A 57,671-nucleotide genomic window follows, 5' to 3' on the forward strand; every position below is an offset into this window, starting at 1 on the left:
AACAAGGGCATGGTCGAATGTTGACGTATTTAGATGCAAAGCCACTGTTAAATTTAGGTTTGCGTTTGGGAGAAGGAACGGGCTGTGCCTTGGCTTATCCGTTGGTGAAAAGTGCGGTTCAGTTTGTGAATGAAATGGCAAGTTTTGAAAGCGCAGGTGTGCAAAATAAATCATAGTTATGCTTAAACAGGAGCTTCATATCTTTTTTACTGCAGTAATGTTTTATACCCGAATACCTTGTCCTAGCTGGGTAGATCATTCAGAAGATTATCTAAATCAAGCCACTCGTTATTTTCCACTTATTGGTTGGATCGTAGGAGGAACAACGGCTTTGTTAATTTACGGACTCTACTTTTTACTGCCTATCTCTGTCGTGGTTCTGTTATCGTTAGCTTATAGTGTATTATTAACAGGGGCATTTCATGAAGATGGTTTTGCAGATGTTTGTGATGGTTTTGGAGGAGGTTGGACAAAGGATAGAATCTTGGAGATAATGAAAGATAGCCGAGTGGGTGCCTATGGAGCTATAGGAATGATTATTCTGCTTTTGTTAAAGGTGTTTGTCTTAATAGAGTTGTTTCAAATAGATGTGATGTATGCTCTAAAAGCGATCGTGTTAGGACATGTTTTGAGTCGATTTAGTGCTGTGACAATGATTTTTACACACGAATATTCTAGAGCAGATGCAAAAAGTAAGGTGAAACCGATTGCTAAAAAATTGAGTAAATCTAGCTTGTGGATCAGTTCATTTTGGGTTATTCCTGCTTTATTATGGTTTCAAAGTAGCTGGATATTGCTTGTGTTAATTCCTGTTTATATGATGAAAATGTATTTAGCGCACTATTTTACAAAATGGATTGGAGGATACACAGGAGATTGTTTGGGGGCTACCCAGCAGATTAATGAAATAGTAACGCTTTTATTTTGTCTTGGTTTATGGAAATTTATTTGATTCGACATACGACACCTTCTATTGCCAAGGGGATTTGTTATGGTCAAACAGATGTTTGGGTAGAGCCCACTTTGTTTGATAAAGAACGAAAATTGGTTCAAAAAAAATTGCCATCTGACATTCAATATGGTTACTCTAGTCCGCTTCGTAGATGTACAGAATTGGCTACAGAACTCTTTGATAATATACAGGTAGACGCTCGTTTGATGGAATTAAATTTTGGAAATTGGGAGCAAGAAGCTTGGAACAATATTGCGCCGTCAGAGTTAAAACCTTGGATGGAAGATTTTGTACAAGTTGCCCCTCCAAATGGAGAGAGTTACAGGGAGCTGCATCAACGCACCAATGCCTTCTGGGAAGACTTATTGGAGCGTAACGATTCACCTGTTGCTGTCGTAACACACGCTGGTGTTATTCGAAGTTTTCTTAGCTGGATGCTAGAGTTGCCTTTGTCCAATTCATTTCGCATAGATATTGCATATGGAGGAGTGGTTCATGCCCTTGTAGCAAAAGACAAACACTATAATAAGTTAATAAGAATAGGATGAGTGTTTAAATTTTTTGATTTTCATAAGCTGCCCAACTATCCAAAACCGAAATATTGTAATCAATTTTTGTAAATGCTTTGGTAAGCTGCCAATTGTTATCCGAATCTACTAGAATTTTTTTGACTTCTTTTAGAGGATCTTGTAAGTGAATATAGAGCTTCTGTTGGCTCTTAATGTCATCAGGAGTACTCAAGCCAACCAAAGACCATTTATTAATTGGGAAAAATTCTCGTTTTCTAAATTGATTATCCCAAACAGCATAATCATAAAGCATGAGTTTTTTCATTCCTGAGGTTTGGATATAACGATCTGTTTCCATCTTTTTTATCCAAAGATGAACGTTAGGAATGATAGCAGGTCTAGGGTCATTCCAACTAGTTCTTCTAATGACGTCCCATTCTTCGGACAAACCAATCCACCATATTGATTTTGACATATGCAGCGTTGTTTTGATACGAGCTAAAACTTTTTGTATTGGTTGCTTATTGCTTTTTTTTAAAACTACTCATTACTCTTACAATCTATTAAATATAGTAATTTCAAGTTCAAAATAAGGCATTATTCATTGGTTTTTTATCATCACATATAAAGTAACAGCTAGAATGATACTGCCACCTAAGTAGACATAGAGACTAGGACTTTCTCCTAAGAAAAGCCAAGCCAATAAGATGGCATAAAGCGGCTCCAAGCTAGCTATTAAACTAGCCGTTCTTGCTTTTAAGGCTTGCATACTGTGAATGAATAGTGTATGCGCAATAGCTGTAAATATAATTCCTAATAAAAGCAAATAAAGCCAATCTTGGGTAGTTCCTTCAAAAATATCAAGGGCAAAAAAAGGCATTAAAAAAATGGCAGCAATCCCATTTTGATAAAAAGAAACACAGTTGCTTGTATATCCCTTTAACATACGTTTGCTTAGTAAGGTTAAAACAGCAAACGAAGCCCCAGAGGCAATCCCCCACAGTGCCCCTTGTGTATAACGATTGTTATAGTCAAAATCAGGCAGTACCAATGCAACACCTATAAAAACGATGAAAGCTAAGAGAAGGTTAGTTGCTTTTAGGGGTTCGTGATTTAAGAATGGTTCTAATAATGTTGTAAAAATCGGAAACGTAGAAAATGTCAGTACACCAATGGCGACACTTGAATTTTGGATCGCTTCAAAAAAAGCGACCCAATGAAATGCTAAAATGATTCCTAGTAAACAAAAAACAATAAAGTCTTGGGTTGATTGAGGACGGAATTGTTGTACACGAACAGAGGACTGAGAAGGATAAAAGTTGGATAGCTGACTAAAAAAATAGACAAATAGAGCGCCTAAGCATGCTCGACCTAAGACAATGCTACCTGCAGGCAAGTCAATTAGCTTTCCAAACAACCCTGCTCCTCCAAATAAGAGAACGGCTATATGAATACTTAGATAGGCATGTGTTTTAGGGGGATAGGAATTGGCATCAGGTGCGGTAGGCATGAGAAACAAGTTAAGAATAATAGAACAGTGTGTTTACACGAAGTTAAGTAAAATAGAGGCCTCAAATGCTATTTTTCAATTAAAAGTGAATCAGCATGATAAGATAATACAACTCAACGGAAAGTTTAAGTGTAGAATTTTTTACTATTCCTTTTCGTTTGCGTATTTTTGTAGTCAATAACTCATTTAATAAATGAACTATTCAAGTTTCTAACATTACTTCGTGGGAAAATCGCATCAGTTTGATTATCATTATTAATAGAGTATATTTTTGTTGCTTGATTCTTTAAAGGGTTGATAATTAAGATGGTGTAAAGATGTTTTTGGGGTTTTTTACAAAAAAGCTAAAAAATCCACGAAGTACTATTCTAAATAAGTGGGGAGAAAAAAGTAAGACTAAAATAAGGTTGTTTGACTACGCTGTTATTGCTTAGTCATTACTCCGTTGAAACTATGTAGTAGCAGCGAACTGAGCTTCGCAAGTTCACAGTAACAAAACAAAGCGATCTCGTGAAGTCGAAACTAAAAAAGCAACGGAGCATTATTAGTGTAATATATTATAAAATAGTTGATGGCTTACGAAAAAAATACTTTGTGATATAAAGAGTTTTTTGCAAAAAAACATTCACGAAGTTATGATTAAGTAGGCACCAAAAAATAAGATAACGAACAAAAAAATGGCTGATTCACCAATCATATATAAAACGAGGGAAGAGATAGAATTGATGCGAGAAAGTGCTCAGTTGGTATCCAAAACGCTTGGATTAATAGCAGAGCATATCGAGCCAGGAGTAACAACCTTGTACCTTGATAAATTGGCAGAGGAGTTTATTCGTGATAATGGAGGAGTTCCTGGGTTTTTGGGACTATATGATTTCCCAAATACACTTTGTATGTCACCCAATGCACAGGTAGTCCACGGTATCCCGACAGATACTCCGTTGGAGAACGGAGATATTATTTCTGTAGATTGTGGCGTATTGATGAATGGTTTTTATGGAGACCATGCTTATACGTTTGGGGTAGGAGAGATTGATCCTAAGGTAGAAAAATTGTTGGAAGTTACGAAAGAAAGCCTTTATCGAGGAATCGAACAATGTTGTGTAGGAAATCGTATTGGTGATATTGGATATGCTATTCAAAGCTATGCCGAAAAGCACCGTTATGGAGTCGTAAAAGAATTGGTAGGGCATGGTTTAGGACGCACCATGCACGAAGAACCCCAAGTACCCAACTACGGTCGTAGAGGAAAGGGAAAGATGTTGAAAAATGGAATGGTCTTAGCTATTGAACCAATGATTAACATGGGAACAGCTAAGATTAAGCAGTTGTCGGATGGATGGACAATTTTGACTCGAGATGGTAAACCTTCTGCTCATTTTGAGCATGATGTGGCTATTGTAGATGGCAAACCTGATATTTTATCAACATTTGACTATATTGATGCTGCATTGGCAAAGAAAAAAGCACAGGTATAATTGCACTGTAAATTTTAGTTTTCTTAAAGAAAACTTATGTAATACCTAAAAATAATACAAAAGCTATTTAAACACCTGTTGTTTGAGTGGCTTTTTCTATATTTATGAAGTTGCTTTTTAATCGTAACAATGTTTAGAAATGGATGCTTGCTGATAACATGGTTTGGTTGGAAAGGCATAACATATCGACAGCTACAACACTTGAAATAACCTATTTTTTTTGGAAACTTGATAACTGTTTTGCCACTTGAAGAAAATTGATAAATTAATTGTACGAAGCTTTTTGCCACCTCTGATCATCTGGACATTGGTTGCTATGTTTATCTTTAACATGCAATTTCTTTGGAAATATATTGATGATATTATTGGCAAGGGACTGGATCTTTCAATTATTTTTGAATTGTTATTTTACCAATCATTAGCAATGATTCCTCGTGCAATGGTTTTTGGGGTTTTGATTGCATCGGTAATGACTTTAGGAAATTTAGCCGAGCATTACGAACTGGTAACCATGAAATCGGCAGGAATGTCTTTGTTTAGAGTAATGTCTCCTTTGATCTTTTTTGCCTTTACCTTAGCAGGCGTCTCCTTTCTATTTTCGGATCAATTGATCCCTGTAACGGCTCTTAAATTTAAGTCTACTCTCTATGATATTCGCAAACAAAAGCCTGCTCTTTCATTCAAAGAGGGACAGTTTAACGATGATTTTCAGAAGGTTTCTATTTTTGTAGACAAAAAAGCACCTAGTGGAAAGGTGTTGAAAGGACTGAAAATCTATGATCATACCACTACTGTTGGTTATAAGGGACAAACCAATGCAGAATCAGGAGGATTGTTTTATGCTAGAGATACCTTACAAACAACGGTAAAAGCAACAATTCAAGATTCCATAATAAACAAAGACACAACAATTCAAAGAAGCTTTTTGGTCGTCAAACTTAAGAATGGAACTCGCTACGAAGAAATGGATCCCGATAGTAAGAAACCCAATGCTTACCCTCACATAGAGATGAACTTTGACACGTATACGACTTTATTTGACATGAGCGAATTTGAGTTTAATGAAACCAATGAGGATTTGTTTAAGGGGCATTACAGTTTGTTGACAACTAGGCAATTATTGCGGGCAATAGACTCTTTGTTCAAGAAGCGAGAGGAACGTTATGAAATGCTAAAAAGAAATGCAGATGCGATGTTCCACTTTCGAAGAGAGGGCTTAGCTGAGCCAGGAGTAGATACTATAGAGATGATTCCGACGAGATATGCCAAGCATTATTACCCTCCAAATGCAGCACATGCACCTAAAGTTGAATTGGATACTACCGTTCATAATTTTTATGATTATATTCCACAAAGCAAGCGAGATTATATCTATCAACGTGCTTCTGGTTTTTGTCAGAATGTCAAAGGACAGGCTAATGGCGTTGCTAAGTATTGCAAAACAAGTGAAAAGATACATGCAGAACACGAAAATGAAATTCATCAAAAATTTTCGTTTGCTTTAGCTTGTTTACTTTTCTTATTTATTGGCGCCCCAATGGGAGCAATTATACGAAAAGGAGGCTTTGGATGGCCAATATTGGTAGCCTTTATCTTCTTTATGTCGTTTTTTGTGTTATTTTTAGTTGGCGAGCGATTGGCAACAAGTTTATCTGTTCCTTGTTGGGTTGGATCTTGGTTGCCTAATTTAGTATTGTTGCCTTTTGGCTTGATGTTAACCCACAAAGCATTATACGATTCAAGGTTTATTAGTATGGAAAAGGTGCTAAACCTTTTGCAATGGATTAAGGGGATTTTTAGCCGAAAATAAGTTATATCCAATAAAAAAAGCAGCAAAGCCTACTATACTCTAAGAACAATTTTACCCGCTAGATTGTATCTATGTTGACAACTTTTGTACGACACGAAGTATACATCAATAGAAGTTTTTTATCAAGCTAATACGGTTTTAAGCATGCTCTAAAGCGAATTACAAATCAAAGCAATAGATTTACCAACGAATATACCCCACGATAAAATGACAAAAGAAGCAACTACCATATCTGATTTAACAATAGCAGATCGCAATTTACAAGCTCAAATTGACCATTTTGTAGCAGAAAACAGATGGTATATTGCGAGTTTTTTATTGCTTTGGGGAATTGCTTGTTATTTTTTGATGGGGGTATTGAGCAAAGGAGATGTGATTTTATTCTTTGCAGAAAATCGAAGCGAACTAAAAAATACATTTTTCCTCTTTTGCACTTATATAGGAGAGGGCTATGTGTACTTGTTGGCTACAATCGTCCTATTGTTTTCAGGTTATTCAAGAAGTTTGGCTATTTGTCTGAATGCTATATTGGTTTTGACAATTAGTCATGCCTTAAAGGTTTTCTTTGCCCATGAACGCCCAGTTCGTTATTTTGATAATTTATTAGAGCAACCCGATTTGCCGAATTATGTTCCCGATGTTGTTTTGTTAGATGGATGGACAACTAGCTTTCCTTCTGGGCATACAACATCTGCTTTTGCATTTTACAGTCTTTTAGCATTTTTCATCCCCAATAAATGGATTAAAATGTTGTGTTTGTTGCTGGCAACCTTAGTAGGGCTTTCTAGAATGTACTTGGTTCAGCATTTTTTGAAAGATGTAACTACGGGAATGTTGACAGGTTTTTTGATTGCTTTGATAGTGTATTGGGGACATGAAATGCTATCACCTAGTGTTACTAGCAAGAAATTACGATTAAGAAGAAAGAAGGCTAACCATTAGTATCTGGAAATAAAAATACAGCCCAAAGGTTACTTTACTTCGTGGAAAATAAACACAAGTATTAACTTCCAACACTTATTATTGCCATCATCAAAAAAGCGTTACGAAGTTATTCTCCATAACGCTTTTAGAAGCTTATTGATAATTGTTTGGTAATTGATCAAAAGGGTCACCTTTTGACAGTCACTTAATCTAAGCTTTTATTAATATCTAAAATATCCTTTTCTTTCTGAGCAAATGTTTTCTTAACAGTGGGAATCTTAGTACGATCTTTACTCAATCGATTAATTTCGTCAGCCATTAAATTACCTTCCATAAGTTGTTGTTGCAAATTTTGTAAATTGCCAGGAGAATAAGGAACAATAATAGAGCTGTTTTTCTCTCCAACTTCCTTGATGGTATCGTAATGTTGTGTTAATAGAACGAACTGCATAATTTCGATTGGAGATACATCGTTAAGTGTGTTGCTAAAATCTTCTACAGAATCTGCAAAACCTTTGATGATTGCTAAACGTTGTTCGGCAACCCCTTCTCCTTGCAAACGTTTGGATTCTTTATCGGCTTCCGCATCTTTAATTTTTGCAATTTTTCGTCCTTCTGCATCTTCATAAATCGCCTCTTTGTTGCGTTTAGCAGCATTGATTCGGTTCATAGATTCTTTTACCATTGCATCGGGATCAATGTCAGTAATCAAGGTTTGGACAATACGATAACCGTATTTTTCCATATGTTCAGACAACTCTGTCTTTACTGCTGTAGCAATATCGTCCTTACGAGCAAATACATCATCCAATTCTAATTTAGGAACTTCAGCGCGAACGGTATCAAAAATATACGAAGATATTTGACTATATGGATCGTCCAATTCATAGAAAGCTTCTTTTACCTTACTCTTCATGATTTGCACATGTACCGAAACTTGTAGTTTTACAAATACATCATCTTTTGTTTTTGTCTCAATATGGATGTCCAACTGTTGAACTTTGAGGTTAACGGTTCCTGCAACAGTTTCTAAGATGGGAACACAAAAGTTAATACCTGGGTGTAAAATTCTGTTAAAACTACCCAAGCGTTGAACAATTTTTGCTGATTTTTCTTGAACTACTTTTACTGTGGAAAAGAGAAAAAACAGAAAAACAACCGCAGTGACAATAATAAATGGATCCATAGACGCTGATATTTTGAGAAGGTTATTAATTAAGATTAAAAATAGATATTGTCCAGCCTTTTTAAGTATTTTGTGTGCCAAACGATGATTAATATAGAGAATCAATCATTATCTAATATAATAAATAATGTGGAACGATGAATAAGAGTTCCCAATAATCATAAAAAAGATGCGAATTACATTTGTTTTGATAATACTGAGTTGGTATGTATGGGCTTGTTCTGCACCCGAGAGTAAACGCCAAACCATTTCAGGAGTAGAGATTTATAAAACACGTTGTGTGACTTGCCATGGAACCGATGGTAGAATGGGAATGAATGGCGCCAAAGAATTACCTGACTCGCCTTTGAATGCGGCGCAACGAATAGAGGTGGTCACACATGGTAGAAACATTATGCCTGGATTCAAAGAAATGTTATCAGAAGAAGAAATAAAGGCAGTTGTAGAGTTTACAATGACTTTAAAGTAAATAGTAGTAGGATGTATGAAAAAGATGATCGAATCTAAACGGTGGGTAATCCGATTATTGGGAAAAAAGGATGCAGCGAAACTTCAGCAGTATTATAGTAAGAACAAAGCTTTTTTTTAACCTTGGATGCCAACGTATGCGCCCAATCGATTTCAATTAGAATATATAGAAGCCAGTATTGTCGTTTCGCTCGATCATTATCAAAAAGGAGTTTTGCTTCCTTTTATAGTATTACATCCTATAACTGATGAGCTAATAGGCACCATTACCTATTCTCAAATTCAAAGAGGAGTTGCTCAATATTGTTGTGTAGGATATAATATATCTGAAACTTGGAATGGTATGGGTGTCGCAACAGAGGCTTTGGAAGCAACCAATCGTTATGTTTTTGAAGTGTTGAACTTGCATCGGATAGAGGCTAATATATTGCCTGTCAATAAGGGATCTATTCGAGTAGTAGAAAAGTTGGGCTTTGAAAAAGAAGGGATTTGTAAGGCTTTGTTAAAAATTGATGGACATTGGCAAGACCATATAAGATATGCTTTAATTAATCCTCTAGTTGAATAATAACCTACTAGAGTCGAGCCGATAGTATCAAACTCCAACAACTATGTATTATCCAATTAAGATTCCAAAGTGGTTTCAAAAACTTTTTCCAGCTTATCTGTGGAGAGGGGCAACAGGGCAAAATAAAAAACAACTTTATTTGACATTTGATGATGGTCCGATTCCACAAATAACGCCTTGGGTATTGGATCAACTTAGAGCATATAAGGCCAAAGCAACTTTCTTTTGTGTTGGTGCCAATGTGCAAAAAAACAAAGCAATTTATCAACGGATTTTAAATGAAGGACATCAAGTCGGAAACCATACTTTTAATCATGTCAATGGTTGGAAAACAAAACACCAAGATTACATCACAAATGTTACGGCATGTAGGGAACAGGTCGAAAGCAAGCTTTTTAGACCTCCTTATGGGCGCCTAAAATGGCAGCAAGCCAAGGAACTACGCAAGGATTATAAGATTGTAATGTGGGAAGTTTTGGCAGGCGATTTTGATGCTTCTATAACAGGAGAACAGTGTTGGCAAAATGTATGTCAGTCAGCTAAAAATGGTTCTATCATAGTTTTGCACGATAGCCAAAAATCATGGCAGCATTTGTCCTATGTATTGCCGAAGTTATTAGAACATTATCATCGACAAGGATTTACTTTTGAAGCGATAACTATAGAAGACGAAAGCTAGAGCAATACCCTAGTTTAGAGGTACCGTTTGTATTGTTGTATTGGGACTTGAAAGCGGTGGTGGCGGAGCAACTTTAGGCTTTCGTACTTTGTCCAGTAACAAAACCATAGCAATGTAATAAAATGGTAAACAAGGAATTTTATACCGAGCTAAGGCACCAAAATTAAAGGAAGTGAAGCCAACTGCAAAGGCAAAAATAATCGCAAAAATTAAACAGAACAGAATAACAGGATCACTGAATATGGCTTTTAACGTTTTAAAAACACCTACTTTAAAAAATACGTAGATGGTGAAACCTAACGTAAATAAGGCTTCGGCAGCTGATGGCAAAACGATGATTTTTGTGGCTTCCCAAGGATAGGGACGAAAAAGAGCTACGTTAACTGCTTTGGGAAATGTGGCAATTAAACCACCTAAAGAAGGGTCTAAAACTCCTAAATCATACCCTGTGCCATTGTCTCGTTCTGTACTCAGCTTTAACCACCACTGAACCTTTGCCGCTTCTTCCAAGAAACCTTCTAAAGTATATTCTGAAAAAACGCTGCCCAGTTGTTGTATAACAATTACGCCCCCTAAGGCTCCTACGCCAAAAAAAATAGGGGTCGCTAATTTTCTTAAAGTATCATTTTTGATGCGCTCTTTGATCATAAAAAAGACCCAAACAACAGTTGCTGGAAAAATAGCGACCAAAACATATACCTTAATATTTTTCATCAAGAAAGCTCCCATGATAATAAAAAAGATAGAACGCAGTATTTTTTTCTTTTTGCTAATCAAACTATAATAAATACCATTAACAAAAAAGCCTAAGGCTCCAATAACAATAGAATCTTTCATGATACCTGTGCTCCAAAACCACATAGAGGGCAAAAATAAAACGGCAAGTGCTATTGGAAAATGTAAGTGAGGAACGAGGTCATAAAAAACTCGATACATTGCCCAACAGCCTAAAAAACTAAAGACAGTTAAAGCAAAGGAGGTGCCTATATAAGTGCCAAACCCTAATGGGCTAACAATTCCTGCTAATTTAATTACCATTGCCTCTTTCGGGTTGACAAAGAAGCCACGTAAAGTAACCGAATTGTAAGCTTCTAAGGACCACTGTTTATAGTCAACGGCAATAAGCTCGTAAGCGGTTCCTGGATTGTTGAGCATGGCATTGTAAATATCTCTTGCACCAAAGAAATAAAAAAAAGTATCTCCATAACCATAATAATATTGATACATCAATGCGGTTAGGATGGCTCCCAACAAGCGAAGACCTAATGCAGGTAGAAAATATTTTTTTATAATATCGTTGGAGTACTTTCTGTTTCGGTAGAAATAGAAAATGAGCACCCAGATCACCAAGAAAAAAGGCAATAAGATAAAATCTTTCGTATAAAGTATTTGCCATGCAAGTAAAAACATACTAGATAAAGCTGTATTTTGTGCTTGAAAGATTAAGAGGATGTTGCGTCACCAATTTAAAGTTATCCCTTGGGTGTATGATGAAAATATAAAGGTACGCAAATATTGTATCTAGTGCAAAAATAAAACTCAAGCATTTTAATGTACCTTTGAGAAGGGGGAAATAAATAAAAGGAAGGCAGCACAAACTAGTAGCAGTGTTGCTAACTAAAAGCAAAGTGCTCGCGAAGTGCCACGGAGCTAAATTGATGGGGCTTTCCAACAAACAATAGTTCGTTGAAAAACTAATATAAATGTGCTTTTTTATCTTTTTGGTAAAAAAGTAAAAAAGCAACGAACTACTAAACAAAGTAATGTAATAATAGAAAGTGTGAATAAGCAACTAAAAATAGGAATTGTTTTAAATACAGCATGGAATATATACAACTTCCGATTGGGGTTGGTCAAAGCTTTATTAGCGGCAGGGCACGAGGTTTATGCTATTGCTCCAGTTGACGATTTTGTACCAGCAATAGAAGCAACAGGGTGCCAATTTGTTCCCGTTCAATACTTAAGTAGAAAAGGAGTAAATCCGATTCAAGACATGCGTTTTGGATATGAATTGTATCAAATTTATAGATCCAAAGAACTAGATGTTGTGTTGCAGTATACCATTAAACCTAATATTTATGGATGCTTAGCAGCAGGAAGAGCTAAGGTAAAGAGCATTTCAACGGTGACGGGATTGGGATATAGCTTTTTGAAAGAAGGTTGGGTAAATAAAATTGTAAAATTACTGTACAAGACAGCCTTCAAATCTGGGACACGCATTGCCTTTCAGAATCGAGATGATAAAAAACTATTTGAAAATTTGACCTTGTGTCCTGCTTCCAAAACTACTCTAATCAAAGGTTCTGGGATTAATACCAGTCATTTTAAACCCATACCCAAACAAAAGACCTATGACAAATTAATTTACCTATTTGTGGGGCGTTTGTTGTATGATAAAGGAATCAATGAATTGTTTGAAGCGGCACAGAAATTTAAAAAACAGTGCCCTGATACAGAAATTTGGGTAGTTGGAGCGATTGATGATGGCAATCCCTCTGCTGTTAACAAAGAAGAAGTAGCAGAGCAAGAAGCCAATGGAACGATTCGTTATTGGGGTGTTTCGAAGGACGTACGCTCGATTATGCAAGAAGCAGATGTTGTGGTTTTGCCTTCTTACAGAGAAGGGTTGCCTAGAGTTATGCTGGAGAGTTTAGCAATGGCTAAGCCAATTATCACAACAGACACCGCAGGTTGTAGAGAAACAATTCAAGATACTAAAAATGGATTTCTAGTTCCTGTGAAGGATGCAGAAGCGTTAGCCAGTGCGATGTTAAAAATGTACAACTTGACAGATGAAGAAAGAAAAAATATGGGGAAAGTTGGACGAGAAATGGCTTTGCAAGAGTTTGATGAGCAGGCTATTATAAAACGCTATTTTGAAGAAATACAAAACATGACGTCATAAGACACCATCCCTATAATTTTAATTGCAAGTTGGGTATTAATTCTTTTATTTTTTCGAGTAATTTTTTGTTTTCTAAAAGGTTATAATTCCCTTTTAAGATCAGGACTTTTAATTGGTTGAGTTTGGGGAGCAATTTAGTAGAAATAGATCGCAATTGATAGTTGTAAGATAAATCTAAGATTTCCAATTCATCTAATTCAAAGAGCGAAGTTGGCAAGGTTGTTAGACCAATTTGAGAAAGAGACAATTGCTTGTCTTTGACGCGTTCTCTAAGTAGTTCAATGCTTTCTTTTTGAGGGAGTTCTGACAAAAGAAAGGTAAACCCTTTTTTATAGGTTTTGTATCCGTGCCAAGCTATTTTTAAGCAATCCAATTCTGTGCGCCTTTGCAAGCTTCTTAATTTGCGTTTTATACCTACCTCAGATGCATATTTTGAAAAAATGACTTGATTTTTTTTGAGCTCATCGACAAGATTAATAGAGCCATATTGCCGAATTAGACGTTCTGACTCTCGATGTATGGCGTTGTTATCGGTTTGTCGATGCGCCAAGAACAACTCTGTAAGCAATTCCATCGGAAAACCTCCCTGTTTGAACAGCGTTAAGGCTAATAAAATATTTTCATCTTGACCAGATAACAATAGTTGCCCAATATGCTCCGTGTTGACATCTGCATCATCTACTAAGTATTGCTCCGAATTACTATTGATAAAATTCAAAACATATTGTTCTGATAAAATTGGTATTTGTTGCTCCAAAGCATCTAGATAAGCACCATGAGATAGTTGCCCTAGCAGTAGATGGGTAGTTTGGGATGTTATTTTAGAACTGTATTTAATTCCTTGTGCTTTCAGTTTTTTGCGCAACTCTTGTTTGTTAATGCCAATTTTGCCAGCAACAGCTAGTTGTGCACCTTTTAGAAGGGGAGAAGTCGTATTTTTTGTCCATCTATTGTGATAATACTCTAAAGCTTTGAGCCTAATAATCTCCAACAACTTAATATCAGTTGTTTTCAAAATCATTTCTTGCGTAACAAAACGATCTAATTTGGTCATATTACCAGCTAACAAATTGAACAAAACAGCTCTAAAAGTCCAATCAAATTGATGTTTTCGGCAAATGTTTAATAAATTATAGTAATACTTCTTTTCTAATGTGCTATGACCATACAAATAAGGGATGTTAGCACAAAAAATAGGATGCTTTTTAATTAGTTGATTATAAAGTTTTTTAGGAAGTGCCAACTCAGATAAAGTATGCAGCTCTGCAATCTCTACAGGAAGTGCTTTTAGTTTGGCACGCAATAAATTGACGTATTTTAATGATTTAATAGAGTTGAGGACAGCCCATTCGTGTATGTCGTTTTCAAAATGAGAGCCATTAAAATCCAATTCTTCGAGGCGAGGAAGATCAGCAAGGGATCGAGGGATGGAGGACAAAGAATGCTCCTGCAAGCCCAAGGTTTTTAAGCATTTTAACTTTCCGATGGAGGGCAAAATAGCATTTGCTTCTACTCCTCTAAATACCAATGTTTGTAGTTTAGGAAGTGTCAGGATAGAAGCGGGAATAGTGACTCTAAAGTAACTCTCTAAAAAATAAAGTTCTTCGAGGTTAATACATTTACTAATTAACTCGCCAAAACGCTTAGATTTGTAGTAACTATTTGTCCGAATACAAACAATTTCTTCGTAGTCATCTACAGTTTCCAAGTCATCGATGCTATATAAGGTAATTCGTTGCTTCATGCATTAAAAATAACTTTTTTCTACAGAAAAAAAGATAATTGATTCAAAGTTCTCATCCTAAAATGCTTGCTTTGAGGCATTTTTTCTAAAAACAAAATGCCAACACTTTTGGGAGTGTTGGCATACATTATTGTATTCTTATTAAAATCTATTTTTTAGTAGATTTTTTCTTTTTCTTAACTGTAATAATCATTTCATCTTCTTCGCCCAAAGTTGCAATCAAGGTTGCCCCTTCCTCTAAAGTAGCTTGATTGTTCAAGATAAATTCTGCCAAAGGATCTTCCAAGTATTTTTGAATAGCTCTGTTCAACGGTCTAGCTCCAAATTGAGGATCGTAGCCTTTTTCTGACAAGAATTTTTTCGCTTTTTCGTCCAATTCTAAGCTATAGCCTAGTTCTTGGATACGTTTGTACAAATCTTTTAAGGTAATATCGATAATGCGGAAAATATCTGCTTGATCTAAGCTGTTAAAGACAATTACATCATCAATCCTGTTTAGGAACTCTGGCGAGAACGTACGTTTTAATGCTCCTTGAATAACACTTTTCGCATTATTATCAGAATCTTCTTTTCGAGCCTGAGTTGCAAACCCAACCCCTTGACCAAAGTCTTTTAGGCGGCGAGCACCAACATTAGAGGTCATGATAATCAGTGTATTTTTGAAATCTACTTTTCTACCTAGACCATCTGTCAATTGACCATCATCTAACACTTGCAACAAGATATTAAAGATATCGGGATGTGCTTTTTCAATTTCGTCCAATAAAATAACTGAGTAAGGCTTGCGGCGTACTTTTTCTGTCAATTGTCCCCCTTCTTCGTAGCCTACATAACCTGGAGGCGCACCGATAAGACGACTAACAGCAAATTTCTCCATGTATTCACTCATGTCAATTCTAATCAAAGAATCCTCAGATGTAAATAGTTGACGAGCCAATACTTTTGCCAATTCTGTTTTTCCAACTCCAGTAGGTCCCAAGAAAATGAAGGTACCAATTGGTTTGTTGGGATCTTTTAGTCCAACACGATTGCGTTGAATTGCTTTGGTTACTTTTAGAATTGCTTCGTCTTGTCCGATAACCTCACCTTGCAGATCCGTTGTCATACTCAATAATTTATGGCTTTCGTTCTCTGCAACACTACTTACAGGAATGCCAGTCATCATAGAAACTACTTCAGCGATGTCGGCTTCTTCAACAGGATAACGTTTTGTTTTAGCCTCTTCATCCCATTGTTTTTTTGCCTGTTCCAATTGACGGATCAATTTAGACTCTTTGTCACGATAATTAGCAGCTTTTTCATATTCTTGATCTCGAACTGCTTGATTTTTGTGTTCCTTGGTTTGTTCGATTTCATCTTCTAATTGAACAATGTGTTTAGGAACATGGATGTTTTTAAGATGGACGCGAGCCCCTACTTCATCCATAACATCAATAGCTTTGTCTGGCAAGAAACGGTCAGAAATATAGCGATCACTCAACTTCACACAAGCCTCAATCGCATCATCAGAGTATAATACATGATGAAACTCTTCGTATTTCTCTTTGATATTGTGCAAAATATGAACGGCTTCTTCAGGCGTAGGAGGGTCAATAACCACTTTTTGGAAACGACGATCCAAAGCACCATCTTTTTCAATATATTGACGATATTCGTCAAGTGTAGAAGCACCAATACATTGCAATTCACCACGAGCTAAGGCTGGTTTAAATATATTAGAAGCATCCAACGATCCTGTTGCACCACCGGCCCCTACAATCGTGTGAATTTCATCAATAAATAGAATGACATCCCGTGATTTTTCTAGTTCTGTCATAATCGCTTTCATTCGTTCTTCAAACTGACCACGATATTTGGTTCCAGCCACTAGTGCAGCCAAGTCCAACATCACAATACGTTTGTTAAAAAGCGTACGAGAAACTTTGCGTTGGTGGATACGTAGCGCCAATCCTTCGACTACTGCTGTTTTACCAACACCAGGCTCCCCAATCAAAATAGGGTTGTTCTTTTTTCGTCTAGACAAAATTTGAGAAACACGTTCGATTTCTACTTCTCTACCAATAATAGGATCTAATTTATCTTCTTCAGCAAGTTTTGAAATGTCTCGTCCAAAATTATCCAAAACAGGCGTATGCGATTTTCCTTTTCCTCTACCACGAGATTGAGGACCAGAATCTCCGCCGCTACCAGCACTTTCTTCTTCATCGTCAAATTCGCCACCAGGCAAATCAGAAGTGATATCAGGATTAATTTCAGTGCCTACAAATTCTAATTCTGTTTTGAAAACATCATAAGAGACATTAAATTGTAGTAATACACGAGCTGCTAAGTTGTCTTTGTGTTTTAGAACAGATAGCAAAATGTGTTCTGTTCCAATAAGCTCACTTTTTAGTAGCTTAGCTTCCAAAAAAGTTACCTTTAAAACCTTTTCAGCTTGCTTTGTTAATGGTAAATTCCCAATATTATAAGAAGTAGGTAATGTATTGGTGTTTTGATTAATTGAATTCTCAACAGCAACACTTAATTGATGTGAATCCACATTAAGTGATTCTAAAACACGGACAGCTAGGCTAGTAGGCTCTTTTAATACTCCTAATAAAAGATGCTCTGTACCTATGTAATCATGACCAAACTTAAGAGCTTCTTCTCTACTATGTGAGATGATCTCTTTTACTTTGGGAGAAAATCTGTTGTTAGGCATATCTTTAGTTTATAAATTGCTAGACCAAGGGTCTAGTAAATAGTTTTAGATTTATGGGTATTATGATTTCTAATTTGACGTGTTCCTAACAAGAACAATAATTTTAGTCAAAAAGTTTTGTCCTCGTTTTCTTACAAAGAAAGGTAGAGAATATTTTCAGAAAAGGAAAATTTTTGATTTTTTTTTGTCTTTTATCTACGATATCTAATAATAGTTTCTATCTATCTCGCAACAATTTTGTCAGGTATTTGTCTATTATAATATAATAACGTCTACTTTGTAATTACTGACGAAAATAGTGCCAAGCTAATTTTGTATTTTTTATAGAAAATTGATTACATTAGCCAATAACTTACTTACTTTTGCAGTACTATTGTATAGTGTATAGAAACAAAAGAAGCCTTACTAGGTTGATTAAAAGGTAGTTATTTGTTGTGTGCCTATGTTAATACACTAAAAATTTTATTAAAAAGTTTTGTTACTTCAATATTATTTGGAGAAATAAAAAATTTAGTACATTTATTTTTGATAAAGAAATACCAAATTTTATGAAATATTCTGTTGATAAGAAAGATGATTACGCGGTTTTGACCCTTGCAGAAGAAAATTTAAATTCTCTGAAAGCACCAGATTTAAAAGCAGAACTTATTGTACTGCACAATGCAGGTATTAAAAATTTAATCATGGATTTGTCAAACACTAAGTTTGTCGATTCTTCAGGATTGAGTGCCATATTGACAGGAAATCGTCTGTGGGCAGAATCTGGAAATGCTTTTGTTTTAACAGGGTTAGTACACCCTAGCGTTAAAATGCTAATCACAATTTCTAGACTAGATAGTGTATTGACAATTAAAGAGACCTTGAGTGATGCTGTTAAATATGTTATGATGGAAGCATTTAAGAGCGAACTAGGAAGTGAAAAAACGACTGAAGAGGAAGAAGATTAATCATCGAGCAGTCTCTTCAACAACCATAAAAAATATTAAAGCACTCATAAGCATTTCCTTGTTTGAAATGTTTATGGGTGCTTTTTGCGTTATAGGATAGAAATATGAACTTTGAATTGCAAATCTTGGGAACCAATGCTGCTACTCCTGCTCATGGAAGGCATTTGTCTGCTCAAGTACTAACAATAGGGAAAGAATCTTTTTTGATTGATTGTGGTGAAGGGACACAATTTAGAATGTTGAAATTCCAAGTCAAGAAAAGCAAAATCAACCATATCTTCATTAGCCATTTGCATGGCGATCATACCTTTGGTTTGGTTGGATTACTAATGACCTATGACTTAATCGGGAGAAAGAAGCCTTTGCACATATACAGCCCAGAAGATTTGCAAGCAATCGTTGAAATTCAACTAGGAACAACCTTACGATTCCCATTGCATTTTCATACCACAGACTCTACGAAGTCAACCATATTGTTTGAGAATAGTGCGGTTACAGTTCATTCGATTCCCTTGGTGCATCGAGCGCCCTGTCATGGCTTTTTGTTTGTAGAAAAAGAACGTCCAGCTAATATCATAAAGGAAAAAATAGATGCTTATCAAATTCCACATACAGCTATTCCTGCCATCAAAAAAGGCGCAGATTATACATTGGCGGATGGTCGAATTATTCCCCATCAAGAATTAACCAAAGCTCGTACAGCCCCTCGGAAATTTGCTTATTGTTCCGATACAATCTATTCAGAAGCTATAATTCCCTTAATAAAAGGGGTCGATATATTGTACCATGAAGCAACATTTATGCACGATATGTTACTCAAGGCTGAAAAAACAATGCACACGACAGCAAAACAGGCTGCTACTATAGCGGCACAAGCAAAGGTAAAGCAATTGATTCTAGGTCATTTTTCATCTCGATACAGCAATTTAGAGCCTTTGTTAGCAGAGGCAAGGGCTGTGTTTAAGGACAGCTTTTTGGCTGAAGAAGGAAAGAAAATCAGCATAGAGAGCAGTTAGTATTCTTATGGTAATAACTACTAATTTTACAGGTGCTCGAACTTATTTTCCATAACGCTTTTCTAAATCATCCATGATTTGATGAATTTCATCAGGATTATTGAGAATTTCTGTAGCAGCATTAAATAAAACGGTATAATCTATTTCTAACAATACTTTTTGAATGGCTAGTTCTGCCTGTGCTAATTTTATCATGGCGCCCATTCCATGTTTGGCATAATAATAAGTTGCGACAGAAGCGGCAACCCCTAATTGGTCCGTTGTGGTAAGCTCTTTTTCAAACTGAGGAAAACATTCTTCGGTTAATTTCTTAAACTTAGCATCATAACTTTCCCACTGACTATCGGAGATCGTTCCTTGTTTTTGCTCATTGGTTAACTCTTCTATAAAATTGTAAAAATTGTCTACAAAAGCTTCTTTATCTCCTCCACAGCTAATGTAGTTGGTACAACTAGAAGTAAATAATAATAAACTAAGTAAAAAGGACGATAATATAAGGGTAGTAGAACGCATCGAAGTTAGTTTTGTGTAGAAGTCGTTAAAAACTTCTTAGTGTGAATGAATTATAATGACAATGTATAAAAAAGGTTGTGAACAGTAAGTGTTGACCTAGGTGCCAAACTTAGACCTTATCGACTAAAAAGGAACAACTCTGTAGTACCTGTCTACATTTTGCACAATATTTCCCTAAAAAAGAATGGAACAACATGACTTCAAAAGGGAGGTTAAAAAGCTTCTGTAAAAATAAGCTTCTTCTCATAAATAAGAGGAAAACAGAGGAATTTTATTTTAGAGCTGACGAATACAATATTATGACTAAAACTATTGGCAGCAATCAATTTTGTTGATGGCAGACAATTAATGGAAGAACAAACGAAAAAATAAAAAATATTTTCTTTCTAAAAGGTTACCTCTTTCGAGGTCATTCCATATACCCAATATATAGGTAGAAAATAGGAAAAAATACAATAAAAAGCAGATGCTTTTAGAAGCTATTTGGAGTGAAAAATAGAACCCATTAAAAGTAGTTGGATGCTTTGTTTTCAGGTTTTTAACTTAGATGACAGAATCAAACTTTTGACAAAAAAAAGCATTGACAAAAACTAAATTCCAAAACTCCAGTTCAAATTAGAAGAATGTGCTAATTTGTTTTATTTTTGTTCCTTAAGTATGCACAGAAAATTATAGAAATATATGAAAAAGAAATTTACCTTATCGCATTGTTGTAGGTTTTTGGTCGTTGTTTTTATGGTATTGAGTTTTAATTATCTCAATGCTCAAACGACGAACTTTCAACGAATTACAACAGAATGTTATTCTGGTCCAACGCTAAGTTATACCAACACATCAGGAACATTGCTTCCTTCTGTAAACTTTACAGTAGGACCAGGCGCAGGGCAAATACCTGTTGGTCATGTGGTTGCCGATGTTATCGTAGAGATTGTCTGGTCAAAAACAGACGATGGCTCTTGTACTTCTCCTACTGGAAGCCCTGTAAACTTAGGCGATGTAGGATTTCAAATTGCAGGACCTATTGGAGGAGCTCGTTATTTAGCAGCTTCCAATGCAACTTCTGGTTTTGCTGGAACAACCAATACCTTTGTAGGAACATCCAACGTAATTACGACTAGAACCGTATTTCGAGATGGGGCATCTTCTGTAATTCCAGTGACGCCAACAGGTTCTGACACCATCGCACCAAACAACGATCCTTTAAGTTTTTATCGTGGTCAAACGCCTGGAGGAAACTGGTCAGTGGGAGCTATCGATGACCTCCCAGGAAATAGTTCTCCTGCTTTGTGTATACATTCTTACTGTATTACTTTGATAACTTGTGATCCAGCTTCTTTATCGGCAACCTGTCAAGCTTTTCCTACTGTTAATTTGGGAGCGACAGGTGTGCATACGTTTGAATTTCCCGATTTAGATAGTTTGAGTGATGTCTCTTGTTTAGTAGATGATATTACATTTACGCCAGCTACGGTCAATTGTTCTAACCTAGCAGCACGAGTGCCAGTGACCATGACAATCAGAGATAATCTGGGAAATGTTGATAATTGTGTGAGTTTGGTAAATGTTACAGATAACACACCACCAGTAATCCCATATTGTTCTCAACCATTCGGAACCATCTTTACGGATCTGTATTTAGATGCCAATGGTAGAGATACTTTTTATGCAACTTCGGTTCCAATGACAGATAACTGTGGTCCCGTAACGCAAGAAGTAAGAAATATAACTCCAGGTAGCCCGTGGCGACCTTTTGTCGATTTTAATTGTGTAACAGGACCGCAACAATTTTTTGTTAGAGGAGTAGATCCTAGTGGCAATATGGATTCGTGTCGTGTTATTGTTAACATTATAGATACCATTCCACCAACAGCTGTTTGTGGTCAAGATACTGCGTTTGTAGGAAATGGACCATTTACAATGCCTGCTATTCGGTTAGACAATGGTAGTTTTGATGTTTGTCCACCAATTACTGGACGTTGGATTAATGTGCATACTGGTCCCGACCCTGTGTATACTTGCGCCGATTTGGGAATAGATACGGTTTCTTTAATCGTTTCAGATGCTTCTGGTAATTTAGATACTTGTGATAATGCAATTGTTGTTGTGGTAGATCAAGTTCCACCAACAGCAGTTTGTCAAAATGTAATGGTTTATCTTAATGCTGCTGGAAATGGAACCTTATTCGCTTCGGATGTAGACAATGGCTCTGTAGATTCTTGCTCGATTCTTAGCCGAGATATCAACGGTGTGGCGAGTATATCTTACAATTGTTCAGACATTGGAACGAATCCAACTGTTACATTGCATGTATTTGATCCTAGTGGTAATGTTGACTCTTGTACAGCAACAGTAACAATCTTAGATACTTTTCCTCCAACAGCAATCTGTAGAAATTTTACAGTCAACTTGGATGCTTCAGGGGTAGCAACATTAGTGGCGGATAGCTTGAATAATAATAGTACAGATGTTTGTACAGGTAATAACCTAGATTTCTTTATTAATGGAAATCCAACAACAACGTTTGATTGTGCTGATATTGCAACCAATCCAAATCAAGTTATTTTAACAGTAGAGGATGCTTATGGAAATCAAAGTACTTGTGCTTCTAATGTTACTGTTGTCGATAATATTGATCCTGTGGCCAACTGTGCAACGCCCACAGTTTATTTGAATAATGCAGGTCTTGCAACCGTAACAGCAGCAGAATTGAGCGCAGGTAGTACAGATAATTGTAGTGTGGTTGATAGCTTTGTAAATGTAGTCGGAATTACTTCTGCTAATTTTACTTGTTCGGCAATCTTCACACCACAACCGACAACACTGATTGTTCGAGATGCATCAGGGAATACGGGGTCTTGTAATACGGTTGTTAATGTCGTTGATACCGTAATGCCAACAGCTCTGTGCGAATCTAATTATGTCGCTACACTAGGTGCTAATGGTTTAGCAACAGTGACACCTGCTAATATAGATTCATCTAGTACCGATAACTGTGGATTGGTAGAATATCTTATTAATGGATCTCCTAACCAAGTATATACTTGTACAGATGTTGGAACATTGGGAGCTGTTTTAACCGTAAGAGACTCTTCTGGTAATACGGCATCTTGTCCAAGTACTGTAACGGTAGTAGATAATACACCACCAACGGCTTCTTGCCAAATTACCAATGCCTACTTGGGGGCTTCAGGAACAGTAGCTATTACACCAAATGATGTATTGGCATTTCCTGCTACAGGAGATAACTGTGGTTCTGTTACGACTAGTTTCCAAGGTGGAGGTACTAATATTATTTACAATTGTGATAGTATAGGACCACGTTCCGTTACGGTTGTTGTTCGAGATGCAACTGGAAATACAGCGACTTGTCAAACAACAGTAACTGTTGAAGATACTGTTGCACCAACAGCAAGTTGTCGTCCAGTTCCTTTTACCGTTCAACTAGATGCTTCTGGAAATGGGTTTGTTGTACCTGCCAATGTAAATAATGGTAGCTCAGATATCTGTGGTTTGGATACAATGTTAGTGAATGGTGTCGATTCATTCTTCTTTACTTGTGCCAATATTGGTAATACAGCAGTAACACTCTCTGTTTTGGACGAATCGGGGAATCAAAATACTTGTGTAGCAAATGTAATTGTAGCAGATAATATCAATCCAACTGCGTTGTGTCACGATACGACTTTATACTTAAATGCTTCAGGCGTAGTGACAGCTTTCCCAACAGATATTGATGCAGGAAGTTCAGACAATTGTTCGTTCACAAGACGAATTAATAACTTGCCATCCGTAACGTATAGCTGTAACCAAGTTGGTGTGAATACAGCACAACTATTGATTAGAGATGGTGCTGGTAATACAGCCCAGTGCTCGGCAAATATTACAATACTAGATACGATAACACCTGTTGCCAATTGTATTGCACCTAATATTCGTACAATATACTTAGATAATACTTGTTTTGCTTCTGTACCTGCGGCAACGTTTAATAACGGTAGTACTGATAACTGTAGCAGTTCTTTAAGATTTAGAGTTGGAGGTTTGCCAAATGCTACTTTTACTTCTGCTAACTTAGGAACGAATCCAAATCCTGTTACACTAACAGTTTGTGATGGTTCTAATAATTGTTCTACTTGTAATACTACAGTTATAGTTAGAGATAGTACACCGCCTAACTTAGTTTGTCGCCCAGATACCGTTCAATTGGATGGTACTGGAAATGCGATTGTTCTTCCTAATGATATTAATGGAGGAAGTTCAGACAATTGTAGTGTACCTACTTATACCATTAATAATGGTCCTTTTGTTAATATGACCTGTGCCAATATAGGAATTAACAACGTAACACTAACTGGAACCGATCAAAGTGGAAACGCAGATTCTTGTACAACAACTGTTTTAGTACAAGATGTTACCGCACCCAATGCTTCTTGTAATAGCATGGTAACTGTAATACTAGATGCTGTAACAAGCAATGGTAATTTGACGGTTGCTGATGTTAATAACAATAGTTCAGACAACTGTAATATTGCTACTTATACTTTGTCTAAAACAGTATTTGATTGTGGTGATATACCAAACAATACCCATATTGTTACCATGGTTGTAACTGACCAAAGTGGTAATACAGATTCTTGTACGACACAAGTAACGGTTGTTGATACAGTTGCACCAGTGGCTATTTGTAGACCAACGCCTATAAATTTATTCTTAGTAGGTAGTACGGTTTCAACTACGATTGCTGCTATTGATAATGGTAGTTTTGATAATTGTGCAATAGCTAATAGAACATTAAGCCAATCTACATTTAATTGTTCCGACATAGGAAGCAATACAATTACACTAACCGTAACCGATTCTAGTGGAAATGCAGGTACTTGTACTGCGACAGTAAATGTGGCGGATACAACAGATCCTACGCCATTCTGTTCTAACCCAACAGCTCAACTAAATGCGAATGGTACTATAACCTTAGCGGCTACTGACTTAGCACCAGGTAGTTTTGATAATTGTTCAATTGATACCATGTTAGTCAATGGGCAAGATTCAATTACATTTACTTGTGCTAACTTAGGACCAAATGTGGCGACAGTATTTATGCAAGATCCTAGTAGTAATACGGCAACATGTCCTTCTACGATTACTGTAGTAGATGATGTTGACCCAACAGCAATTTGTACAACAACGCCAGTTCAATTATTTTTAGATACTGCTGGAATTGCCGTTTTAAATCCAGTTGATTTGGATGGGGGAAGCACTGATAACTGTAATGTTGTTGGTTACACTGCTTCACAAGATACATTTGATTGTTCCCATGTTAATAGTAGCCCTAATAGCGTTATTTTGACTGTAGAAGATCAAAGTGGTAATACTAATAACTGCTCTGCTCAAGTGAATGTTGTTGATACTGTAAGACCAAATATGGCTTGTCAACCAGTTACTCTAAATTTGAGCCAAGGAGGAGTAGCACCTGTGAATGCATCTATGTTTGATGGAGGAACAACTGACAATTGTACAATTGCTAACTTGAGTTTTAGAGGGGCACCGAACTTAGTAACTTGTAACGATGTGGGAACACATGCTATTACCTTAATAGCAACAGACGTCAACGGTAATACAGATTCTTGTACAACAACTTTAACTGTTTTAGATACTGTATCTCCAACGCTTTCTTGTAATACAATTACAGTTGATTTAGATGCTTTTGGTAATGCTACTGTCGATTCTGCTACAGCTGGTTTATACAGTGCTTCAGATGCTTGTGGTATTAACTCTTTGACCTTGAATGGAGGAACAACGGTTAATTATACCTGTGCAGATGTAGGAGCAAATACTATTAATATAGTGGCAACTGATGCAAGTGGAAATTCTTCTAGTTGTACTGCAACAGTCAATATTCAAGATGTAACTGCTCCATCTATTACTTGTGGTATTACGACACAATACTTGGATGCAAACGGATTATTACCAGTAGATCCAGCTTGGATAACAGCAAATGTTATAGAGGCTTGTGGCATTGATACAACTTTTACTAACCCAGATACTTTGACTTGTGCAGACGTGGGACCATTTAATGCCGTAACGTTGACAGTAGTTGATGTTAATGGAAATTCAAGTTCTTGTAATGGAAATATTGAAGTGTTAGATACAATTCCGCCTACAATGGTTTGTCGTGATACATCTGTTTGTGTTAGCGGAGGATTTGTGAATGTTACAGCCGCCGATGTAGATGGAGGAACAACCGATGCTTGTGGTTTATCTGCGATACAAACGATCAATGGTTCTAATAACGTTATCTTTACTTGCGCCGATTTGGGAATACAAACAGTTATTCTAGAACGTCAAGATGTCAATGGAAATACGGATACCTGTCATGCTTCGGTAACAGTACAAGATTGTACTCCACCGAATGCTGTTTGTAGAAGTAGCTATACGGCACAAATAGGTTCTAACGGTTTTGTAACGATTTATGCAATTGAACTGGATTTTGGAAGTTCTGATGATTGTGGTATTGATTCTAGCAGCTTTAAGATCAATGGTCAAGATAGCTTGTCATTTGGCTGTAATGTTATCAGTGCACCGTTTACAGTAACCTTTACAGTGGCGGACTCTTCAGGAAATATGGATACTTGTATTTCAACCATAACAATACAAGATACAGTGGCACCTATTGCTAGATGTGGAGGACCAATCAATGCTGTACTTTCTGGAAATACAGGAGAGTTCTTTGCGAATGCATTTGATTTAAATAGTACGTCTAATCCAAGTAGTGATAATTGTAGTATAACATCTTACCTAATCAATGGTCAAGCAAGAGATACGTTTACTTGTTCTATGATTGGACAAAATACAGCAGTACTAACGGTCATAGACCAAAATGGAAATTCAGATACTTGTCATGCCATTGTAGATGTACAAGATTTAACGAATCCAACTGTTAACTGTCGATTTATAACCAACTTGACCTTGGATTCTTCGGGGCAAGCTTCAATTGCAGCTAGTAGTTTGTTAGTAAGTTCTAATGATAACTGTAGTATTGATTCAATTCTTGGAAACGGATTGGATACCTTAAACTTTACTTGTGCGGATATTGGTGGTAACCAAATTCAGGTGATTGCTATTGATCAATCAGGAAATCAATCTTCAGCTTGTAATGCAATTGTTAATATTAGTGATACAACAACACCTGTTGCTATTTGTCCAACGATACCAGTATACTTAAATCCAGTCGGTAATGTTTGGGTGCAAGCACAGCAAATTGATAGTGCTAGTTTTGATAACTGTGGTATTGTATCTTGGTTGATTAACGGACAAGATTCGATTATTTTTACTTGTAATAATGTTGGGGTATCGCAGCAAGCAACCTTGACAGTAACCGATGCGGCAGGGTTATCCGATGATTGCGTAGCAACTATTGAAGTATTAGACACCATTCCTCCTGTAGCCAATTGTACATCATTTGTTGCTGTACTCGATCCTAATGGCTTTGTAGAAGTGACACCCAACCAAATTGATAGCAATAGTTTCGATAACTGTGGTTCCTTTAATTTGACTTATGCTATTAATGGGCAATCGAGAGATACCTTCTATTGTAGCAATGTTGGTTCACCAACCACGGCTACTTTGAGCGTAACCGATCAATACGGAAATACAAGTACTTGTGTGGCAAACATCGACGTAATTGATCAAACTGATCCAGATTTAATCTGTACAGGGACAACTCAATCAGTTTATTTGGGACAAAATGGTTTGGTAAATGTTGATCCTGAAGACCTAGCATTAGGTGCTTCAGACTCATGTACCATTTTAACTTGGTATATTGATGGATTGACAGATACAACCTTTACATGTGCCGATATCAATATTACTCATCAAGTAGTAATTAGAGTAGAAGACCCAAGTGGTAACTTTGATGAATGTAACGCACTGGTTCGTGTATTAGATACAATTGCACCAGCGCAAGGAAATCCAGTATGTGCTTCATTAGGAACACTGTCTTTGAATGCGGCAGGAGTAGTTGAAATTACAGGATCGCAATTGAACTCATTTAACGTAGATAACTGTTCCATTGTGGATACCTTGATTAATGGGCAAACTAGTATTACTTACGATTGTGATAGTCTTGGTCAACGTCAAGCAGTCTTGACTTTGACAGACCCATCAGGAAATAGTAGTACTTGTACTGCCAACTTTACAATCGCAGACAATACTGATCCAACGGCACTTTGTTATGGTTCGTTGCCAATCCTATTAAATGCTAATGGAATTGCAGCAGTCGATGCCAATCAATTGGATAGTGCTAGTTTTGATAACTGTGGTATTGTATCTCATTTAATTAATGGAGTCGCTGTTGATACATTTGATTGTACTAGAGCTGGAATTCCAACACCTGCATTACTGACAGTAGCCGATGCGGCGGGTAATACAACGAACTGTACCGTAACACTTCTTATCGAAGACGAAACACCTCCTGTGGTGAGTTGTCAAGATATTGACCTTTATTTGAGTAATGTAAGTGGAACGGCAACATTACAAGCCTCTCAAGTGGATAATGGTAGTTTTGATACTTGTGGAATCAATAGCATACTGTTTAATAATGGGGCTAGTTCTATTCAATATACTTGTGCTGATACTGGACAAAATGTTGTTACATTGGTTGTAACTGATGTGAATGGAAATGTAGATTCATGTACAGCAACAATAACCGTAAGAGATACAACACCGCCTGCATTAAATTGTAGAGGAGTCAATGTGAACTTAACCAATGCTGGTAGTGTTGTGTTGCAAGCAAATACTTCTAATCCATTTGGTGTCATCAACTCGGCTGGTGATAACTGTGGTATTGATACTATATTTGTGACACCTGATACAATTACTTGTACGGATCTTGGAAATGTAGTCTTTACCGTAACAGCAATTGATCATAGTGGTAATATGGGAACTTGTCAAGATACAGCAAGAGTATTCTTGGAGCGCCCAACAATTTTGTTGCCAACACAAGATACAGTGCTTTGTGAAGGAGATGTATTGCCATTGAGCGCTAGTGTGCCACCAAATGGTATCAACTACTCTTATGCATGGACAGGTCCAGCAGGACCAATAACTTCTGATCCAACAACAAGAGATACGGTCGTATCAAACGTAACAATTGCTAATGAAGGATGGCAAATATTTACCATCACACCACCATCAGGAAATGGATGTCCTGCTTCTGATTCTGTTTATTTAGATGTGAACGAAGTTCAGCCTCCTGTCTTGACTGGTGTACAACCTTGTGATGGCGATAGTGCTACTATCTACTTAGCTAATAGAGCTACTTACATTGGAACAACAATTACTTACAATTGGTATTTTAATGGGAATTTGATTTCTAATAGTCCTGATTCTTTGATTATACCAAATATGTCTGCTGCCGATAGTGGGGTATATTCTATGTCTATACAAGTTATAGAAGGACCAGCAATTTGTTTTGATAGCTCAGCAGTTGGATTTAATTTTGATGTTTTGGATTTACCAGTAGCACCAGTGCCAACAGCAAACTTGCCTTGTGAAGGTCAAACTTTGACATTATTAAATAATGCACCAGGAAATACTTACAATTGGTCTGGACCAGCAGGATTTAATACAACATTACCTAATCCAACAAGACCAAATACAACGCAAGCATTTGCTGGTCTGTACACATTGACTATTACTGATGTGAACAATTGTTCGAACACTGGTACTGTAAATGTTGTGATTAGCCCAACACCACCTCAACCAGATGTTTTCTACACAGAGCCATTGTGTGCAGGAGATTTGTTAGAGTTGCAAGATACTTCTACATATAATTTCCCTCCAGTATTGTATTACTGGGAAAGTCCATCAGGAACTATTGATACAACGACTATTGGTCAATTATTCTTGTCAGGAGCAAGTGCTGGTAACTATATGTTAACCGTTTCAATGAATGGTTGTCCTTCTGCAACAGGAGATACGGCAATTGTAGCATATGAAGCTATTCCTACTGGTGGAGATGATTACTTTACAATTGAATTTAGAGATTCTCTAACAGGAGCTACCAATGGTGGTAATAGTATTATTATCAATGATAATCCAAATGCAAGTGGCTATCTGTTATCTGTTATTGATAGTACCAAAGGAGGCGTGATTCGATTGAATCAAGCTACAGGAACTTTAAATTATTATCCTCGTTCTGGATTCTTTGGTATTGATACAATGTACTACTCTATTTGCGATGTTCAATGTCCGAATAGTTGCGATACAGTACAAGTAAGAATTGAAGTAACTACTGATTTTGAGTGCTTCATTCCGCAAGGAATTTCTCCTAATGGAGATGGCATAAATGACGAGGTAGTTGTTCGTTGTGCCAATAATTATCCGAATGCGACCATGCAAATTTTCTCTCGATGGGGAACATTAGTTTATGAAGGGGCTCCAACGGGATGGAATGGTCAATTTAATGGACAAGATTTGCCAGATGGAACGTACTTCTATATCTTAAAGTTGAACGATACTAGCTATACTGGTACTGGGTCAAACCCAGATGAAGGTAGAGTAGGAGACCAATATTCTGGATACATCATGTTACAACGTTAAACACAAAACGATCCATAAATAAGAGCTGCCTGATGATTTCAGGCAGCTTTTTTTTTTGAGAAAAAAATATTAGAAGCTTTTAAAAATCGAAGTTTTGATGTTGTCTAAAATGAGAAAGCTTGATTTCTGTGCTTTTATCTGTTTTGAGTTTCCTTTATATTTAAGTAATAATATTTTTTAGTTAGAGAGTTGCAATAGAAGGAGCCCTATGCACATTATAAAAATAAGAAGTACCTCTTTGCAGCACATTATTACAAAATTAAGGAACGATGACATACTACTTTTTACAAGCATTTAGAGTTGTATTACTCTTAATGGCAACGAGTTTTTGGTTGCAAGCACAACATTTGGATTGCGGAACCTCTTACGAATATGGGGAAAAAATTAAACAACGAATGTTAGATAATAGAAGGCAACATAGTAGTTTAATGTCCCGTTATAACCAAGCTCGCAGTGGCAACAATACGGTGTATATTCCTGTTCAATTTCATATTGTCAATAAAACAGATGGAACAGGGGGAGAAAAGGTACAAGATGTGCTTGATAACCTTTGCAAGTTAAATTCAGATTTTGCCCCTATCAATGTAGAGTTTTATATGTACAAGCCCATTAATTTTGTTAATAAAGATTTATTGTATACGAATGATGAAAATAGTGGCATGGGGTCTTATTTTATGGGTTTACTAAAAGAGCCCGGTGTCGTGAACATATTTATTGGTAATGAAATTATCAGTCCACAAGGTGGAACAATTTTGGGGTATTATGATCCTAATCTCGATGCTATTTATGCCATTCAAGATGCTGTTAATGGTTATTCTTATACCTTAACACATGAAGCTGGGCATTTTTTCTCTTTACCACATACTTTTGCGGGGTGGGAACGTCAAGATTATAGCACAGTAACGGCTAATTCTAGAGGACGTACCCCTAAAGAATTACCTAATGGTGCTATCGTAGAGCGATTGCCAAGAACAGGAGGGCAAGAAAATTGTCAAATCGCAGGCGATGGATTTTGTGACACAGATCCTAGTTATTTGTTTGGATATTATAGAGGTGTTTACAATAGAGGAACACATTTTTGCGAGCATGCATCTGCAGCAGTCGATCCTACAGGAAAACTGTTTCGTCCAGATTTAATTCGTCCTGCCACACGTTTTAGTATGAAAGAGGATGATCCTGCTTTTACAGAGTTGTTAACAACAAATGCTTTTGTAGGTACATATTTTCCTCCCAAAACTTTGTTACTTGTTGAAACCTCTTTTACGCCGCAAGGAGGTACGCCAACTATTATGTGGAAAGATACTATAGGAAATTCCGATACAACAGATTACAACTTACAGACAAATTCGAACTTAATAGGTCTTGGAATGGATCAGGTTAAAATAGGACATATTTCTATGGGAGATTACTATTTAGATCAAAATATCGTGGTAAGCGGTTCTCCCGATGTTTCTAAGTCAGCAACTGTACCCGCAGAATATAGAGTTATTCCAGGAGGAGCTTATACAACAGAAATGTCTTCTTTGGAGTTGCTAAATTCAGGGACTACAACTATTTCTAGTGGTATTACTGTTGAAGTTGAAGAAAGATTATATCATAAAATAACAGGACTGGTTGCATCAGAGTCTTGGACTATTCAAGTGGCAACACCATTGCCTCCCGGAACCACAACACTTCCTGCCTCGAATTTGTACAAACAAAAGAGCACGATTGCAGGTTGCACTTTTGATATCAAATTGGAGGCTCCTTATACAACAGTAACGGGAACATCTTCAGAAAATATTATGAGTTATTACAGTACAAATTGTAAAAATACATTCTCCGCAGAACAAGCCGTAGCCATGCAGTTGGATATTGCATCTAGAGGTTTGGCAACTAGGTATCCAGCACCTACAGCGACATTAATAACCAGCCAAGTTGCTACTATTTACCCAGTACAAAATATAACAACGCCTAATAATACGGTTAACTTTTCGTGGAATGCTATAACAGGGGCTACGTCTTATCATGTTTATGTGTATCAAGTCGATGCATTAGGAAACCCGTTGCTAAATGGTGACAAATTAGATTTTATTGTTACGAGTCCTAATTTATCAGTTTCCCTAAAGCCTAGTAGCAAATACGAATGGAAAGTAACTCCTTTGAATGCTGTGAGTTTCTGCGATCCCAATACGAGTTCTAGTGAAGTGCTGTTTGAGACGGGGCTTAGTACTTCTGTTACCAGTTTGAATACGCCATTATCTACCCTAAATGTTTACCCTAACCCAATTGCTCAAGATAAGGTGGTAACACTAGAAATTAACTCAAAGGTAGTAGAACAAGTAACCGTATCCATTCTTAATGCATTGGGGCAAGAGGTAATGCCCGCACAGTCTGTAGAATTGATAGAAGGTGTTAATAAAAACCAATTGGATGTTCGGACATTATCAGCAGGATTGTACTTGATTAATGTAAAAAACAAAGATGGTATCCAAAGCAGTAAATTAGTAATTGAATAATGTGATTTGTATAAAATAGGTTCGAGTAGTTGTCTTTTTGCAAAGTACTTTTAAGATAACTATATTAAATGGTTGCACTTTGGTAGGTGCAACCATTCTTTTTTGTTTATAAAAATATTTGCCCTTCTACCTAAAAAGCATTAATTTGGTAATTTATATTGTACAGAAGTACGTAACTCGAAATGGAGATTATTTTGTAGAATCATCAAACCGACAACATGTCGAAACTTATAACCTTTCTTTGTCTAATTTTGTTAACTTCTTGTGTGGAAACGGTTTCTTCAGACACATTAAAAGATGCTCCAGAAGCAAGTTTGATTGTACCTGAAAAGATCATGTCTCCAGAGCAGCGTGCCTTGGAAAATAAAGTCGCCAACCGAACTCTTTTGCAAAAAGTAGTGGATAGTTCAGAAGATTTTCAACGCATAGAGCTTTCTTATGCTTGTAATAATCTTGCGGGGGGGATTTTGACTTATATTAAAGACAATCAAGAAACGAAAGGAATGCGTTTTGCGCTATCGGAAGAGGGGAGGAATGAGTTTGTTAGTTTTTACTATAGAGGAAAAGAGCTTAGTTTAGCCGTTTATGAAAAAGGTGTTTGGCAGGGAACTGAGGAGGTTTCGACTCAAACGGTTTTTTATTTGGATGATGGAGAAGTTTTTCGCTGTTTGCAGAAAAAAGTAGCAGGGGAAACCACTCAAATGGAAACACTGATCCGAAAGGCAGAATTTGAATTGATTTCAACAGACCAAAGTGTGTTTAATAAATTAAAACAGTACGAGCGTTTGTTTTTGACTGAAATTACAACAGAAAATATTGCTTCTTACTTCTGTCGATAGTTATCTGTTTCCTACCAAGGTGTAATCAAAAAACAATAAATAAGATTTTATAAAATTTTTCGTATTTGGGAATGACCAAAGAACTTAAAAGCATACTTAAAATAAAAAAAAATGAGTGAAGATAGGGTTCCCGTGACCATACTAACAGGTTTTTTAGGTGCAGGAAAAACAACTGTACTGAATCATCTAATTTCTACCAACCCTAATACAAAATTTGCTATTATTGAAAATGAGTTTGGAGATATAGGAATTGATAATGAGTTGGTAGTAGGAGCAGATAGTGGTATTTTTGAAATGTCTAATGGCTGTATTTGTTGTACCCTAAATGGTGAGTTGGTGCAGACATTGGTAGACTTAGTCAATGGTGAACATGAGTTTGATCATTTGATTGTTGAGACGACTGGAATTGCCGAGCCAGATGGAGTTGCGGCTGCTTTTGTAGCAGAACCAGCTATTCAAAGTCGTTTTCGTTTGGATGCCACAATTTGTTTGGTAGATGCACATCATGCAGAAGATATTCTGAAAGATCGAGAAGAGGCCAAACGTCAACTTACGTTTGCAGATTATATCGTTATCAATAAGGCTAGTGAAGTCTCTGCGGATTATATCAAACAATTGGAAACAATTCTTAAACAAGCGAATTCTTTTGCGGCAATTACGCATTGTGACTATGGAAAGGTGTCCTCTAATTTATTGACTTTGAATGCCTATGATGTTCATCAGGTTGAGCGAAAATTAAATGAGGCTCATGCACATCATCATCACGATCATAATCACGACCACGATCACGAATGTGATGCATCTTGTCCTGCACATGATCATGCACATCATCATCACAGTGATATTGTCACGCAAAGTTTTATAATTAAAGAACCCTTAGATGTTTTAAAATTTAGACATTGGTTGAATGTTCTTTTAATGATCCAAGGGAAACATTTATATCGTGTCAAGGGGATTATGAATTTCCAATACCAAGATAAACGAACTATTGTACAATCGGTGAAGCAAATGTGTGTCTTTACTGCAGGAGATGATTGGAACGAAGGAGAAGAAAGAGTTACCAAAATAGTATTTATTGGAAAGCATTTAAGAAGGGATATTTTAGAAAAACAACTTCAGAACTGTCTTTTTAAATAGATTTTTCATGACTTGAAGGAGGAAATGTAGTATTGCGCTTTTTTTAATAGCGTTTTAATACTTCGTAGATTAGATCGGTTACTACCTCTGATAAGGCTACGTTGTAGCTCGCTGCGATCGTAAATAGCTCCTGTGTACGACTAGCAAAAGCTTGCTCGGTAGACTCAGTTGGTATAAAGTAATGTTGTATTTTATTGATTATCAATGTTTTGTTGTTTTGTAATGTCGGAGTTGTTCTGATTGGTAATCAATTGAATACGATGTTGGTATGGAGTGATAAGAATAAGAATATGAAATTTAATTATTTGTTAAAGAAAATGAAAAAAATATAGGCTAGAAAATTGCAAAAGATATAGAAAATTACTAACTATGGAGAATGCTTTTTTACTTAAAATAAAGTGTATTGTTATAGTATTGGTAATATTCTTTTGATAACCAATATTTTGTCCTACAGAACACCTAAGAAAAGATAACACTATGATTCGTATCGCTCAAGAGTCAGATATAGCCGAAATGTTGGCTATTTATGCTCCTTTTGTAGAAAATACTGCTGTTACATTTGATATGAAGGTCCCCACCTTAGTAGAGTTTACAAAAAAAATTCAAACCATTCAGAAAGAAGCACCGTGCTTGGTCTATGAATCGAATGGAGAAGTACTAGGGTATGCTTACGCTAGTGCCCACCGCGCCAAAGAGGCGTATAAATGGACTAGGGAGATGTCCGTTTATATTCGGGAAGATTCTAAAACTAAAAAATATGGCACAGCTTTATATTCGTCTTTAATTGAATTACTCAAATGCCAAAATTATCGCAGTGTATTGGCGGGTATTACACTCCCCAATATACCAAGTGTTAATTTTCACGAGCGTTTTGGTTTTCATCCTGTGGGGGTGTATGACAATGTGGGATACAAGCTAGGAAAATCGCACCGAGTAGGGTGGTGGCAACTAATGTTAAGGGATTATCAAGAGCCTGCCAAAGAAATTATTTCTTTGGAGCAAGTCCTAAATACAGAAGAAGGACAGAAGGCGTTGAAAAAGGGAGAGTCTAGAATTTTAGCTTAAAAATGTTCTTATAAAAAATAGAATAAAGTCGCTATTTGTATCAACAGATAAGCGGCTTTTGTTGTTTAGAAACGTAATTGTAAAATAATCACTCATAAGGATATGTTTGTAAAGGAAAAAGATGGAATCATTTTACAAACAAAGCCTAAAAAATTATCATAATGGAATATAGAAGATTAGGAAAATCAGGTTTACAAGTAAGTGCTCTTTCCTTAGGTTCTTGGTTGACTTTTGGAAAACAAATTGGAGATGATGTTGCCGAAGATTTAATGGTTGATGCTTATGACAAAGGAGTTAACTTTTTTGACAATGCAGAGATTTATGCTCGTGGAAAATCAGAATTGGTGATGGGAAAAATTCTGAAAAAGCAAGGGTGGAGAAGAAGCTCTTATGTGGTGTCAAGTAAAGCCTATTTTGGGGATGGAAATTCGTTGCCGAATGAGACTGGTTTGAGCCGAAAGCACTTGATAGAAGCTTGTGAAGCTGCTTTAAAGCGTTTGCAAGTAGAGTATTTAGACTTGTATTTCTGCCATCGTCCAGATAAAAATACGCCAATAGAAGAGACAGTGCGTACGATGAACACACTAATTCAGCAGGGAAAAATCTTTTATTGGGGAACATCAGAATGGTCGGCACAAGAAATCATGGAGGCGCATATGGTGGCCGAAAAATATGGCTTGATAGGACCAACTATGGAACAACCTCAATACAATATGTTTCACAGAGCTAAAGTAGAAGTAGAATTCTCTCAAATATACAAGACGGTAGGATTAGGAACAACTATTTGGTCTCCATTGGCATCTGGTGTTTTGACGAATAAATATATTGATGGGAAAAGTACAGAGGATACTCGATTAGGAATGGATGGTTTAGAGTGGTTGAAAGAGCGCTCCTTGACAGAAGAACGTCTGAATACGGTTCGTGGTTTGTCCAAAGTAGCCGATGACTTGGGAACCTCTGTTGCAAAACTAGCTGTAGCTTGGTGTTTAAGTAATCCTAATGTTAGTACGGTTATCCTAGGCGCGTCTAAATTGCATCATCTACAAGAGACATTAACATCTATTGATTTGTTGGATCAAATGACTCCAGATGTAATGGCCGCAATAGAAGAAGTACTTGGAAATAAACCAGAACGTCCTGCTTTTTAGGTAGAAATTTTTATAGAATTAGTAGTTTGGTGATAACTCTCTTTGGTTAAGAGAGTACAGCTAACTATTGATAGCATATTTTTTATGAAAAATACGTTGCTATACGAGTAAAACTAGCATAGCATCAAAAAATAAATCGACCGAAAAACTTTTTTCGGTCGATTTTTATAGTTAGCAAATATTTTTCATTACTAAACCACTAAAACATTTAATGTTTTAGAAAACAAGCTTGTATGTTTCTATTTGGAAAGGATTATTTTTTCCTTGAGTAATCTTTCTTGACCAGAAAGAACAACAATATAAACTCCATTTTCCAATTCAGAAGCATCTATAGTTTGTTGAATGTGCTTGATAGCAACCGTTTTTCGCAAACGCCCCATTAGATCAAAAACCTGAACAACAGCATCAGAGGATACTTCTTTTAGATGAATAGTAAAGACTCCTTGTGTTGGATTGGGATAAATACCAAAAGTACTTTCAGAAGGAGCAGAAGAAATAGTTTCCATTTTATGTTCTGGAATATTGACAAGTTTATTACTTCTTGCATCATTTCTGTTGGATCTACTAGAACGAGATTTTCCATAGAAACAGCCTGTAACCCCTTCAGGTAAACAAGAACAGGGACCTATATGTGCTAAAAATACTTCGTTGGCAGAAAAACCGGGCTCCAGAGTAACTGCTTTCCCTGCCTTGAATTCTACATTGCTAAAGGTGTTGGTTGAAACATCGGAAGCTACAATATAATTATTAACGGAATTATATTCATTGGTTATGGGAGAAGCACTTGAAAAAGTTAAATCATTGGCACAATTTCTTGCTACTGTAATACACTCTGTTTTTTCTATATTGCAGGATGTTTGAGCAATAGTAATACAAATTTCACCATAAGCAGCAGCATCAGGCGTAAAAGTAAACTGATTGTTAGCATATGTATATGAAAAACAATCGGGATGTTCTACGCTATAAGAAGCAGGACCTGGCTGAGGAGTTATACTAATCGTAAATGGCGTTACGTCATTACACAACAAATTAATGCTACTAGGTGAGGCAATAATAGGCGTATTAACATTTAAAATATAAATGATTAAAGTTGCTGTTTTGCTCTGAGTTTGTGGATTACCATCGCTGTCATAAGTGGTGCAATCATAGGTTGCTGTTAAGGTTGCTTGATCTGGACCACTTCCTAAGGTAGACCATGTTATGGTCACAGGGTTTGATCCAGCTGTTACTGATGTTGTCGGATAATTTAGATTCCAATTGATATTACTAATACTTGAGCAAGTGTTATCCGTCAATGTATAGGAACCTGTTACCAAATTTATTCCTGGACAAATTTCAGTTGGACCTGAGATAGTTTGAGCAAAAAGATTATTTCCTATAAGCCCCAACAGAAATAACAGCATTTGTTTATATACAATACTTTTCATGGTACTTATTTTATTTTAGTTTTTAACTGTTCTACTTCTGCTTTTAATGCTTCATTTTCTTCTTTTAATTGAATCATATAAAGTGTTAATTCTTCAATTTTTTCTAATAATTTAGCATCCATTTTGGCAACATCAATTCCCTCTTTCTGAACTTCTTCAGCACTAGGTACACCTGGCAAGTGCTTATGTTCCTTCACAAATTTATCCACATCACTTAAAGGCATGAGTTGATAATTGTCAGCAAAAACATAATCAGCCCAATCTGCAGTATTTTTTAGGGCAACTTTTACTTTTTCTGTTAAAATACCCTTGCCTACATAAAGATTGTAATCCCCATTGTAGGTATTGGCTGCGGTAGGATCCAACCCTATACTGACTTTACCATTGTCATTGATAAATAAATAATAGTTTCCATGTCCTGCTGATGCGCCACTAGGCTTCCAAAAATTTAAGCCCCTTGCACCAGGATTGTATTCGATACCCCATTCTCCATAAGGAACGCCTGTTTGTGCGCCTAGCAATAAAGAAGCTTGGGCACCATCAATCAGGGTAAATCCTTCCAGATGGGCATCTATTTTAGTACTATTAAAATTTTTGACATGCAGTGTTGCATCTGGATTATTTAAACCAATGCCTACTTTCCCATCAGGTTTAAGATTCATAATAGTCGTATTGGTACTCAAACTATGAAAAAGCATGGTATTGTGTGTAACAGCAATATCCCAACTAAAATCAGTGTAGTTAGTCCCTAAAGCAGAGTATCTATGTGTAAAACGCATGCCTGTTGTATAGGAATGTAATGGAGCTCCTAGGGCTGGAAGTCCTGAAAATTTTCGATATAATGTCAGACGTCTAGCATTCGTAAAACTTGGATAAGAAGATGTCCCTATTACTAATTTTCCAGTAATTAGACCATTGTCGCTAAGAGTAGAAGGATTGGTTCCTGTGAATTGGGCATAGGTAGCTTGTGTTGATATGTATAAACATACCAATACCATAAAATTACGAATTGTCATAATTGAAGTTTAATTTAAATTAGGTAATAAATTTGAATTTTAGCAATAGCAGAATACTATATAGTACTCCGTTTGTTTGTTTGTTTGTTTGTTTGTTTGTTACGTGTATGATTTTTGGCTTTGTATTAGTAGCGCAAGCCTACTTGGAAAGCTTAGTTTTTTAGTTCTTCTGTGAACCCAAAGACTCACAAATTAAGAACATAAAATATAAAAATATAAAAATATTGTTTATTCTTTGATTGTTGGGCACAAAACAGGTGTTTCATCACCATAAAATAGAGACCGCTAGACAAGTTGCTTAGGTCTATCTGAGTTTGATAACCTGAGTCAAAATCTACTGTCCCTTCAAACCAAATGCGGATTTGAAGATTTTTACAAATCCAGTTGCTGATTCTTCTGTCGGGTTTTTGACAATAGCAAACCATATAAAACTTGCTAATCCTAACATTATTAATCCTTGAATCATTTTTTGTATTATTTTATTTACAGATTCTTAGTACACTGTGGCAAAAGTTTCATTTAACAAGGTCAAAATTATTAGATATCGCACAAAGTTGTCCTAACATATGTTAGCTAATTATATTTGCGTTAAAAATAATGTTTCTGTTGGCTTGGTGAACCTTGTTAAGATGAACGAATTAGTGACGTGCTGTTAATTTTTTTGATAGCTTTACAATTTATTTTTTAGTTAAATTTTTTAATTCATTATTCCTGAATTTTTTAGTCCCAAAAAAGATGCAAACCTACGAATTTATCAACTCAAAGTTTGAATGCGACTTTTCAGCCAATAGCGATTTACCTATTAAAATATATACAAAGCATATCCCTGCCAATCAGGTGATTACGAATTTTGGAGTTGTAGAAAAGTATTGCTATTTCTTAGTTGATGGTATTGCTCAAATAGGAACAGAAACGGTTAATTTTGAGTATAGAATTATTGATTTTCTTTTTCCCAATCGTTATTTTAATGCTTATATGTCTTTTGTAACCCAAGAGCCGTCTACTGCCGAGATTAAATCTATTACAGATTGCCAAGTAGAGTATTTCATCTACGATGACTTGCAAGAAGCCTATAAAGATTCGTTTTTGGTGAATAAGATAGGGAGGGTGTTAACAGAAGAGTCCTTTATATTAAAACACCAGAGAGAGCTTGATTTTTTGACAAAATCAGCAAAAGAGCGGTATGTAAGTTTATTAACTCGTTGTCCCAATATCGTTCAACAGGTACCCATAAAAAGCATTGCACTTTATTTAGGAATCCATCCAGAAAGTCTTAGTAGAATTCGAAAAAACATTACAAAATAATAATATTGTCTTTTTATATAGTCATTACTCCGTTGAAAAATCGTATTAGTTTGATTATCAGTAAGATGTACTTCTTGTTAACCTTTGCACTAAAAGGCTGGTAATCAAACTAATGCAAGATGATTTTTTACGTTTTTCGTAGAAAAACTAAAAAATCAACGGAGTACTAATATAGTAGCAGCGAACCGAGCATAGCGAGCTCACGACTGTAGGGAGTAACAAACCCAACTTGTTGGCTCATAACCGCAGGGAGTAACTAAGTTAACTATTGTTTACAAAAAGTCAACATCAACCGCATAAGGGTAAGTAATTAAGACTTGAATAGCTGTATCGATGGGCATTTGTTTGAAGAATACTCGATAAAGCATTTCAACAATAGGTGTTGTAATTTTTAGGTGAGCTCCTAAGGCACGAATGGTTTCTAGAGTTTTTACCCCTTCAATAACATCAACCGATGTTTCCATAATTTCTTCGAGTGTTTCCCCCTTTCCCAAACGGTATCCAGCTTGATAATTGCGGCTATTCTCACTAGATGCAGTTGCCACCAAATCACCAATACCAGCTACTCCTAAAAATGGCTTTACATCTGCACCAACAGCTTTTCCTATGTGAATCATTTCAGACAAACCACGAGTCACTAACAAAGCCCAAAGGTTTTTTCCAAGCCCTTTACCACCTAAAATGCCAGCAGCCAAGGCTATAATATTTTTGAGTGCTCCAGCTAGTTCTGCACCAATAATATCGTGATCACCATACACTTGAAAGCGATTACTTTTTAGGACAGCTTGTCCAGCTTTGATAACTTCAGTAAAAGGACTTGCAATAAGTGTAGCAGCAGGCTGTCCTTCCATAATTTCCTTAGATAGATTAGGACCTGATAAACAACCAATGCGACAAACAATGCTTTCTTCTTGGATGACCTGACTCATCGTTTTGATGTGTTGAGGACGTAGTGATTCACCTTCTGCTAAGGTAGCGATGTCAAGCCCCTTCGTACCATGAATAAGGAAGTGTGTAGGAGATAGGTAAGGACTCAGTTTTTGCATCATACTTCTAAATGCTTGTGATGGCACAATTGGAAAAATAAGTTGACAGCTATTGGCAACCAATTTTAGATCCGATACAGCCTGTATACGAGGAGATAGAACACTATATCGTCCTTCTCGTTTCTCTATAGCTTGACGTACTTCTTCTCGTCGAGCATACAACAAAACATCTACATTTTCTGATAATAAATTGGCAATAGCCATTCCGAAACTTCCGGAACCAATAACTCCGACGGGTGCTTTCTGTTCTGATTCTTCCATAGTCTGCAAATTCAATCCTAGATTTACTTATTTTGAACGAAGTTAGCGATTTAATTAGGAATTATGAAATGTAATAGATGGAGGAATAGTAAAGCATTGTAGATTCACTTTTGTAGTAAGGAAAGACATTGGGGGATCTACTGTTAAATTCTTTGTTTGAGGAGTCCAGAAAAAACTGCAAAATGCTGCATTGTTGTTAAGAAAATATTAAAACGTAAGAAAAAAGATTTTAAGCACGCCAAAAATGCATTAAGACACATCTATCTAGTCATAACACCAACAAATTGAATACATTGCCTATTAGTGTATGCTGTTTTATAGAGCTATTACTTTTACAAAGAATGTACTAAATGTTTCCCAAAACAATTTTTAACCAAAACAAAACGACACGCCATGTTTAAATTAATTTCAATCCTAAGTTTATGTATGTCAACCATCTGCTTGTTGGCAACAGATTTGAACCAATCTCCTAAGGAACTAGACCCCAACCGCACCGCAAAAATACAAGTTGCTTTACTTTTAGATACTAGTGGTAGTATGGATGGCTTGATTGAACAAGCTAAATCTCAATTATGGAAGATGGTCAATGAATTGGCAACTTCTAAGAAAAATGGAAAAGCCCCTGCCATTGAACTGGCTCTATATGAATATGGAAAAAGTTCTTTGCCACAAGAAAAGGGATATTTGCAGCAGTTAGTACCCTTGACCAATGATCTTGACTTGGTTTCAGAAAAACTATTTAGCTTGACAACTAATGGAGGAGATGAGTATTGTGGTTGGGTGATTCAGGATGCAACAGAAAACTTGGAATGGAGTGAAAGTAATGAAGATTTAAAAATTATCATTATTGCAGGCAACGAAGAGTTTACACAAGGTAACATTGATTATAAAAAGTCTTGCAAAGGGGCCATTACGAATGGCATAGTTGTCAATACGATTTACTGTGGAGATTGCGAAGAAGGAATTCGTTATTTGTGGAAAGATGGAGCCGATCGTGCAGATGGAAAGTATATGTGTATTAATCAAAATGATCAAGTAGCACATATCGAAACGCCTTATGATAGCGAAATTGGGCAGTTAAATGATGAGTTGAATAAAACTTATGTCGCTTTTGGAACAAAAGGGAAGGAAAAACAAGCGCGCCAATTAAGTCAAGATATGAATGCAAAATCTTATGGTGCCTCTAACAATGCAGAACGTGCGATTTCTAAATCCAAGAAATCAACATACAATAATGCAACGTGGGATGCAGTAGATGCCATGGCTGAAAATGACGATTTTATGGAGGAAGTAGAGGAAGAGGAATTACCAGATGAAATGAAAGGAATGGATATGGAAGAGCGCAAGGAGTATATTGAAAAAAAGGCAACAGAACGTGCAGCCATCCAAGCCAAAATTCAAGAAGCTGCTAAAAAACGCTCAGCATTTATTGCTGAAAAACGCAAAGAAGCAGCTGGCGAAGAAAAAAATACTTTGGACGCTGTGATGTTAAAAACTGTTCGTGATCAAGCTAAAAAGCAAAACTTTCAGTTTGAGAAAAGTAAATAATTTTGATGAAACTTTAAAATGAGTGCTTAGTTGGGCAGTTTTAAACTGCGGGTTTTTATTGATAAAATAATAGTAGGTTAATAGTTTTATTATCAAGAGTTTATTAAGACTAAGTCTATACTAAATAGAGAAATGGTATTCCTAAAACCAAGGGATACCATTTTGTGTTTTAATTGTTGTAGCATTAAATGTTTTGTATGCTATTTGTTTGAGAATAGAATAAATAGTGTACTTAGAATGAATACTTAGCAGGACAGCTAACTATTGAGAATAAAAAATAGACTTTAAATAAAAAAACAAGAACAATGGAAAAGCCAACAATTGCAGGAAAATCACCGATGCCCGTAGAACTAGAAGCAGGAAAAACATATGCTTGGTGTTCGTGTGGACAATCATCCAATCAACCTTGGTGCGATGGGACACATCAGCCTACTAATTTTACTCCTGTTGTTTTTAAAGCAGAAGAAACAAAAACAGCTTATATGTGCAATTGCAAACATAGTGGAACACCACAATTCTGTGATGGAACACACGCTAAATTATAAGAGACAAACGACAACGTTATAGATGTACAATGAGTTGTTAGACAAGGCTAACGACTCATTTTTTTATGATAAAAAACGATTGCGAATTTCAGGTGTTGGCATCATACAATGTTCTTGTTTACCAAACCATTTATAACGATTTTTACTAATCCATTTGTAAATAGGATTTCTAATAAAAGTAGGTACCAAAATAAAAATATAGAAGATAGGCCAAGGTAAACGCAATTTCCTAACAATTCGAAGAGGAGCCGTAGAATAAGTATAAGCTTTGCCCTGCTCAATTAATACAATCGTATCCAGTACATCAGGAGATAGGTTGTATTGATGCAAAAGTGCTTGACCACTCTCAGACTGTAGGGCACCAAACTTAAAATAACCTTTTGGATCTCTTTTGATAATAAATTGGACAGACTGATTGCAGAAATTACAAACACCGTCGAAAAGTACAATGGCAGAATCTGTTGTCATAACCGAATTATTCTGTTTCTTCAAATTTTTCTGGTAACTGCTTCGTAGTTTTTGCCCCTAATTCTTTTAATTTGATTGCCCGACCAACCAAATTACCTTTGCCAAATTGAAGCTTTTTCATCGCCTCATTGTAACTGTGCTCTACTTGCTGTATTTTATGCCCAACCTGTTCTAAATCATGAATAAAATTGACAAATTTATCATACATCCGTCCAGCTTGTTGAGCGATCTCTTGCGCATGGCGACTCTGATTTTCTTGCTGCCAAACGTTAGAAATAGTTCGAGCTGTTGCCAATAGTGTCATAGGACTCACAATGATAACATTTTGCTCAAATGCTTGATAATACAAGTTATGGTCGTGTTGCATGGCTAAAGCAAAGGCTGCTTCAAGGGGTATAAACATTAAAACAAAATCCAACGTATTCAGTTCGTTAATTTGTTGATATTTCTTGACACTCAGTTCTTTGACATGTTTTTTGACAGAAATAAGATGTTCTTTGATCGCTTGTTCCGCAGCAGCAGTACTCTTGGCAGAACTAAATCGTTCATAAGCTGTCAAACTCATCTTCGAGTCAATAATTAAGTGTTTTTTGTTGGGGAGGTTTAGGATTAAATCAGGAAATTGACGTTTCCCATCTTCACTGACAAAGTAACTTTGAGTAAAGTATTCTGAATCCTTGCGTAAGCCTGATTTTTCTAAGATGCGTTCCAAAATCAATTCTCCCCAATTTCCTTGTGTTTTCGCCTCGCCTTTCAGTGCATTGGTCAAGTTGCGAGTTTCCTCATTCATTTGTTGATTGAGCTGTGTTAACTGCCTAATTTGCTCTTTTAAAGTAGCTCTCTCTTTGTTTTCATCATTATAATAAAGTTCTACTTTCTGCTCAAAAAGCTGCAATTTTTCTTGTAGTGGTTTGAGGATATGATCTAAGTTTTCTTGATTTTGAGAAGTGAATTTTTGACTTTTCTCCTCTAGCAAGCTATTGGCTGTATGTGCAAATTCTAACCGCAATTGTTCTTGAACTTGAAGCAAATTTTTGCTTTGTTCTTCTAATTTATCTTTTTGATTGGTAATAATTTGTTCTTGACTAGCGAGAACTTTATTTAAATCAATACATTCAATTTCTTTGTCTTCTAAGGTGTTTTCTAGTTTTTCAATTCTAGACAAAGCGGTTTGATGTACTTCTTGTAAGATGAATTTTCGATCATCGGGAGTATGATTACTCTTTCCTTTTAAAATGCCCATTAAATAACCTAGTACCCATCCTATTACAATACCAATTCCTAAATAAATTAAATCCATAAATAAAGCTTAAAACGAACTATATACTACTGTATTTTGAAAATGTATCTAGTACCTAGGTCGTTAGTTAGTTGGCTATACTTGTGAGTAGGCAAACTTCATACATTATCCGTTGAAAATCACCTTAATGTTTTTGTTAGATTGATTGTTTTAATTTATCGTTTGTAGTTGATAATCAATCATAAAAACTTCACAGAGTGCCCTAAAAGAGCAGCAAAGCTAATTAAAAAATGAAATAATAATGCATCGTAATTGGAAAAGTAACTGTGTGTGTTGTTGATATAAAGTACGTAAGATTTTAAGAATAGTTATAGAAATAAGCCGTTATTTTTACTAGATTTTTTAAAATTGGGAATAAGGAAACAAGGACGTAGAAATAGGGGCAAAACTAAATAGTTGTTTAATCAAGAAAAATAGGTTAATTTCACAGCTTACTAAGGCACGAAAACAACAGATTACGAGATGTTTAAAGAAAATTTAAGACTATGGAAGGTGCTTGTGTGTAGCACTGTTATGTTATTAATGTACAGTACTTCCAGCGAATTGTTAGCTCAAGCTTCTAGACCGATTAAGACAGCAGATGTTCTTTTTGGTAAAGGAGAGTTCTTGTCTGCGGCTAAGGCTTATGAAAAATTAGCCAACGTTTCGGGACCTAAAAAGGAGCTTTATGTGCAAGCTTTGGCAGCAGCAGCTTTGTCTAAAATCAATTTAGGGCAACAAGCCAAGGTTTTTGAATTGCTAAAAAATGCAGAACTAGCTGCCTTTGATCTAAAGAAAGTATCAACAGAAACTCAAGCTCGCTTAAATATAGCTTTGGGAAAGTACCACTTGGTATACCGAGAGCACGACTTGGCTATTCCATTACTACAAGATAGTCACAAGAAAAGTGAACAATTAGGAACAAAGTTATCGGCTCCTATGCACATCGAACTGAATAAATCTTTGGCAGATTTATATTATGAACGGAGCGACTATAACAAAGCATTGGAGTATTATAACCAAGCAATAGCCGCAGCAGATGCACAGCCCCACGAAGAAAAAAACTACAAACAACTGGCGGATATAAAAATTTTGGCTGGAGAAGTTTATGATAAAGTACTAGAACCCGAAGAAGCGATTGATCGATACGAACGAGTATTGAGTCAAAAAGATACATTGCTTAAAGATGAACCAGAGCGAGCGGGAGAGTTGTATTATAGATTGGGAGGTGTTTATTTTAAACGAAAAGATTATGATGCAGCAGAAGTCTATTTAAATCAAGCACTCAAATATGAACTGAAAGAAGGAGCCATTTCTGATGCTAAGTTTATGTTGTCTACGATTTATTATGATCGAGAAAAATATGATTTAGCCTTGATTTTGAATGGAAGTGCTTTGAATAGCTGGAGCCCTCAAAAAAGTAAACTGCCCGCAGAAAATTTTAAGGCTTTTTTGCAATTCGGCAAATTGAGTGGCAAACAAACGAATTCTGTGCAAGCCAAGGCATCTTATAAAAAGATGACTCAAAAAGGAGAAAAATGGTCGATCGAAGCAGAGCTGGCAAAGATTAAAGAAGAGAAAATAATATATGCTCCTGATCCTAAGTTGTCAGATAATTATAATATTTCTTTGTTGAGTTATCACGAGTCTAGTTTGACAATTCCCAAATTGGCAGTGAACAAGCAAACCATTGCTGAGATAGATGTTCAAATGGCAAAAGGCGCTTTGTTTTTTCAAACCAAAAATTACAATAGAGCAAAGGGGCACTTCGAACGAGCATTGGATTTAATGAAAGAAATTTACCCAGAAAAACATCCTATGGTCGTAGAAGCGTCTCGTTCGTTGAGTGAGGTTTATTTGGAAGAACAAATCTATGGTCAGGCAATGAGTTTTATTGACAAAGCTTTGGCGGCATCTATGAATGAAGGGGATGTTTATAACAAAAATGATGTGCCTGCTATTGATCAAGCTAAGTTTCCTTTGGAGCTTTTGTATGCGATAGGTACAAAGGGAAAAGTTCTAAAAGGAGTGTATAATGAAAACAAGGATACAAAAACCTTGGTTCAAGCATTGGCTATGTTTGATGCGACCATCAAATTGTTGAACAAGTTGCGCCGAACGTATCGGAAAGAAGGTTCTAAATATCAATTGGCGGCATTGGCACAAGAATTTAGCCAGCAAGCATCGTTGGTATGTTATCAATTGTACGAGGTCACTCAAAAAGAAAACTATCTACATCGAGCGTTTGATTATACAGAGATAGCAAAAGGATCTTTGTTGTTGGAAGCCGTTCGCGATTTGAAAGCTCGTAAAGTGGCTAATATTCCCGATTCATTGATTCAAAAAGAGAATGAGCAAAAAATAGAAATTGCCTACTTAAAAGGAGAGATATACTATGAGGTGCGTCAAGGGAAGTTTAAAGATTTAGAACGACTCATTATGCTAGAAAAAGAATTGAGTGATAAAACAAAAGTCCACGAACAGTTGGTGCTAACTTTGGAGCAAAAATATCCCAAGTATTTTGCCTTAAAATATGATTATTCTACGGTGAGTATTGACTCCGTACAAGCTGCCTTAAAAGAAAATGAATTGCTCTTGGATTACCTAATGTTGGATTCTTTTGTAATGATTTTTACTATAGAGAAAGAGGCGATGACTTGCCAATTGGTACCTCATCAATTGAAAAAAACCAATCGGACGATTGTTAAATTTTTGAGCTCTATCCGAAAAAATGAAATTCAAGACATTCAATTTGAAGGGACTTATTTGTATCGGTTATTGATTCAGCCGCTAAAAGATCTGCTAGGCAATAAAGATATTATTGTTATTCCAGATGGTTTTCTAAATAATATACCTTTTGAAGTGTTGCCTATTTCTGAAAATGGTGAAATTCGATATTTAAATGAACAACACGCTTTTTGTTACAATTACTCTGCAACACTTTATTTGACAAGCAAAGAGGCATTTCAAAATACGAATGCGCCTAAAAAAATAATTGGTTTTGCGCCTGATTTTGCGGTATTGGATTCTATTTTAAACCAAGGAGATAGCTTATCAAATGTAGTAGTAGAACTAGATTTGGAACCTCTAGTTTACGCCCGTCAAGAAGTAAAGGTACTTCAAAATTTATTTGGAGCAAACAGTCGGGGAATTATAGGAGCTGCATCTACAGAAACAGCCTTTAAGAAGGTAGCTGGAGACTATGGAGTACTGCATTTTGCAACACATGGTATTGTCAATCACAGCGACCCTATGTTTTCAAGCCTGGCTTTTTTGACGGATGATATGAACGATGGTTTACTGCATACACATGAGTTGTTTAGTCTAGAATTAAATGCAGAGTTAGTCACGTTGAGTGCCTGTAATTCGGGGGTAGGCAAACTCTATGCAGGGGAAGGGGTCATGAGTATTGCAAAAGGTTTTGCTTATAGTGGAGCACCGAATATGATTATGACACTATGGCCAGTATCCGATCAAGCAACAGAGGCTATTATGCATTTGTTTTATCAGTATCTAAAGGAAGGAATCCCCAAACACAAAGCTTTGCAAGAAGCTAAATTGGAATTTATCAAAGAATATAATATTGGGCGTAGCCATCCACAATTGTGGGCAGGATTGATTGTAATTGGAAACACAGAACCTGTCAGCAGTTTGACGGAAATTAGGAATACTATTCCTTGGATATGGATAGTATTAGGAACTTTATTAGTTTTAATAATATTGTTTTTTCTGATAAAAAAAAGAATCAATGCAACAAGGACTACATAATCACTACAAGTACTTTTGGATTTTCGTTATAGTTTGTTTTGCCCCCTTGGTTGTTCAAGCTCAATTTACTATCCCAACAGCTTTGGAGGTAGAGAATACGTATAATTTGAAGCCTGTTATTGGTGCTCAAGTTGCTGTTCAACAAAAGGAGTCAGATGGCAAATATTATACGTTTGGAACATACTATACTGATAGTTTGGGAATAACAAACTTATCCCTAAATAAAGGAAAAACGTATACCATTATTACTAAAAAGGAAAATTATTATACCCAAATAACAGTACTATCTACAGAAGAATTGAGTCGGATTGGAAAGAATAAATTTGGATTGTCCATGCGCCCCAAAGATTGTTATCGTTTGAGGGGAAAGGTAGAGAAATCAGAGGTGCTAGCAGGAGAAAATTATCTTGTTTTGAAGAACTTGAAAACCAACGTATCGGAGACGGTAGCTATTAATCAAGAAGGCTATTATTTTGCTTGTGGTACCTGTGGTCAGAGTTATTTGGTGATTCCTTATCTTGATGGCAAGCAACAGAAAATGGACACGATTGAGTTGCACGAGGAAACTTGCCAAGGCAAACGAAATCCATTGTTGGAATTAAATATTACTCCTCAAGAGGCAAGAATAGATTCTATAGAAAATACTCCTCCTCAAGGAAAATATGCCAAAGGGGATTCTTTAATTCTTAAAGATTTGGTTTTTGAGGGCAAAACGAAACAACTCAATGATGTAGGAGGAGCTGCGCTTGATTTGCTGTACCAAAATTTAGTCGAAAACCCCAAATTAATTGTAGAACTAAGAGTTCATACAGATGCTAGAAAAAGTGAACGTTACAATTGGTTGCTTGCCAAAAAAAGAGGGGCATTTATTGAACAATACTTATCAGAAAAAGGCGTAACTGCTGACCGATTTACTATTGTGGCAGTAGGAGAATCCGAAATAATGAACCACTGTACCAATGGGAAATCTTGCTCTAAGCAAGAGCATGCTGCTAACAATAGAGTTGAAATGCGTGTGCTTCAGGGAGATAAAGATTTTTTAGATTAATGCTTGGTGAACGCTCATTTCTTTGGCAAGAATAGAATATTCTTTGGCAAGAATGAGTACTAGTGAAATTATATATTCTAATATACTTGTATTGTATTCGTTTAAAGATCAGTTTATATTTTTATAAAATTAATAGTAAAAAATTTTCTTTTTGCTAGAAAAGTACTACCTTAAAAAAACACTTCTTTTATTACTTTCTTTGCATTCCCGCACAATACTTCAAAATCAGTTAATTTCTCTATTCCTATTTATTGATCTCTACTCAATATAAATGGGATAGGTAATCATATTTTACAACTCAAACCACCATTCTATGCAAATACAACGACACTCATTTAAATGGATATTGTATGGTTTTTTATGTTGGATGACAAGCTTTGTACAAGCTCAAACACCAACGCTAACAAATGCAACGCCCGCAGAAGGCTTTATTGGTGAACAAGTTTGTTTTCCAGTAACGTTTGTCAATACAGGTGCTCCTGGATATGGACCTTATGTTCGTCTGATTGTACCAACAGGATTTACTTTTGACAATGCTAGTTTTGGTGGCTCTATTCAAACTGTACAAAACTTAGGAGTTATTGTTTCGGGGGCTCCTAATAATTTTGTGATTGACCCAATTGCTCAATCCAATAACAACTCAACGACGAGTGATACGATCTTTGCGCCAGTAGGTAGTACGGTTATTCTATTAGAATACCCCGTCGGTTCTATGGTTCAAGGAGGAGTATCGTTGATTAGTGAGGTTTGTATGACGGTAGATCCCGCTGCAACCATAGGAGTGCCTGTTGATATTTGTACTCAAGGAGTATATGAGTTTGGAGACACACCAACGGGTGATAACGGACCAATTGCAGGTGCAAATGAATGTGAACCGATTATACCTATTTTATTTCGATTCGATAAAAAAGTAAATGGTTCTGATGGTGTATACAATGAAGTGCCAGGAGGCGGCGCTAGTTTATGTCATATACATCAATACGAACTCAATATAGATATTGCCGCTGCTGGAACCTTAAATGGACCTATTACAATTACAGACGTACTTCCAGGAGAGTTGGCTTATTTTGGAAATATTAGTTTGCCAGCAGGTTGTTCGGCTGTTGAACCAACAGTAGGAGGACTAGGAGGTACTTTGACGGTTACTTGCAATGGTAGTTACCCTGGTTCGACAGCAAATATTGACATGCAAGTGACGTTTGATGCTGCGGTTTCAGATACTTTAGATGAAACCATTTGTGACGATACAGATATTAATAATGGTGCAACAGTTAATGTGCCAGGAAATCCTTCTCAAAGTGATACTGTTGTAACGCACGTAGAGCATGTTTTATTGGGGCATACCAACAACACGGTATCGCCTGTAACAATAGGACAAACTGTTTTGTACACAATAGGAGCAGAAATAACAGAATATACCGCGGGTTTAACAGCGGCTTCTATTACATTTATTGTTCCAGATGGAATGATTTACAACCCTGCTAGTCTAACATGGGCAGGAACTCCTGTTGCAGCAGGAAATGTTGTTATTGTTCCAGGACCAGGGACAGGATCAACGGTAACTGTTGATGTGCATACTCAAAATGGAGCCAATATTTTGCCTTGTGCTTCTCCCTCATTGCAATACACCGCAGATGTTAATCAGACTTATGCAAATGGAGATCCTGTTTTGAGTAGAGATAGATTAACACACAGTTCTACTTTAACCTACGATCTAGTAGAGGGAGCAACAGGATGTACAACATCGGCAGGAACTCCAATTGATGTTATCGATATTTTTTTCCAAAAAACAGTCAACAATTCACCTCCAACAGGACCTGGTCGAAATGGGCAGTGGTGGCCTGGAGATGTCGTTCAATACCGTTTAGAATTACAAATTCCTTCTTTGGATTTGGATGATGTGGTCATCACGGATTTCTTTCCACTTCCTATTCATGATGTTGCTTCATTAGCTGCAACATTTGGTACAGATGTGCGTTTTGATCCTGCTACGTGTTGGAATACTGCGCCTGTTACCTATACTAGAGATATACCAACCAATAGCTTGATTCTAGATTTTGGAGATGTTTCAGATTTGGTAACAGGAGGTTGTGTAGATATTGTTTTATTGATAGACATACCAATTACAACATTGCCGTTTGCGGATGGATTATTCCATTCCAATTTTATGCAAGTTAATAGCGATAACTCTACCGCAGACAATATTACGAATAGTGCGTTAACACTAATACAAGTAGGGGCACCAGATTTAGAATTGACCAAAGGAATAGTTTCTTCTGATAACCCTAATGTTACGATTAGCCCAACTGTCGTTCCGCCAGATGGAAACGCAACAGATGTGAGTGCTGGAGATCAATTGTTTTTTGATATAACGATTGAAAACGTAGGGGGGGCTCCAGGATATGATGTCCAAGTAAGAGATGTTGCACCACCTGAGTTAACCAATTGTGCTTTGGTCGCTCCCAATCCTGTTGTTGATGGGAGTAATAATGCACTTGCCTTTTCTGGTGGTTTTGTTGGTAATACATTAACCATCGATTTAGTAGCTCCTAATGATTCTATTGCATTTGCAACTGCTCCCAATAACAATGACTTGATAACCGTTTCTTATGTTTGTGAAGCCGTAGCTGGAATTCAAGCAGGAACACGGTTTGATAATACAGCAGAAGTAGATTGGTCTTCAACTAGGGGAGGGGTTAAGTTTCCGCCAGTAGAGGACGATGCAAACGGAAGAATTGCAGATCCAACTATGAATAAAGTTGTCGATTATATATTTCCTAATTATAGTAATACCAATACACAAGCTAGCATAGGGGAAGTGGTTGCATATGAGTTGCAGTTGAATATTCCTGAAGGAAATATGAACAATGTTACGCTAGTAGACCAAGTAGATGAAGGACTAGCTTTTGTTGCTGTAGATTCTATTGTTATTTGTAATTCATCGGGTAGCACCAATATTATTACATCAATAGGTGGAGGATTTCCTGCTGTACAAAGTGGGGCAACTATTACCAACTTAGGCGCAAACCCTCAACAACAAGATCGAGTCTTAACGTTAGATTTTGGAAATCTTCAAAACTTGGATACAGACAATATAGAAGATACCATAAAAGTTTACTATAGAACAATTGTGATCAATCATGTAACTAATTTTGATGGAGAGCGAGTGCGAAATAGAGCGGTATTATCATGGGATAATCCGAATACTCCAGGAGATCGTTCTTCCATTAACGATCGTGCCCCTTTTGTTACAATTGTAGAACCTCAATTAGAAATTTCGAAATCATTTACACCAGATGAAGTCTTGCCAGGAAACAACTCCTTTGTAACCTTAACGGTTCGAAATCCAGGAACTTCTTCTGCGCCAGCTTTTGATGTAAGTCTTACTGATATATTACCAACAGGGATGACCTTTGTTTCTGGTTTTTCGGCTGGTGGAACAGCCAGTATTACAACACCACCAACAAACGGAGGGGGAACCATTACGGCACATTGGGATACTATTAATGTAGGTGAAGTATATAGCATTACATTTGAAGTACAAGCTTCTTCTTCAATCACACCTTGTTTTACATTGACCAATTGTGCAAATCTGGTATGGGAAAGTATTGCAGAGGCAGACGAACCCAATATGCCAACAGCTTTCTCTTCTAATCTAGGAGTACAAAGAACAGGAAACCCTGGAAACTTAGGTGGAGCAGCCAATACATATACGCAAGATAGTTGTGCAGATTTAGATGTTGTTATTGATAATACATTTGATCCTTTTATCACAGCCAATACACCATTATGTGAGGGTGATAGAGTGGTATTAACAGTCCAGCAGTATCAAGGAAATGTGGTGCGTTATAATTGGACAGGTCCTGGTGTGCCTGCGGGATTCAACAATTATGAATTGGTATTAGATCCTGTTACAACCGCAGATACAGGAACTTATTTTGTATATGTAGAATTGGATGGTTGTATTACTGATACGTCTAATTTCTTCTCTTTGCAGTTAAGACCAAAACCAGTTACACCCAATATTAACCCAGGAGATACGACAATCTGTGAAGGCACAAGCATTCAATTCTCAACTTCTACAATTGCTAATGACTATACTTGGACAGGACCGAATGGTTTTACGGCTAACTCTGCAACAACGCCTTTGATTAGCCCAGTTACTTTAGCTGATGCAGGACGTTACACTTTGTTTACAACCAATGCACAAGGGTGTAATTCAGATCCTATATCATCTAATTTGACAGTGACACCAAGACCTGCGCAACCCAGCATTGCAAGCAATACACCAATATGTAGCAATGAAAACATCATCTTGACTTCTAGCACTTCAGCAATTACGTATCAGTGGATGGCACCAAATGGTCAAGATACGATTACTACAAATAATACCTTAACTTTAGAACCTAACAACCCTTTATATACAGCAGGGAATTGGACATTGGTTGTATTTGATGCGAATGGTTGTGCCTCTCAGCCTTCTACAGCAGCAAATGTTATTATCAATGGCACTCCAATAGCACCAATGACTTCTAATAGTGGACCAATTTGTGAAGGAGAGGATGTTACACTAATGGTGAATACAGTTAGTAGTGGCACTTATGCTTGGTATAGCGATGCCAACTTAACCAACTTAGTAGCATCAACTCAAAATCCAGTAATTAGTGGTCTTTTGGCAAGTAATTCACCAGACACCTTCTATGTGCAGGTTAGCTCAAATGGCTGTTTATCAGATACTGGGTTTACGGTTGTGCAAGTTAACCCTAATCCTGCGGCAGTAAGTCCTGGTTATACACCGCTATGCTCTGGGGATACAATTTTCTTATTTGCCAATGCAACTGCAAACATATATAACTGGACAGGACCAAATGGATTTGTTTCTAATTTAGAGAATCCATTTATAGCTAATTCTGCGGCTTTGAATGCAGGAAGCTATACAGTTAGTATTACAGATGCTAACGGTTGTAGTAATTCAGGGATTGTACAAGTAGCAGTTGACGAACGACCTGTTACTCCAACGATAACAGGCAATGGACCTGTTTGTGAGGGTGATAATATTCAATTGAATATAGGAAGTTATACGGGAACAACAGTTCAATATACTTGGTCAACTCCAACAGGAGTAGTGACAACAGGAGTGCCTAGTTTAAATATAAACAATACTACGGTTGCAGACAGCGGACTTTATAGTGTTGTTGTTGCTGTTGACGGTTGTACATCTTTGGCAGATTCCATCAATATAGTGGTTCGACCCAACCCTATTGCGCCTAATGTTCCTTCTAACTTTAGTGTTTGTGAAGGAGATGGAATAGCTTTAACTACAACTACGAACGCTAACATATATAACTGGACAGGACCAAATGGATTTAGTTCCAATTCTCCTAATCCAACAGTTATTAGTCCCGCTAGTTCAGCAAACGCAGGAACATATACTTTAGTAGTTCAAGATTTTAATGGGTGTACCTCGCCTGCTGCTAGTACTGTTGTAACGGTAAATGCAGCACCAGCTCAACCTTCTATGACAACGAATTCTCCAATATGTAATGGAGCTGACTTAGTGATGAGTACAAGTGCGGCGGGCAATTCTTATATTTGGAGAGCACCAAATGGAGCAGATACGACAACAGCAAGCAGTACATTAACAATAGTACCAACAAGTAGTTTGTATCAATCAGGTAACTGGACGTTATCTGTTGTGAATGCAGCAGGTTGTGTATCGCCAGCGTCTATAGCTTCTGCGGTTGAAATAAACAGCATCCCATCAACAGCAAGTGCAGGGAATAATGGACCTGTATGTACAGGAACAGATGCTTCATTAAGTGCAGGAACAGTAAGTGGAGCAAGTTATGCTTGGTATACGGATGCAGGGACAAGCAATCAATTCTCTACCTTACAAAATCCAACAGTAAACAACTTAACGAATGACAGTACGTTCTATTTATTAGTAACGGTAAATGGCTGTCCTTCCGCTTTGGATTCTACAACAGTAGTGGTTTATCCATTGACACCAAGCCCATCGTTGCCAGCAGATTTTGCGGTATGTGAGGGAGATGACATAGCATTGAGTACAAGTACAGTAGCATCGAGTTACGATTGGAGTGGACCAAATGGTTTTACCTCGAATGCTCAAAATCCAGTAGTAATCACCAATGCAACAGGATCGAATGCAGGAGTATACACCTTATCTATAGTAGATGGTAATGGTTGTTCTTCCGCAGATACTAGCGTACAAGTAACAGTAAATGCAGCACCAACCCAACCTTCTATGACAACGAATTCTCCAATATGTAATGGAGCTGACTTAGTGATGAGTACAAGTGCGGTGGGCAATTCTTATATTTGGAGAGCACCAAATGGAGCAGATACGACAACAGCAAGCAGTACATTAACAATAGCACCAACAAGTAGTTTGTATCAATCGGGTAATTGGACGTTATCTGTTGTGAATGCAGCAGGTTGTGTATCGCCAGCGTCGGTTGCATCTATGGTGACTATTAATAATGGAACGAACCCAACAGCATTTAATAATGGACCTGTTTGTCGTGGTGATGCTGTTCAACTAAACACTACTACTATTAATAATGCTTTGTATGAATGGTATAGCGATGCAGCTTTAACAAATTTAATTTCTACTCAGCAGAATCCGACAGTTGCCAATATAACGACAGATAGTACTTTCTATTTAGTTGTCACTGTGAATGGATGTCCATCTTCGGCTGTTGCGACTACCGTAACGTTGCATCCAACACCAGCAACACCAAATA

At 36.6% G+C, this 57,671-nt stretch carries 37 protein-coding genes (2 of these 37 running past the window's edge); 24 read left to right on the forward strand and 13 right to left on the reverse strand.

All coding sequences use genetic code 11. The features are described from left to right. The 3 genes in view from cobT to cobC are tightly spaced (at most 2 nt apart) and all read left to right on the forward strand, a layout consistent with a single transcriptional unit that may run on beyond the window. A protein-coding gene (cobT, locus tag CG11_RS22945; protein ID WP_255351969.1) for a nicotinate-nucleotide--dimethylbenzimidazole phosphoribosyltransferase crosses the window boundary here: on the forward strand, positions 1-176 show its 3' portion. 847 nt of this gene lie to the left of the window's left edge; 176 of the gene's 1,023 nt are visible here — the last part of the coding sequence; the start codon falls outside the window, past its left edge; the stop codon is at positions 174-176. Between the two features lie 2 nt (positions 177-178). After that, positions 179-952 (forward strand): adenosylcobinamide-GDP ribazoletransferase, encoded by a 774-nt coding sequence (locus CG11_RS22950; RefSeq protein ID WP_052599193.1) that lies wholly within the window; start codon positions 179-181, stop codon positions 950-952. After that, the gene (cobC, locus tag CG11_RS22955) at positions 937-1,500 is read left to right on the forward strand and encodes an alpha-ribazole phosphatase family protein (RefSeq protein WP_052599194.1); all 564 of its coding nucleotides are present in this window, start codon (positions 937-939) and stop codon (positions 1,498-1,500) included. The genes CG11_RS22950 and cobC overlap by 16 nt, the downstream gene beginning before the upstream one ends. A gap of 4 nt (positions 1,501-1,504) precedes the next feature. On the opposite strand, the gene CG11_RS22960 is transcribed toward cobC, so the two are convergent. Both CG11_RS22960 and CG11_RS22965 read right to left on the reverse strand, forming a co-directional pair. Beyond that, positions 1,505-1,936, reverse strand: a complete 432-nt coding sequence (locus CG11_RS22960; RefSeq protein ID WP_052599195.1) for a hypothetical protein — start codon at positions 1,934-1,936, stop codon at positions 1,505-1,507. A gap of 126 nt (positions 1,937-2,062) precedes the next feature. After that, positions 2,063-2,971, reverse strand: coding sequence for a DMT family transporter (locus CG11_RS22965; protein ID WP_052599196.1), 909 nt, complete (start codon positions 2,969-2,971; stop codon positions 2,063-2,065). Between the two features lie 677 nt (positions 2,972-3,648). Here CG11_RS22965 and map point away from each other — a divergent pair. From map to CG11_RS22980, 3 genes are all read left to right on the forward strand, one after another. Next, positions 3,649-4,449, forward strand: coding sequence for a type I methionyl aminopeptidase (map, locus tag CG11_RS22970; RefSeq protein WP_052599197.1), 801 nt, complete (start codon positions 3,649-3,651; stop codon positions 4,447-4,449). Positions 4,450-4,696: 247 nt separating this feature from the next. Then, positions 4,697-6,259, forward strand: coding sequence for an LptF/LptG family permease (locus CG11_RS22975; protein ID WP_052599198.1), 1,563 nt, complete (start codon positions 4,697-4,699; stop codon positions 6,257-6,259). 207 nt (positions 6,260-6,466) lie between these two features. Continuing rightward, positions 6,467-7,201 carry a phosphatase PAP2 family protein gene (locus CG11_RS22980; RefSeq protein WP_052599199.1) on the forward strand — a complete coding sequence of 245 codons (735 nt, stop codon included), beginning with the start codon at positions 6,467-6,469 and terminating at the stop codon, positions 7,199-7,201. A 187-nt stretch (positions 7,202-7,388) separates the two neighbouring features. Here the strand turns inward: CG11_RS22980 and CG11_RS22985 are convergent, their stop codons facing one another. Beyond that, positions 7,389-8,369, reverse strand: a complete 981-nt coding sequence (locus CG11_RS22985) for an SPFH domain-containing protein (RefSeq protein ID WP_052599200.1) — start codon at positions 8,367-8,369, stop codon at positions 7,389-7,391. Positions 8,370-8,538: 169 nt separating this feature from the next. Here CG11_RS22985 and CG11_RS22990 point away from each other — a divergent pair, with 169 nt between their 5' ends. From CG11_RS22990 to CG11_RS23000, 3 genes are all read left to right on the forward strand, one after another. After that, complete coding sequence (locus CG11_RS22990) at positions 8,539-8,838, forward strand: cytochrome c (RefSeq protein WP_052599201.1); 300 nt, start codon at positions 8,539-8,541, stop codon at positions 8,836-8,838. Positions 8,839-8,964: 126 nt separating this feature from the next. Continuing rightward, a complete protein-coding gene (locus CG11_RS22995; protein ID WP_052599202.1) occupies positions 8,965-9,405 on the forward strand; it encodes a GNAT family N-acetyltransferase in 441 nt (146 codons plus the stop codon). A gap of 43 nt (positions 9,406-9,448) precedes the next feature. Next, positions 9,449-10,084 carry a polysaccharide deacetylase family protein gene (locus CG11_RS23000; protein ID WP_052599203.1) on the forward strand — a complete coding sequence of 212 codons (636 nt, stop codon included), beginning with the start codon at positions 9,449-9,451 and terminating at the stop codon, positions 10,082-10,084. A gap of 9 nt (positions 10,085-10,093) precedes the next feature. Here the strand turns inward: CG11_RS23000 and CG11_RS23005 are convergent, their stop codons facing one another. Beyond that, the gene (locus tag CG11_RS23005) at positions 10,094-11,494 is read right to left on the reverse strand and encodes a hypothetical protein (protein WP_063833188.1); all 1,401 of its coding nucleotides are present in this window, start codon (positions 11,492-11,494) and stop codon (positions 10,094-10,096) included. Positions 11,495-11,864: 370 nt separating this feature from the next. Here CG11_RS23005 and CG11_RS23010 point away from each other — a divergent pair, with 370 nt between their 5' ends. After that, complete coding sequence (locus CG11_RS23010; RefSeq protein WP_231512829.1) at positions 11,865-12,989, forward strand: glycosyltransferase family 4 protein; 1,125 nt, start codon at positions 11,865-11,867, stop codon at positions 12,987-12,989. Positions 12,990-12,999: 10 nt separating this feature from the next. Here CG11_RS23010 and CG11_RS23015 read toward each other — a convergent pair whose 3' ends face one another. Together CG11_RS23015 and CG11_RS23020 are read right to left on the reverse strand one after the other, a co-directional pair. Then, on the reverse strand, positions 13,000-14,733 hold the full coding sequence (locus CG11_RS23015; protein WP_052599204.1) for a BRCT domain-containing protein: 1,734 nt from the start codon (positions 14,731-14,733) through the stop codon (positions 13,000-13,002). Positions 14,734-14,881: 148 nt separating this feature from the next. Beyond that, positions 14,882-17,434, reverse strand: coding sequence for an ATP-dependent Clp protease ATP-binding subunit (locus tag CG11_RS23020; RefSeq protein WP_052599205.1), 2,553 nt, complete (start codon positions 17,432-17,434; stop codon positions 14,882-14,884). Between the two features lie 548 nt (positions 17,435-17,982). Between CG11_RS23020 and CG11_RS23025 the strand changes: the two genes are divergently transcribed. Both CG11_RS23025 and CG11_RS23030 read left to right on the forward strand, forming a co-directional pair. Beyond that, positions 17,983-18,381: an STAS domain-containing protein gene (locus CG11_RS23025; protein ID WP_052599206.1), complete on the forward strand. Its 399-nt coding sequence runs from the start codon at positions 17,983-17,985 to the stop codon at positions 18,379-18,381. A 104-nt stretch (positions 18,382-18,485) separates the two neighbouring features. Next, positions 18,486-19,397, forward strand: a complete 912-nt coding sequence (locus tag CG11_RS23030) for a ribonuclease Z (RefSeq protein ID WP_052599207.1) — start codon at positions 18,486-18,488, stop codon at positions 19,395-19,397. Positions 19,398-19,439: 42 nt separating this feature from the next. Here the strand turns inward: CG11_RS23030 and CG11_RS23035 are convergent, their stop codons facing one another. Continuing rightward, positions 19,440-19,910 (reverse strand): DUF6565 domain-containing protein, encoded by a 471-nt coding sequence (locus CG11_RS23035; RefSeq protein ID WP_052599208.1) that lies wholly within the window; start codon positions 19,908-19,910, stop codon positions 19,440-19,442. A 681-nt stretch (positions 19,911-20,591) separates the two neighbouring features. Between CG11_RS23035 and CG11_RS23040 the strand changes: the two genes are divergently transcribed. The 6 genes from CG11_RS23040 to CG11_RS23065 all read left to right on the forward strand — a co-directional run bounded on the left by CG11_RS23040 (position 20,592) and on the right by CG11_RS23065 (position 37,196). After that, entirely contained in the window at positions 20,592-30,509 is a 9,918-nt protein-coding gene (locus tag CG11_RS23040) for a gliding motility-associated C-terminal domain-containing protein (RefSeq protein WP_052599209.1), read from the forward strand. Positions 30,510-30,778: 269 nt separating this feature from the next. Continuing rightward, positions 30,779-33,007, forward strand: coding sequence for a zinc-dependent metalloprotease (locus CG11_RS23045; RefSeq protein WP_052599210.1), 2,229 nt, complete (start codon positions 30,779-30,781; stop codon positions 33,005-33,007). A 218-nt stretch (positions 33,008-33,225) separates the two neighbouring features. Next, positions 33,226-33,846, forward strand: coding sequence for a hypothetical protein (locus CG11_RS23050; protein ID WP_052599211.1), 621 nt, complete (start codon positions 33,226-33,228; stop codon positions 33,844-33,846). A 111-nt stretch (positions 33,847-33,957) separates the two neighbouring features. Next, the gene (locus tag CG11_RS23055) at positions 33,958-34,983 is read left to right on the forward strand and encodes a GTP-binding protein (protein WP_052599212.1); all 1,026 of its coding nucleotides are present in this window, start codon (positions 33,958-33,960) and stop codon (positions 34,981-34,983) included. A gap of 477 nt (positions 34,984-35,460) precedes the next feature. Further along, positions 35,461-36,048 carry a GNAT family N-acetyltransferase gene (locus CG11_RS23060; RefSeq protein WP_052599213.1) on the forward strand — a complete coding sequence of 196 codons (588 nt, stop codon included), beginning with the start codon at positions 35,461-35,463 and terminating at the stop codon, positions 36,046-36,048. A 161-nt stretch (positions 36,049-36,209) separates the two neighbouring features. Continuing rightward, positions 36,210-37,196: an aldo/keto reductase gene (locus tag CG11_RS23065; RefSeq protein ID WP_052599214.1), complete on the forward strand. Its 987-nt coding sequence runs from the start codon at positions 36,210-36,212 to the stop codon at positions 37,194-37,196. A gap of 239 nt (positions 37,197-37,435) precedes the next feature. Here the strand turns inward: CG11_RS23065 and CG11_RS23070 are convergent, their stop codons facing one another. The 3 genes from CG11_RS23070 to CG11_RS30965 all read right to left on the reverse strand — a co-directional run bounded on the left by CG11_RS23070 (position 37,436) and on the right by CG11_RS30965 (position 40,105). Further along, positions 37,436-38,623, reverse strand: coding sequence for a T9SS type A sorting domain-containing protein (locus CG11_RS23070; RefSeq protein ID WP_052599215.1), 1,188 nt, complete (start codon positions 38,621-38,623; stop codon positions 37,436-37,438). Positions 38,624-38,628: 5 nt separating this feature from the next. After that, positions 38,629-39,639, reverse strand: coding sequence for a hypothetical protein (locus CG11_RS23075; protein ID WP_052599216.1), 1,011 nt, complete (start codon positions 39,637-39,639; stop codon positions 38,629-38,631). 334 nt (positions 39,640-39,973) lie between these two features. Beyond that, positions 39,974-40,105 (reverse strand): hypothetical protein, encoded by a 132-nt coding sequence (locus tag CG11_RS30965; protein ID WP_255351970.1) that lies wholly within the window; start codon positions 40,103-40,105, stop codon positions 39,974-39,976. A gap of 269 nt (positions 40,106-40,374) precedes the next feature. Between CG11_RS30965 and CG11_RS23080 the strand changes: the two genes are divergently transcribed. After that, positions 40,375-40,944 carry a Crp/Fnr family transcriptional regulator gene (locus tag CG11_RS23080; RefSeq protein ID WP_052599217.1) on the forward strand — a complete coding sequence of 190 codons (570 nt, stop codon included), beginning with the start codon at positions 40,375-40,377 and terminating at the stop codon, positions 40,942-40,944. Positions 40,945-41,216: 272 nt separating this feature from the next. Here the strand turns inward: CG11_RS23080 and CG11_RS23085 are convergent, their stop codons facing one another. Beyond that, positions 41,217-42,251, reverse strand: a complete 1,035-nt coding sequence (locus CG11_RS23085) for an NAD(P)H-dependent glycerol-3-phosphate dehydrogenase (protein ID WP_052599218.1) — start codon at positions 42,249-42,251, stop codon at positions 41,217-41,219. A gap of 393 nt (positions 42,252-42,644) precedes the next feature. On the opposite strand from CG11_RS23085, the gene CG11_RS23090 reads away from it, so the two are divergent. Together CG11_RS23090 and CG11_RS23095 are read left to right on the forward strand one after the other, a co-directional pair. Then, positions 42,645-43,799 (forward strand): VWA domain-containing protein, encoded by a 1,155-nt coding sequence (locus tag CG11_RS23090; protein ID WP_052599219.1) that lies wholly within the window; start codon positions 42,645-42,647, stop codon positions 43,797-43,799. 305 nt (positions 43,800-44,104) lie between these two features. After that, positions 44,105-44,344: a CDGSH iron-sulfur domain-containing protein gene (locus tag CG11_RS23095; RefSeq protein WP_052599220.1), complete on the forward strand. Its 240-nt coding sequence runs from the start codon at positions 44,105-44,107 to the stop codon at positions 44,342-44,344. A gap of 63 nt (positions 44,345-44,407) precedes the next feature. On the opposite strand, the gene CG11_RS23100 is transcribed toward CG11_RS23095, so the two are convergent. Next, positions 44,408-44,812: a thiol-disulfide oxidoreductase DCC family protein gene (locus CG11_RS23100; RefSeq protein WP_052599221.1), complete on the reverse strand. Its 405-nt coding sequence runs from the start codon at positions 44,810-44,812 to the stop codon at positions 44,408-44,410. 7 nt (positions 44,813-44,819) lie between these two features. Then, positions 44,820-46,112 (reverse strand): DNA recombination protein RmuC, encoded by a 1,293-nt coding sequence (rmuC, locus tag CG11_RS23105; RefSeq protein WP_052599222.1) that lies wholly within the window; start codon positions 46,110-46,112, stop codon positions 44,820-44,822. A 462-nt stretch (positions 46,113-46,574) separates the two neighbouring features. Between rmuC and CG11_RS23110 the strand changes: the two genes are divergently transcribed. The 3 genes from CG11_RS23110 to CG11_RS23120 form a co-directional block, all read left to right on the forward strand. Continuing rightward, the gene (locus tag CG11_RS23110; protein ID WP_052599223.1) at positions 46,575-49,859 is read left to right on the forward strand and encodes a CHAT domain-containing protein; all 3,285 of its coding nucleotides are present in this window, start codon (positions 46,575-46,577) and stop codon (positions 49,857-49,859) included. Next, complete coding sequence (locus CG11_RS23115) at positions 49,840-50,907, forward strand: OmpA family protein (protein ID WP_052599224.1); 1,068 nt, start codon at positions 49,840-49,842, stop codon at positions 50,905-50,907. Before CG11_RS23110 ends, CG11_RS23115 begins: the two co-directional genes overlap by 20 nt. A 313-nt stretch (positions 50,908-51,220) precedes the next feature. Then, positions 51,221-57,671, forward strand: part of the annotated coding region (locus CG11_RS23120) for a CARDB domain-containing protein (protein ID WP_156039871.1) (this coding region is incomplete at its 3' end). Its footprint extends 1,870 nt past the window's final position; 6,451 of its 8,321 annotated nt are in view.

Source organism: Aureispira sp. CCB-QB1 (genome assembly GCF_000724545.1).
GTDB lineage: Bacteria > Bacteroidota > Bacteroidia > Chitinophagales > Saprospiraceae > Aureispira.

What these genes read in the sequence shown, in the direction of transcription:
- CG11_RS22950 (WP_052599193.1), top strand. Translation starts at nt 179, where the DNA reads ATGCTTAAACAGGAGCTTCATATCTTTTTTACTGCAGTAATGTTTTAT.
- cobC (WP_052599194.1), top strand. Translation starts at nt 937, where the DNA reads ATGGAAATTTATTTGATTCGACATACGACACCTTCTATTGCCAAGGGG.
- CG11_RS22960 (WP_052599195.1), bottom strand. Translation starts at nt 1,936, where the DNA reads ATGTCAAAATCAATATGGTGGATTGGTTTGTCCGAAGAATGGGACGTC.
- CG11_RS22965 (WP_052599196.1), bottom strand. Translation starts at nt 2,971, where the DNA reads ATGCCTACCGCACCTGATGCCAATTCCTATCCCCCTAAAACACATGCC.
- map (WP_052599197.1), top strand. Translation starts at nt 3,649, where the DNA reads ATGGCTGATTCACCAATCATATATAAAACGAGGGAAGAGATAGAATTG.
- CG11_RS22980 (WP_052599199.1), top strand. Translation starts at nt 6,467, where the DNA reads ATGACAAAAGAAGCAACTACCATATCTGATTTAACAATAGCAGATCGC.
- CG11_RS22985 (WP_052599200.1), bottom strand. Translation starts at nt 8,369, where the DNA reads ATGGATCCATTTATTATTGTCACTGCGGTTGTTTTTCTGTTTTTTCTC.
- CG11_RS22990 (WP_052599201.1), top strand. Translation starts at nt 8,539, where the DNA reads ATGCGAATTACATTTGTTTTGATAATACTGAGTTGGTATGTATGGGCT.
- CG11_RS22995 (WP_052599202.1), top strand. Translation starts at nt 8,965, where the DNA reads ATGCCAACGTATGCGCCCAATCGATTTCAATTAGAATATATAGAAGCC.
- CG11_RS23000 (WP_052599203.1), top strand. Translation starts at nt 9,449, where the DNA reads ATGTATTATCCAATTAAGATTCCAAAGTGGTTTCAAAAACTTTTTCCA.
- CG11_RS23005 (WP_063833188.1), bottom strand. Translation starts at nt 11,494, where the DNA reads ATGTTTTTACTTGCATGGCAAATACTTTATACGAAAGATTTTATCTTA.
- CG11_RS23015 (WP_052599204.1), bottom strand. Translation starts at nt 14,733, where the DNA reads ATGAAGCAACGAATTACCTTATATAGCATCGATGACTTGGAAACTGTA.
- CG11_RS23020 (WP_052599205.1), bottom strand. Translation starts at nt 17,434, where the DNA reads ATGCCTAACAACAGATTTTCTCCCAAAGTAAAAGAGATCATCTCACAT.
- CG11_RS23025 (WP_052599206.1), top strand. Translation starts at nt 17,983, where the DNA reads ATGAAATATTCTGTTGATAAGAAAGATGATTACGCGGTTTTGACCCTT.
- CG11_RS23030 (WP_052599207.1), top strand. Translation starts at nt 18,486, where the DNA reads ATGAACTTTGAATTGCAAATCTTGGGAACCAATGCTGCTACTCCTGCT.
- CG11_RS23035 (WP_052599208.1), bottom strand. Translation starts at nt 19,910, where the DNA reads ATGCGTTCTACTACCCTTATATTATCGTCCTTTTTACTTAGTTTATTA.
- CG11_RS23040 (WP_052599209.1), top strand. Translation starts at nt 20,592, where the DNA reads ATGAAAAAGAAATTTACCTTATCGCATTGTTGTAGGTTTTTGGTCGTT.
- CG11_RS23045 (WP_052599210.1), top strand. Translation starts at nt 30,779, where the DNA reads ATGACATACTACTTTTTACAAGCATTTAGAGTTGTATTACTCTTAATG.
- CG11_RS23050 (WP_052599211.1), top strand. Translation starts at nt 33,226, where the DNA reads ATGTCGAAACTTATAACCTTTCTTTGTCTAATTTTGTTAACTTCTTGT.
- CG11_RS23055 (WP_052599212.1), top strand. Translation starts at nt 33,958, where the DNA reads ATGAGTGAAGATAGGGTTCCCGTGACCATACTAACAGGTTTTTTAGGT.
- CG11_RS23060 (WP_052599213.1), top strand. Translation starts at nt 35,461, where the DNA reads ATGATTCGTATCGCTCAAGAGTCAGATATAGCCGAAATGTTGGCTATT.
- CG11_RS23065 (WP_052599214.1), top strand. Translation starts at nt 36,210, where the DNA reads ATGGAATATAGAAGATTAGGAAAATCAGGTTTACAAGTAAGTGCTCTT.
- CG11_RS23070 (WP_052599215.1), bottom strand. Translation starts at nt 38,623, where the DNA reads ATGAAAAGTATTGTATATAAACAAATGCTGTTATTTCTGTTGGGGCTT.
- CG11_RS23075 (WP_052599216.1), bottom strand. Translation starts at nt 39,639, where the DNA reads ATGACAATTCGTAATTTTATGGTATTGGTATGTTTATACATATCAACA.
- CG11_RS30965 (WP_255351970.1), bottom strand. Translation starts at nt 40,105, where the DNA reads ATGATTCAAGGATTAATAATGTTAGGATTAGCAAGTTTTATATGGTTT.
- CG11_RS23080 (WP_052599217.1), top strand. Translation starts at nt 40,375, where the DNA reads ATGCAAACCTACGAATTTATCAACTCAAAGTTTGAATGCGACTTTTCA.
- CG11_RS23085 (WP_052599218.1), bottom strand. Translation starts at nt 42,251, where the DNA reads ATGGAAGAATCAGAACAGAAAGCACCCGTCGGAGTTATTGGTTCCGGA.
- CG11_RS23090 (WP_052599219.1), top strand. Translation starts at nt 42,645, where the DNA reads ATGTTTAAATTAATTTCAATCCTAAGTTTATGTATGTCAACCATCTGC.
- CG11_RS23095 (WP_052599220.1), top strand. Translation starts at nt 44,105, where the DNA reads ATGGAAAAGCCAACAATTGCAGGAAAATCACCGATGCCCGTAGAACTA.
- CG11_RS23100 (WP_052599221.1), bottom strand. Translation starts at nt 44,812, where the DNA reads ATGACAACAGATTCTGCCATTGTACTTTTCGACGGTGTTTGTAATTTC.
- rmuC (WP_052599222.1), bottom strand. Translation starts at nt 46,112, where the DNA reads ATGGATTTAATTTATTTAGGAATTGGTATTGTAATAGGATGGGTACTA.
- CG11_RS23110 (WP_052599223.1), top strand. Translation starts at nt 46,575, where the DNA reads ATGTTTAAAGAAAATTTAAGACTATGGAAGGTGCTTGTGTGTAGCACT.
- CG11_RS23115 (WP_052599224.1), top strand. Translation starts at nt 49,840, where the DNA reads ATGCAACAAGGACTACATAATCACTACAAGTACTTTTGGATTTTCGTT.